General features: G+C 49.4%; 56 protein-coding genes, 1 tRNA gene and 1 pseudogene (2 of these 58 only partly in view). 16 read left to right on the forward strand and 42 right to left on the reverse strand.

All coding sequences use genetic code 11. From position 1 onward, the window contains the following. The 9 genes from MRJ96_05315 to MRJ96_05355 all read right to left on the reverse strand — a co-directional run. Positions 1–1,765: the 5' portion of a Gldg family protein gene (locus MRJ96_05315; GenBank protein MDR4500853.1), read on the reverse strand. It extends 158 nt beyond the left edge of the window; 1,765 of the gene's 1,923 nt are visible here — the first part of the coding sequence; the start codon lies at positions 1,763–1,765; the stop codon falls past the left edge of the window. 163 nt (positions 1,766–1,928) lie between these two features. Further along, positions 1,929–2,663, reverse strand: coding sequence for an ABC transporter permease subunit (locus MRJ96_05320; protein MDR4500854.1), 735 nt, complete (start codon positions 2,661–2,663; stop codon positions 1,929–1,931). A gap of 70 nt (positions 2,664–2,733) precedes the next feature. Next, a complete protein-coding gene (locus tag MRJ96_05325; protein MDR4500855.1) occupies positions 2,734–3,690 on the reverse strand; it encodes an ATP-binding cassette domain-containing protein in 957 nt (318 codons plus the stop codon). A gap of 130 nt (positions 3,691–3,820) precedes the next feature. After that, positions 3,821–5,641 carry a BatD family protein gene (locus tag MRJ96_05330; protein ID MDR4500856.1) on the reverse strand — a complete coding sequence of 607 codons (1,821 nt, stop codon included), beginning with the start codon at positions 5,639–5,641 and terminating at the stop codon, positions 3,821–3,823. Then, positions 5,635–7,590: a VWA domain-containing protein gene (locus tag MRJ96_05335; GenBank protein MDR4500857.1), complete on the reverse strand. Its 1,956-nt coding sequence runs from the start codon at positions 7,588–7,590 to the stop codon at positions 5,635–5,637. Before MRJ96_05335 ends, MRJ96_05330 begins: the two co-directional genes overlap by 7 nt. Before the next feature lie 33 nt (positions 7,591–7,623). Continuing rightward, a complete protein-coding gene (locus MRJ96_05340) occupies positions 7,624–8,679 on the reverse strand; it encodes a VWA domain-containing protein (protein ID MDR4500858.1) in 1,056 nt (351 codons plus the stop codon). After that, on the reverse strand, positions 8,676–9,167 hold the full coding sequence (locus tag MRJ96_05345) for a DUF4381 domain-containing protein (protein ID MDR4500859.1): 492 nt from the start codon (positions 9,165–9,167) through the stop codon (positions 8,676–8,678). The genes MRJ96_05340 and MRJ96_05345 overlap by 4 nt, the downstream gene beginning before the upstream one ends. Before the next feature lie 7 nt (positions 9,168–9,174). Beyond that, positions 9,175–10,200: a DUF58 domain-containing protein gene (locus MRJ96_05350; protein ID MDR4500860.1), complete on the reverse strand. Its 1,026-nt coding sequence runs from the start codon at positions 10,198–10,200 to the stop codon at positions 9,175–9,177. Next, the gene (locus MRJ96_05355; GenBank protein MDR4500861.1) at positions 10,184–11,158 is read right to left on the reverse strand and encodes an AAA family ATPase; all 975 of its coding nucleotides are present in this window, start codon (positions 11,156–11,158) and stop codon (positions 10,184–10,186) included. Before MRJ96_05355 ends, MRJ96_05350 begins: the two co-directional genes overlap by 17 nt. Before the next feature lie 419 nt (positions 11,159–11,577). On the opposite strand from MRJ96_05355, the gene MRJ96_05360 reads away from it, so the two are divergent. Further along, positions 11,578–11,997 carry an Hsp20/alpha crystallin family protein gene (locus MRJ96_05360; protein ID MDR4500862.1) on the forward strand — a complete coding sequence of 140 codons (420 nt, stop codon included), beginning with the start codon at positions 11,578–11,580 and terminating at the stop codon, positions 11,995–11,997. Positions 11,998–12,063: 66 nt separating this feature from the next. Here the strand turns inward: MRJ96_05360 and MRJ96_05365 are convergent, their stop codons facing one another. The 6 genes from MRJ96_05365 to MRJ96_05390 all read right to left on the reverse strand — a co-directional run bounded on the left by MRJ96_05365 (position 12,064) and on the right by MRJ96_05390 (position 17,152). Next, positions 12,064–12,864 (reverse strand): dienelactone hydrolase family protein, encoded by an 801-nt coding sequence (locus MRJ96_05365; protein ID MDR4500863.1) that lies wholly within the window; start codon positions 12,862–12,864, stop codon positions 12,064–12,066. A 188-nt stretch (positions 12,865–13,052) separates the two neighbouring features. After that, the gene (locus MRJ96_05370) at positions 13,053–14,732 is read right to left on the reverse strand and encodes a glycosyltransferase family 39 protein (GenBank protein ID MDR4500864.1); all 1,680 of its coding nucleotides are present in this window, start codon (positions 14,730–14,732) and stop codon (positions 13,053–13,055) included. A 208-nt stretch (positions 14,733–14,940) separates the two neighbouring features. After that, positions 14,941–15,936 (reverse strand): DUF2278 family protein, encoded by a 996-nt coding sequence (locus MRJ96_05375; protein MDR4500865.1) that lies wholly within the window; start codon positions 15,934–15,936, stop codon positions 14,941–14,943. Between the two features lie 118 nt (positions 15,937–16,054). Further along, positions 16,055–16,198 (reverse strand): hypothetical protein, encoded by a 144-nt coding sequence (locus tag MRJ96_05380; protein ID MDR4500866.1) that lies wholly within the window; start codon positions 16,196–16,198, stop codon positions 16,055–16,057. 280 nt (positions 16,199–16,478) lie between these two features. Beyond that, complete coding sequence (locus MRJ96_05385) at positions 16,479–16,931, reverse strand: type II toxin-antitoxin system VapC family toxin (protein ID MDR4500867.1); 453 nt, start codon at positions 16,929–16,931, stop codon at positions 16,479–16,481. Next, on the reverse strand, positions 16,913–17,152 hold the full coding sequence (locus MRJ96_05390) for an AbrB/MazE/SpoVT family DNA-binding domain-containing protein (protein ID MDR4500868.1): 240 nt from the start codon (positions 17,150–17,152) through the stop codon (positions 16,913–16,915). The genes MRJ96_05385 and MRJ96_05390 overlap by 19 nt, the downstream gene beginning before the upstream one ends. A 516-nt stretch (positions 17,153–17,668) precedes the next feature. Here MRJ96_05390 and MRJ96_05395 point away from each other — a divergent pair. Continuing rightward, a complete protein-coding gene (locus MRJ96_05395) occupies positions 17,669–18,667 on the forward strand; it encodes a hypothetical protein (protein MDR4500869.1) in 999 nt (332 codons plus the stop codon). 66 nt (positions 18,668–18,733) lie between these two features. Here MRJ96_05395 and MRJ96_05400 read toward each other — a convergent pair whose 3' ends face one another. Next, complete coding sequence (locus tag MRJ96_05400) at positions 18,734–19,249, reverse strand: porin family protein (GenBank protein ID MDR4500870.1); 516 nt, start codon at positions 19,247–19,249, stop codon at positions 18,734–18,736. A 220-nt stretch (positions 19,250–19,469) separates the two neighbouring features. On the opposite strand from MRJ96_05400, the gene MRJ96_05405 reads away from it, so the two are divergent. The 4 genes from MRJ96_05405 (at position 19,470) to MRJ96_05420 (ending at position 22,609) form a co-directional block, all read left to right on the forward strand. Next, positions 19,470–20,225: a class I SAM-dependent methyltransferase gene (locus MRJ96_05405; protein MDR4500871.1), complete on the forward strand. Its 756-nt coding sequence runs from the start codon at positions 19,470–19,472 to the stop codon at positions 20,223–20,225. Positions 20,226–20,346: 121 nt separating this feature from the next. Continuing rightward, on the forward strand, positions 20,347–21,705 hold the full coding sequence (locus tag MRJ96_05410) for a hypothetical protein (GenBank protein MDR4500872.1): 1,359 nt from the start codon (positions 20,347–20,349) through the stop codon (positions 21,703–21,705). Positions 21,706–22,013: 308 nt separating this feature from the next. After that, positions 22,014–22,304 (forward strand): type II toxin-antitoxin system RelE/ParE family toxin, encoded by a 291-nt coding sequence (locus MRJ96_05415; protein MDR4500873.1) that lies wholly within the window; start codon positions 22,014–22,016, stop codon positions 22,302–22,304. Then, positions 22,304–22,609: a HigA family addiction module antitoxin gene (locus MRJ96_05420; GenBank protein ID MDR4500874.1), complete on the forward strand. Its 306-nt coding sequence runs from the start codon at positions 22,304–22,306 to the stop codon at positions 22,607–22,609. Before MRJ96_05415 ends, MRJ96_05420 begins: the two co-directional genes overlap by 1 nt. 104 nt (positions 22,610–22,713) lie before the next feature. On the opposite strand, the gene MRJ96_05425 is transcribed toward MRJ96_05420, so the two are convergent. The 6 genes from MRJ96_05425 to MRJ96_05450 all read right to left on the reverse strand — a co-directional run bounded on the left by MRJ96_05425 (position 22,714) and on the right by MRJ96_05450 (position 31,514). After that, entirely contained in the window at positions 22,714–23,904 is a 1,191-nt protein-coding gene (locus MRJ96_05425) for a GIY-YIG nuclease family protein (GenBank protein MDR4500875.1), read from the reverse strand. Next, on the reverse strand, positions 23,897–25,960 hold the full coding sequence (locus MRJ96_05430; protein ID MDR4500876.1) for a hypothetical protein: 2,064 nt from the start codon (positions 25,958–25,960) through the stop codon (positions 23,897–23,899). The genes MRJ96_05425 and MRJ96_05430 overlap by 8 nt, the downstream gene beginning before the upstream one ends. Beyond that, on the reverse strand, positions 25,957–28,734 hold the full coding sequence (locus MRJ96_05435; protein ID MDR4500877.1) for a hypothetical protein: 2,778 nt from the start codon (positions 28,732–28,734) through the stop codon (positions 25,957–25,959). Before MRJ96_05435 ends, MRJ96_05430 begins: the two co-directional genes overlap by 4 nt. Before the next feature lie 140 nt (positions 28,735–28,874). Next, positions 28,875–30,968: a DUF262 domain-containing protein gene (locus tag MRJ96_05440; protein ID MDR4500878.1), complete on the reverse strand. Its 2,094-nt coding sequence runs from the start codon at positions 30,966–30,968 to the stop codon at positions 28,875–28,877. A gap of 64 nt (positions 30,969–31,032) precedes the next feature. Beyond that, complete coding sequence (locus tag MRJ96_05445) at positions 31,033–31,338, reverse strand: hypothetical protein (protein ID MDR4500879.1); 306 nt, start codon at positions 31,336–31,338, stop codon at positions 31,033–31,035. A gap of 8 nt (positions 31,339–31,346) precedes the next feature. Continuing rightward, a complete protein-coding gene (locus MRJ96_05450) occupies positions 31,347–31,514 on the reverse strand; it encodes a hypothetical protein (GenBank protein ID MDR4500880.1) in 168 nt (55 codons plus the stop codon). Between the two features lie 94 nt (positions 31,515–31,608). On the opposite strand from MRJ96_05450, the pseudogene MRJ96_05455 reads away from it, so the two are divergent. The 6 genes and pseudogenes from MRJ96_05455 to MRJ96_05480 all read left to right on the forward strand — a co-directional run bounded on the left by MRJ96_05455 (position 31,609) and on the right by MRJ96_05480 (position 34,792). Then, a pseudogene (locus tag MRJ96_05455) lies at positions 31,609–32,723 on the forward strand (IS3 family transposase). 118 nt (positions 32,724–32,841) lie between these two features. Next, positions 32,842–33,126: a hypothetical protein gene (locus MRJ96_05460; GenBank protein MDR4500881.1), complete on the forward strand. Its 285-nt coding sequence runs from the start codon at positions 32,842–32,844 to the stop codon at positions 33,124–33,126. Then, on the forward strand, positions 33,110–33,415 hold the full coding sequence (locus tag MRJ96_05465; protein MDR4500882.1) for a type II toxin-antitoxin system RelE/ParE family toxin: 306 nt from the start codon (positions 33,110–33,112) through the stop codon (positions 33,413–33,415). The genes MRJ96_05460 and MRJ96_05465 overlap by 17 nt, the downstream gene beginning before the upstream one ends. 86 nt (positions 33,416–33,501) lie before the next feature. Continuing rightward, a complete protein-coding gene (locus tag MRJ96_05470; protein MDR4500883.1) occupies positions 33,502–33,717 on the forward strand; it encodes a recombinase family protein in 216 nt (71 codons plus the stop codon). A 380-nt stretch (positions 33,718–34,097) separates the two neighbouring features. After that, positions 34,098–34,463: a type II toxin-antitoxin system RelE/ParE family toxin gene (locus MRJ96_05475; GenBank protein MDR4500884.1), complete on the forward strand. Its 366-nt coding sequence runs from the start codon at positions 34,098–34,100 to the stop codon at positions 34,461–34,463. Continuing rightward, positions 34,460–34,792, forward strand: coding sequence for a helix-turn-helix domain-containing protein (locus tag MRJ96_05480; GenBank protein ID MDR4500885.1), 333 nt, complete (start codon positions 34,460–34,462; stop codon positions 34,790–34,792). The genes MRJ96_05475 and MRJ96_05480 overlap by 4 nt, the downstream gene beginning before the upstream one ends. 118 nt (positions 34,793–34,910) lie before the next feature. Here MRJ96_05480 and MRJ96_05485 read toward each other — a convergent pair. The 3 genes from MRJ96_05485 to MRJ96_05495 form a co-directional block, all read right to left on the reverse strand. Then, positions 34,911–34,986: transfer RNA gene (locus MRJ96_05485), tRNA-Arg, on the reverse strand. A gap of 127 nt (positions 34,987–35,113) precedes the next feature. Beyond that, positions 35,114–35,752: a DUF1353 domain-containing protein gene (locus MRJ96_05490; protein ID MDR4500886.1), complete on the reverse strand. Its 639-nt coding sequence runs from the start codon at positions 35,750–35,752 to the stop codon at positions 35,114–35,116. 144 nt (positions 35,753–35,896) lie between these two features. Next, positions 35,897–36,208: a hypothetical protein gene (locus MRJ96_05495; GenBank protein MDR4500887.1), complete on the reverse strand. Its 312-nt coding sequence runs from the start codon at positions 36,206–36,208 to the stop codon at positions 35,897–35,899. 38 nt (positions 36,209–36,246) lie between these two features. Here MRJ96_05495 and MRJ96_05500 point away from each other — a divergent pair, with 38 nt between their 5' ends. From MRJ96_05500 to MRJ96_05510, 3 genes are all read left to right on the forward strand, one after another. Further along, on the forward strand, positions 36,247–36,990 hold the full coding sequence (locus tag MRJ96_05500) for a PEP-CTERM sorting domain-containing protein (GenBank protein ID MDR4500888.1): 744 nt from the start codon (positions 36,247–36,249) through the stop codon (positions 36,988–36,990). 65 nt (positions 36,991–37,055) lie between these two features. Next, on the forward strand, positions 37,056–37,748 hold the full coding sequence (locus tag MRJ96_05505) for a YIP1 family protein (protein MDR4500889.1): 693 nt from the start codon (positions 37,056–37,058) through the stop codon (positions 37,746–37,748). A gap of 130 nt (positions 37,749–37,878) precedes the next feature. Beyond that, complete coding sequence (locus MRJ96_05510; GenBank protein ID MDR4500890.1) at positions 37,879–38,709, forward strand: hypothetical protein; 831 nt, start codon at positions 37,879–37,881, stop codon at positions 38,707–38,709. Between the two features lie 52 nt (positions 38,710–38,761). Here MRJ96_05510 and MRJ96_05515 read toward each other — a convergent pair whose 3' ends face one another. From MRJ96_05515 to rpmH, 17 genes are all read right to left on the reverse strand, one after another. Next, on the reverse strand, positions 38,762–39,202 hold the full coding sequence (locus tag MRJ96_05515; GenBank protein ID MDR4500891.1) for a hypothetical protein: 441 nt from the start codon (positions 39,200–39,202) through the stop codon (positions 38,762–38,764). Between the two features lie 45 nt (positions 39,203–39,247). After that, positions 39,248–40,213, reverse strand: coding sequence for an RluA family pseudouridine synthase (locus tag MRJ96_05520; GenBank protein ID MDR4500892.1), 966 nt, complete (start codon positions 40,211–40,213; stop codon positions 39,248–39,250). 25 nt (positions 40,214–40,238) lie between these two features. Next, the gene (locus MRJ96_05525) at positions 40,239–40,694 is read right to left on the reverse strand and encodes a F0F1 ATP synthase subunit epsilon (protein MDR4500893.1); all 456 of its coding nucleotides are present in this window, start codon (positions 40,692–40,694) and stop codon (positions 40,239–40,241) included. Beyond that, entirely contained in the window at positions 40,694–42,151 is a 1,458-nt protein-coding gene (gene atpD / locus MRJ96_05530; GenBank protein ID MDR4500894.1) for a F0F1 ATP synthase subunit beta, read from the reverse strand. Before atpD ends, MRJ96_05525 begins: the two co-directional genes overlap by 1 nt. 65 nt (positions 42,152–42,216) lie before the next feature. Further along, entirely contained in the window at positions 42,217–43,089 is an 873-nt protein-coding gene (gene atpG / locus MRJ96_05535) for an ATP synthase F1 subunit gamma (GenBank protein MDR4500895.1), read from the reverse strand. 78 nt (positions 43,090–43,167) lie between these two features. Further along, positions 43,168–44,685 (reverse strand): F0F1 ATP synthase subunit alpha, encoded by a 1,518-nt coding sequence (atpA, locus tag MRJ96_05540; GenBank protein MDR4500896.1) that lies wholly within the window; start codon positions 44,683–44,685, stop codon positions 43,168–43,170. Positions 44,686–44,688: 3 nt separating this feature from the next. Further along, the gene (gene atpH, locus MRJ96_05545) at positions 44,689–45,228 is read right to left on the reverse strand and encodes an ATP synthase F1 subunit delta (GenBank protein ID MDR4500897.1); all 540 of its coding nucleotides are present in this window, start codon (positions 45,226–45,228) and stop codon (positions 44,689–44,691) included. Between the two features lie 321 nt (positions 45,229–45,549). Further along, entirely contained in the window at positions 45,550–46,695 is a 1,146-nt protein-coding gene (mnmA, locus tag MRJ96_05550; GenBank protein MDR4500898.1) for a tRNA 2-thiouridine(34) synthase MnmA, read from the reverse strand. A 33-nt stretch (positions 46,696–46,728) separates the two neighbouring features. After that, positions 46,729–47,178 carry a polymer-forming cytoskeletal protein gene (locus MRJ96_05555; protein MDR4500899.1) on the reverse strand — a complete coding sequence of 150 codons (450 nt, stop codon included), beginning with the start codon at positions 47,176–47,178 and terminating at the stop codon, positions 46,729–46,731. Between the two features lie 84 nt (positions 47,179–47,262). Beyond that, the gene (locus tag MRJ96_05560; protein MDR4500900.1) at positions 47,263–47,751 is read right to left on the reverse strand and encodes a polymer-forming cytoskeletal protein; all 489 of its coding nucleotides are present in this window, start codon (positions 47,749–47,751) and stop codon (positions 47,263–47,265) included. Between the two features lie 152 nt (positions 47,752–47,903). Beyond that, positions 47,904–48,752, reverse strand: coding sequence for a ParB/RepB/Spo0J family partition protein (locus MRJ96_05565; GenBank protein ID MDR4500901.1), 849 nt, complete (start codon positions 48,750–48,752; stop codon positions 47,904–47,906). Continuing rightward, positions 48,752–49,501 carry an AAA family ATPase gene (locus MRJ96_05570; protein ID MDR4500902.1) on the reverse strand — a complete coding sequence of 250 codons (750 nt, stop codon included), beginning with the start codon at positions 49,499–49,501 and terminating at the stop codon, positions 48,752–48,754. Before MRJ96_05570 ends, MRJ96_05565 begins: the two co-directional genes overlap by 1 nt. Before the next feature lie 1,058 nt (positions 49,502–50,559). Further along, positions 50,560–52,440 (reverse strand): tRNA uridine-5-carboxymethylaminomethyl(34) synthesis enzyme MnmG, encoded by a 1,881-nt coding sequence (mnmG, locus tag MRJ96_05575; protein MDR4500903.1) that lies wholly within the window; start codon positions 52,438–52,440, stop codon positions 50,560–50,562. A gap of 126 nt (positions 52,441–52,566) precedes the next feature. Then, on the reverse strand, positions 52,567–54,012 hold the full coding sequence (mnmE, locus tag MRJ96_05580) for a tRNA uridine-5-carboxymethylaminomethyl(34) synthesis GTPase MnmE (GenBank protein ID MDR4500904.1): 1,446 nt from the start codon (positions 54,010–54,012) through the stop codon (positions 52,567–52,569). 2 nt (positions 54,013–54,014) lie between these two features. Next, positions 54,015–55,844 carry a membrane protein insertase YidC gene (gene yidC, locus MRJ96_05585; protein MDR4500905.1) on the reverse strand — a complete coding sequence of 610 codons (1,830 nt, stop codon included), beginning with the start codon at positions 55,842–55,844 and terminating at the stop codon, positions 54,015–54,017. Positions 55,845–55,949: 105 nt separating this feature from the next. After that, entirely contained in the window at positions 55,950–56,159 is a 210-nt protein-coding gene (yidD, locus tag MRJ96_05590; GenBank protein ID MDR4500906.1) for a membrane protein insertion efficiency factor YidD, read from the reverse strand. Between the two features lie 357 nt (positions 56,160–56,516). After that, a complete protein-coding gene (gene rpmH / locus MRJ96_05595; protein MDR4500907.1) occupies positions 56,517–56,663 on the reverse strand; it encodes a 50S ribosomal protein L34 in 147 nt (48 codons plus the stop codon). A 230-nt stretch (positions 56,664–56,893) separates the two neighbouring features. On the opposite strand from rpmH, the gene hisS reads away from it, so the two are divergent. Further along, a protein-coding gene (gene hisS / locus MRJ96_05600; protein MDR4500908.1) for a histidine--tRNA ligase crosses the window boundary here: on the forward strand, positions 56,894–57,671 show its 5' portion. The gene runs 503 nt beyond the window's last position; only the first 778 of its 1,281 coding nucleotides appear in the window; its start codon is at positions 56,894–56,896; its stop codon lies off the right edge, out of view.

The following is a 57,671-nucleotide window of genomic DNA, read 5'->3' on the forward strand; positions in this document are numbered from 1 at the left end:
GAACCTCCACCAATTCCTGTCGAAATTTGGCAATTTCTTCCTGTTGCTCAGGGCTCAGGATTAACGCATTGCCTTCCTGCTTCTGACTCTGCATGTTTTGAATTTTTTGTTCCGTGGCTTTCAGACGGTTTTGCAGGGCCTGCTCCTTCTGCCGGAACTGTTGTTCAGCATCCTGTTGAATGGACCTGACCAGCGTAAAGGGACGAGAAAACCCTGACCGGCTCCTCACGCTGATTAAATCATTACTCCCACCCAGATTGTCGATGGCATTCGTGACGAAATTACCGTTACCGGCGTTGGGAATCCCAATCCGTTGTCCGAAAAAGTTTTGAACTTGCACCCAAAACCGGTCTTGCAAAAGATCGGTATCGGCGACCACGATCACATTGATGGGCTCTTGGGAAGTTGCCAGATGTTTCTGTGGCGGCCCCTCGGATTCGTCTTCCTTCTTTTCTTTGTCGGACTCCTCGGACTTGGATTTCGGTTTCCCGTCGGGGAACGCGCTCTTGGCCGTTCCGCGAATACGAGCGGCAAGGATCAGTTCTTCTCCACCCGGTTTATAACTGTTCAACATGGCAGCCACATCGGGCATGAAAGCCAAGCTCGACGCGGGAATCTGCATCGCCGCGTCATCGGAATGCAGCAGCGGTATGAGTTCTGTTTCACTCCCTTCTTTCTTTTTCAAGATTCCCGCCGAGGCCAGATTGAGATTAGGAATCTGAGCGGTCACGATATCATCAGCACTCATGTACGCTTTCTCCAGACCAATCCACACAGGATAGTCTAAGACACGGGGACGACCCTGCTGTTGAATCTGGACTTTCTTCGCGAGGGGAAGGTCACCCACAACTTTACCCTTGACTAATTCCACCCCCCAGGCCTCGGACAGCTTTCCCAGGTCAGAGTTTTTCGGGCCTGTCCCTCCGAATGGATTATTCGGGGTCGCCATCCCCCGGTCCGCTTCGGAATGGGGATCGATAAAGACTAGAGCCCGTCCGCCGCGAAGCACGAATTGATCGATCGCGTACAGCGTCTCATCACTCAGGTGTTTGGGATGTACAAGCATCAGCACACTGACATCCTCGGGGATTTCGGTGGCATTCTTCTCGATGGTTTTGACCTCGACAAGTTGACGGATGTGGTCCATGATCAACCAGGGCTCGCCGCCACCGGATTGTGGCATCATGGGCATGGGAGGTCCCCCCTCTATCGGAAGGCTGCTTATTACGCCAAGGACTTGTTTTTTAGGATGCGCCAGCGTGTAGACAAGCTTGGCAAGGTCATACTCAAGGAATTCCTCCCGCTCAGGTTGAAAAAATGGGATAACTTCCTGCTCATCCGTGGAACTCGTCCCGACCATGCCAAAGTAGAACTGTTTGGTTCCCCCTTCCAGCGGCACGCCCTGAAGCCCATAGGCCACGGCCCGATCTTCTTCCTCTGAAAACGGTTCGGGGTCGATGACCTGCAAAGTGATGTCTCCCCCGGAGACCTGTTCAAATTCCTCCAGCATTTCTTCAACTCGATTGGCGTAGCTCTTAATGCCGGGGAGTCCCGTCGCGAGCTTTTTAGAGAGGTACAACTTTAGCGTGATGGGCTCATCCAAGTTTTGCATGATATTCTTGGTCCCTTCAGAAAGGGTATAGAGCCGGTGCTCGGTTAAATCGAAACGCGCTGTGCTCAACGCCGCGTTGCTCAGCATATTGGCCGCGCCAAACAATACGACGGCGAGAATGAGGCCCGTTCCCGTCAGAAATTTCTTATTCATAACGCTTCACCTTCACCTTTTATTAAGACTCGTACAGAACAATCTTTGATGTTGGCGGTTCATCATTCTCCAACTCTCAGCATGTTTACTGAAACAAAGAAAATGTTCAAAAACACTACTCGCCTGTGCGACAAGACCGCTGACGAAGTTTTTGGACATTTTCTTATTCGGCTTTTTTCATATCGATAATCGCCGCCGTCGCAAACAACCAGAACGCGATCAGCGTCAGAAAAAAGAAGATATCCCGGAGATCCAGCACGCCTTTGCTGATGGCATGAAAATGCGTCAGAAAGCTGAATGAACTGACCGTCTCCAGGATAAAATGCGGTGTCCACGCGCTCAGAGGTCCAAGAATCATCTGAAAACCACTCAAGATGAACATCAGCCCCACCACCACACTCAGGATAAACGCGATGACCTGGTTTTTGGTCACAGCCGACATACAAGATCCGATGGCCAGGAACCCGCCGGCCATGAGCAGACTCCCCAAATAACTAGCTGCAATCACTCCGTTATCAGGCTCGCCCAGGATATTCACCGTGATCCACATCGGAAAAGTCAGGGCCAAGGCGATACTGGTAAAGGCCCAGGCCGCGAGAAACTTCCCGACGACCGCTTCCCATATGGTCACAGGCAACGTCAGCAGCATTTCAATCGTGCCCTCCTTGCGCTCCTCGGCCCATAGCCTCATGGAAATAGCGGGAATCAACACCAGGTAGAGCCAGGGATGAAAATCAAAAAACGGGATCAAATCGGCTTGTCCGCGAATAAAAAAATTTCCCAAATAGAAGGTGAAGGCGCCACTCAACAAGAGAAAGATCACGATGAACACCGCGGCAATCGGTGTCGAAAAGTACCCGGCCAATTCCCGTTTGAAGATGACGTTTATCCTTCCCACTATTGCATCCTTTCTAGATCATGAGTCGTATGCATTCTGCCGTCAGTACTTTTTCCTCGAACGACTAATACTAGGTGAGTGCCTGCTTCGGAGCCGTTAAGGCTCGAAACACTTCATCCAAATGTCCACGATCGACATGCAGCTCCACGACATCCCATTGCTGTTCGCGCGCACATTGTCCCACATCGGCGATTATCCATCGGCCGTGATCCGGGAATATGCGAAGGCGCACACAACCATCCTGTTGGCCGAGTTCTTCGACGTTATTCACACCCTCAATCTTTGACAGCTCAGCCTGCATGGCATACACCTCCCCATGACGGACGGAAAGGACCACCGTATTGTGCATCGGAGATTGTCCCTCCAGGTCGGCCGGCGTGCCGTCGGTGACAACTTTTCCCTTGGCGATAATCATCGCTCGCGTGCAGACCGCTTGAACTTCCTCAAGAATATGCGTCGAGAGAATGATGGCCTTGTGAGGGGCCATGGTCCTGATCAATGTGCGAACTTCATGTTTTTGATTGGGATCCAACCCATCGGTCGGTTCATCGAGTATTAAGACTTCAGGGTCGTGCAGTATGGCCTGCGCAAGCCCAAGTCGCCGTTTAAACCCTTTTGACAAGGTCTCTATGGGTTGCTCCAGCACACTTTGAAGATTGACTTTTTCCACGGTTTCGGCGATGCGCGTTCGAAGATCTTCGCCGTAAAGCCCGCGCATTTCTCCGATGAATGTCAAATAGCCGATCGGTGTCATATCCTGATAAGCCGGAGCGCCTTCCGGCAGGTAGCCGATGCGCTTCTTGGCTTCCAACGGGCTGTCCAGAATGTCGTATCCACAAATCTTGGCCGTTCCTCCGGATGGCGTCAGGAACCCCGTGATCATCTTCATCGTCGTAGACTTGCCGGCTCCGTTTGGCCCAAGAAAGCCCAGGACTTCTCCTTGGCCTACCGTAAATGAGACGCCGTCGACGGCGACAATTGACCCGAATTCTTTGCGGAGACCGGTAATATCAACCATTGTGCCCATAGCGTACCCTCTTGGATAGATAGTGTGACCTGCGCTGGCGATTCATCGCTTCATCGGACAGATTGAACTTTTTGCACCATTCCTTCATATCTTATACCGCCGATTCCAGGAATTGTCATGTCTACACCGCTCATGACGATGCATGCAAATACAACGGAGCGACATCATCCTCTTTTGCCGCCCATGTTCCCTTAGTTTTCTCTAATGCTTGCATTTCCGGGGCGATGGTCTCCCAAAACCTCGTTCCATTCCATTCACCAGCCTTAGCTGAGTACAGGGTTCGATCCAGATCCTGGATGGCCTGTTGGGCGGCGCTAGCTCCCTGGGTCGTCTGCCCGAATTTCCTGGCGACACTACCCAGATTGCGATGACCGCTGCCTTCCCAGGTCACCGAGGCCCACCTCAATAACGCTTCGCGTGCTTGCTGCGGCTTGTTCTGTAAACAAGCCTGTTTGACTAATGACCGTATCATTCGAATCGACTCGTGGGACTTTTGTTTGTCTTCCTGAATACGGTTCTGCTGCATCATGAGTTTTCTCCGGTCACCCCACCAACCCGCAGCGGTCAACAACCACAGCGCCAACAGGAGCCCCATCATGACAGGCCATGACATCCCTAGTGAGCCGGAGGAAGCGGCATTTCCCGACTGAGGCAAGCCCTGTCCTTCTGAAAGAAACGAAGAAGACTGCGCATCATTCACAATACTCGTCGTTCCGTTCCCGGGCTGAGCAGAGGGTTCGGAAGCATTCGCCCCATGGATAGTCAGCGTTTGAGCGGGGAGCACGGCCTCTTCAGGCTTTTTTGTCTCCAGATTCCACCAACGTATTCGAATTTCCGGTAGGAGGACATCGCCTGGTCGTGTCGGAACGAAGGCCAGTTTTTGCTCGCGTTTTCCAACGGCCCACGACCCGTCAAATGCCGTCGTGATAGACGGTTGATCAGGGTACACCTTAACGCTTGAATGCTCAGTGACGGGCACTTCCGGTAACTGTTCGCCGGTTAACCCCCGGGCTTGAATCGTAATCGTCCGGGTCACGGGCTCGCCCACTTGAAGTTTGGTAAGATCGGAAGACCATGTCTCGTTCACGGAGAGCTCACGAGCGGGTAGCCATGAGCCTTGTTGCATCGTGGGAGGAATTTCCTCTACGTTCAAAGTCATCTCCTGGCTTCTGGCCCGAATCAATCGTGTTGACTGAAACCCGCTCCCAAACACACCGGGACGATTCCCGAACATCTCCTCAAACATCGATCGCGGCCTCCGGCCATCCGGCACCTTTCCGGTAAACAACACCGAGGGAATGGTTAAGGGACCGCTGGCTTGGGGAATCACGAGATAACGGCGTTCAATCACCTGATATCGGCGCCCATTTTGAATCGTCTCAAACGAGTGATCTTCACCGATACGTTCAACGATAGCTTGGCTGATTTTGGGATCTTCTAATTGCCCCTCGCGAAGCAAAACGGCATGATACAAACGCAAGGTGAAGACCATTTGGCTTTGCACATATGGTTCACGGGGTTCGATCGACGCCTCTAAGTACACATCCTTTCCTGCGGGGTCTCCTGTATTTTGCGCATGTTCCTGAACCCGTAACGTCAGGGGCGCACTAGACTGCGTACCCACCCGGATCGCGGGAATCGTGACATCGCCGACTTGCTTAGGCGAAAGAGTTATCGCCCATTGCGTTGAAGTCGAAGTTCGGCCGTTGATGATGCTGGTTTGACTGCTTTGTGAATTCTCCAGCACATCAAAATTCTTCTTCAACCCGGAGAGATCGGGGGTCTCGCCCGTCGATGGCCCTTTCAGCTCCACGACCAAACGAACCGTTTCGTCCATGGAGATGGGATTCCGGTCGACATAAGCTCGAACCGTTTGCCCCAATGCGCTGTTGATACTGAATTCCAGCAGCAGCAACGTCACAAGCCAGATACAAGAACGAGGACTCACCATGCCTGCCCTCCTGAATATGGAAGCTGACCAGCCTCTTGCCGGCGGCGATGTTCTAATAAAAACTTTCGGCGCAGAAGCCCTCCCGGATCATCAGGAATACGCCGAAGCCATTGCTCCATGGCCTGCTGTGACTCCATGTCACGTTTTTCTTCTCTCGATAAACCCGCAGTCATTCTGGAACCCTGATCCTCGCTCTCTACGTCTTGTTCGGATGGATCGCCAACGTCTTCCGCCTGCTGCATTTCTTCGCCACTCTTGTCTGTTTCGCTCTCACCAAGTTGTTCAGCGTGCTCCCGCTCAGATTGAGTTTCCGAACCGAACGGTTCCGATGATTGCTGAGAAGCCTGTCGCTCCGTGTCTTGAGAAGAGCGTTCTTGAGGCTGATCTGACTGACCGTTTGACTGTTCGCCTGCTTGCGAAGCGTCGGCCTGTTGTTGATCGGCCTGTTGCTGATCCGTTTGTCGCTGATCAGGCTGTTGCGATTGCTCTCCCTGCGATTCGCTCTGGGATTGACCGTTTTCAGAAGACTGTTGATCTTGAGAAGGCTCATTCTGTGAGCCGGGACTCTTATTTTGTTGGTCATGTTGTTGAATTAACTTGCTGATGAGTTCATGGTTAAACTGCGCATCTTCATGATGTGGGTCACGCTTCAGGACCGTCTGATACGCCTGCAGGGCTTCCTGTAGCTGTCCCGCACGAGCCAAGGCATTCCCGCGGTTGTATTGACCATCTATCGAATCATCCTGAGTGAAGTCTTCGATGGCCTGCTCAAAATTTCCCGCTCGATAATGCGCGACGCCCTTCCACGCTGAATCTTCAAAGAGGGTTGCGGCTGTCTGCGGATTATCCTGCTCAAGCGCTTGAGAGCCCTGCTGATCGGGTCGAAACCACCAGTCGCCTTCAAAAAAAGCCATGCCTGGAGATGGCGACAGCAAGACCATGAGCGCCACCACCCCAAGCCATCCTTGCCGAAACGCAGGTAGCGTCAGCGCCAAAATCGCGAAAAGAAGCCAGGGCCCTTCTTCTCGCCACCGGTCGGTCGTCCTTTGATTATCCTCGTCCTGCTGATGATCGGTCACCTTCCAGTCTGATGGCAACACCGTTTCAAGGTCTTGATCGTCAACGGTCAAGGTCGCGTATCTCCCCTGAGCGCTTCGCGCCAAATGAGCCAGCGACGTGACATCAAGTTTGGGAATGACAATCTCCCCATCACGGTCCTTGAGAAAACCTCCAGACTGGGGAATCGGCGCTCCATCTTTGCTTCCAACACCAAGGACAGAAATCCGGTGATGACCGTGTATTGCCTCGATGACAGACTGCAACTCACTTTCATCGGCACCATCTGTGATGAGAAGAATATCTCCCTTTGGCACATGACTTTGCCCGAGCAACTCCAGAGCTTTGCGCAACGCTAAATCCGAACGGCTGCCTTGCAAGGGCATTAAATCCGTGTCGAGTGAAGAAACCATCGAGGAAATCGTATTGGCATCATCCGTCAACGGTGAAACCACATGAGGCTCTCCAGCGTAGACGACTAATGCCGTCTGTCCTTCTTGTCGACGTTTCAGGATATCCAATAACTTATGCTTGGCCCGCGTGAGCCGTGACGGTTTGACATCTTCGGCATCCATCGATCGAGACAGATCCAGGACGACCACCAGTGCCGACTGAGCGCGGAAAACCGGTTGAGGCAACTTGGACCAGACCGGTCCTGCCAGAGCTAAGAGGGCGAGTATCCACGCCAACGCCACTAGGATGAACGGACCTCGAGTCTGCACCCGATGGCTTCCTACGAGTAAATGCGGAAGCAAATGCGCATCACACGCGGCTTCCCATCCTGTGGATTTCGCCCGCTGACGAATGAGCAGCCATATGACGGCGCCCAATGGCAGAAAGCCCGCTAACCACCAGGGTCGTAGAAAGTGAAAATCCAGGACATCCGTAATCATGGTTTCCAAGCATTCATCATATGATGAAAATCTTCACCCCACCTCTGTTGACGAAAGCGTTCGAGCCACTGGGTCATAGGATTTTCTCGTCAGTAAAGAAGGCATTCGCAGAAAGGTCAGCGCGAAAAGAACGGAGAGGACCAACGCTGCCCCCAAAGGCCAGGGGTACAATTCGTCCGTGGGACGAAAAAACTCTGTCTCCTCTGCTGCAGGCTCCAGTTCGTCGAGTTGCCGGTAGACTTGCTCAAGTTGTTGCTTATCTTTTGCGCGTAAATATGTTCCTCCGGTAAGCTGAGCGATTTCCTTCAACGTGCCTTCATCCAGGTCTTGTGACGGATTGACCGTTCGACTGCCGAACAATGAAGACACTTGCATCTGATCCGCCCCGACCCCGATCGTGTAAATACGGATGCCCTCTTTGGCCGCAAGCTTTGTCGCTTGAAGCGGACTGATATCTCCAGCCGTGTTGGCTCCATCCGTAAGCAAAATCAGCACGCGATTCTCCTGCGCTTGGTTTTTCAGACGCTTGGTCACTAACCCAATGGCATCGCCGATGGCCGTTTCTTTTCCTGCCAGACCAATTTCCGCTTCGTTCAACATCGTCTGTGCAGTAGTCCGGTCAAATGTGAGTGGGGTTTGGACATAGGCTTGAGAGCCGAATAAGATCAATCCTACGCGATCGCCCTTTCTCCGTTTGATAAACTCACCAGCCACTGCTTTCACCACCATCAAGCGATTGGCCTGCTCTCCTTGGAGCGTAAAGTCCGGGATTTCCATGCTTCCAGAGACATCAACCGCCATCATGACGTCACGTCCGCTTACCGGCAACGAGACAGGATCTCCGATCCATTGCGGACGAGCCGCGGCGGTTAGCAAAAGAAGCCAAACCAACATTCCGAGCCAAAAGTTGCGGAAGGATCGGGAACCCTGTTTCACCGCAGTCTGACCACAATCAATCGACATCACATCTTGATAAAATGGAATGCGTAATGAACTTTCCGCGTTCCGTTCTACGGGCTTGACGAGTCGTTGAACCACCCAGGGGAGGGGCAACAACAGAAATACCCACAGCCATACCCACGTGATCATGCCGTCATCCTTTTCGAAGGCAAAGGAACTTGCTTAATCCATCGCTCGGCTAGATCGATCATTTCGTAGCCGTTCACCTTATCGTGGTCGAGACCATACGGGACTTCTAACCATGCGTGACGGCTTCCCGCATCGGAAAATAGATGCGTTTTTGCGTGTTCATCCAAAAATCGCAACCAGGGCAAGCCTGTGAGACCTGCCACTGCCTGACGTCCGAAACAGGAGAGTGCATATCGACGAAGGAGTTGCGAGAGACCAGACATTAGCTCTTGGCAATTCTGTGTCTGCGTGAATTGCGTCTTGAGCGCGAGGAGTTTCTGTAAGGCGTCGCGACGCAACGCTGTTTTTTTGCGGTACCACATAAACCAGAGACCAAGAGCCAAGAGCGCAAGAAGGCTCCCGGCAACGATCCACCAACCGATCGCTGGAGGCCAGAATGAAACCGGAGGCGGTAAGTGGAGGCCGCGCAATTGGTCAAGCGAGTCCATAGGCCATTCATGAATCTCCGTTTAGGCGTCTCGCACGAATGTGTTTGTGACGATCCCCGATTAGCCTGAGCCCCCGACGCACAGCTTCTTCCACCGGCACATGCGTGCTGATTTGAAAAAATCCCATGCCCCGTTGCACACACAGATTTTCTACCAACTGATATCGTTCTTTAAATCGACGACGATAGGTTTCCACGAACGGCGCATCCCACGTGTTCACTACCCCAAAGTCGGTACCATTCGTTACCCCATACATGCCTGGACTTGGCGGTTCCTGTTCGAGCGGATCAGAAACCATCACTCCGACAACATCATGATGCCCGCTTAATTGAGTGACGTAGGGGATGGCTTGATCATCTAACGCCCGAAAGTCGCTGAGGATAAAGATTAGACTCCCGGGGCGGGCCGTTCGCTTTACTCTCTCGAGTGCCGTGGAGAACGCCGACCTCCCTGTACCATCGTTCATCGGTGTGTGCATGTCGATCTGTTGATGATGCCTGGATAGGGCGTGTAACACCTGGAGAACTCCCGATTGTCCACCTCGGGGCCGGACAATGGCATGACCGTGATCTGAAAAGACGACAGCGCCGACCCGATCACCGCGATGTTGCGAAGCCCAAGCCAGCAGGCTGGCTGTACGCGCGGCGATGACGGACTTAAACGCCACTCTCGTTCCGAACAACATCGAGCTCGTATAATCGACGACGACAAACACCGGCCGCTCGCGCTCTTCACGAAATATCTTGAGATGCGGCATTCCAGACCGCGCCGTCACCCGCCAATCCATGTGCCTGACATCATCACCGGCCTGATATCTGCGTACTTCTTCGAAGTCGACGCCTCGTCCCTTGAACGGCGATCGCTCGCCTCCCGCCAACAACGAATGCACACCTTTTTGCGCGCCAACTCCCAGGGCATAAATGCCATGACGAGCCTCGATCAACTCATCCAGTACGACACAGGTCCCGGAGTCGACGGTAACGTTGGATGGAAATGTTTCTGATTTGATCGCACGATCAGGGAACGGCCACACGAGAGAGGATCTCCGTTATCACATGGTCCGATGTGATGTTTTCTGCCTCGGCCTCAAACGAGAGGAGTATTCGATGTCGCAAGACATCAGCGGCGATGGCTTGGATATCTTCCGGGGATACATACTCACGCCCTGCAAGCCAAGCATGAGCCCGCGCACAGCGTTCGATACCGATGGTGGCCCGGGGACTGGCTCCATAACGCACCCAGCGCGCCAATTCCCGGCTATAAGGACTTGGGTCACGCGTCGCGACCACCAATTGGACGATATATTCTTCAAGACTGGGGGCAAGATGAAGGTGCAATATCTCCTGTCGTGCCGAAAAAATGATTTTTTGTGGAATAGGCGCCTGAGCTTCCCCCCTCGTCATCAGTGACATCTGGGCCTGCCGGCGGACAAGTTGAGCAATCTTTCTTTCCGATTCCAGATCCGGGTAGCCCACCTGGACGTACAATAAAAATCGATCGAGTTGAGCCTCGGGAAGAGGATAGGTTCCTTCCTGTTCGATCGGATTCTGGGTCGCCATGACCAAGAACAATTCTGGCAGGGGATAACTTTTCCGCCCTATCGTCACCTGACGCTCTGCCATCGCCTCAAGCAAGGCTGCCTGCACCTTGGCCGGCGCACGATTAATCTCATCCGCTAAGAGCAGGTTGTGGAAGATGGGACCCTGTTGAAACGCGAATGATCCATCCTGGGGACGATAAATATCTGTTCCCGTGATATCGGCCGGCAGCAGATCCGGAGTGAATTGAACGCGGTGGAAATCAGCTTCGATCCCGGAAGCCAGGGACTTAATCGCGGTCGTCTTGGCCAGCCCGGGAGCCCCTTCAACCAGCAAGTGCCCATCGGCCAGCAGCGCAATCAGCAGACGAAGGATAAGTCCTTCCTGTCCGATGACCTGTTGGTTGAGGTAGACCTGAAGCTGCAGCAGGCTTTCGTGTTCAAATCTAGACATTGGTCTTGACGTGAACCTCGAAGAATTCGCGTTGGATTGATAATGAGTTACAACCCAAGATGTCTCCGCCCGTACGGAGACCATGGAGCAGTCATTCCTCTTTGTGTCATTCTCTATTCTACCAGATAACGCTGCTGTTTCGAGAGTCAAGGGTTCCTCAACATTCCGTCGCAGGTTTCTAATAGCGTGAGTAAGGATCATCGTCATGATTTTCCTACGCAAACGACTTCCATAAACAATGTCACTAAACCGTGTGCTTCACCGGCATTCAATGCGCAACACCCCACGCATTCATCGAACAAATGGAAGCTTCCTCTTGACTTTTTCCCAAATCGATTTATCTCTTGAACAAGCCGGCAAGAGAACACAAAACACATGACTCACACAAACAACACATATACTTCAAAAAGGAGGGTGCTATGACACTCACAACGTATGCTCCATTCGATACCCAGATTGACCGCTTGTTTAACGATGCCGTTCGCGCCTTTGGCCGGGATGTTCACAGTTGGGCTCCGGCGAGCAATGCCTGGGAGGATGACGAGACATTCGGCATTGAGCTTGCGCTACCAGCGTGGAAGTCTGATCAAGTGAATGTTCAGGTGGATAAGGGCGTCTTAACGGTGGAAGGAAAACGGGAAGAGAGCGGCGAGAAGACCGAAAAGAGCAGCAGAAAATATCATGTCCGTGAAGTTGAAACTGCCTCGTTTAAACGGTCGTTCCGTCTTCCCACAAATCTGCAGTGGGACAAAGCCGATGCATCGTTTACCGACGGTGTTCTCACGATCGCGTTCCCCAAACGGGAAGATGCGAAACCCAGACAGATTACCGTCCGCTAAATTTCACAAGATCCAGGAGCCGCATATGCGGCTCCTGGACTTACCTGCCACAAGCCTTCTTCGACCTCAAAACACTTCGTCGAAAAAGATCTGCATCTGCTTCCATGAGCGTTCGTCTGCCTTCTTATCATACTTGAGAGCATCTATTCCGACTTTATCGGCCGCTGGATTGGTAAAACTGTGACGCGCGCCCGCGTAGATGACCATCTGCCAATCCACTCCGGCTTTGTCTAACGCATTGCGAAATCGTTGAATGTGCTCTTCCTTGAGAAAGGGATCTTCGTTTCCATGCGCGATAAGCATTTTCACGTTTGTGGCAATCTCCTGATCAGCGCTTGGTAATGGCAAGGCTCCATGAAAACTCACGACGCCCTTTACGGGAGCACCTCGATAGGCCAGTTGCGTCACTGTCGCTCCGCCGAAACAATACCCGATGGCCGCCAGTCGCGTCGTATCGACGGCTTCTTGCGTTTGCAATACTGTAAGCCCTGCCATGGCACGATCCTGCCATTCATTCACATTCGCGGTCATTTCATTCATCCAGGCTCCTGCTTGCTTGGGATGATCCGTTACTTTCCCTTTTCCATACATGTCTACCGCAAACGCGACATAGCCCAGCGCGGCCAATTGCTCGGCCCTTGTTCTGGCATATTCATTTAAGCCCCACCACTCGTGTACGACGAGTACGCCAGGGCGTTTGCCCTTCACGGCATCATCCCATGCAAGGTAACCCTCCAACTGAACGTCACCATGACGATAAGGGATCTGTTTCGTGATAACTTTTGCAAAACCCTGTTCCAGTGGAAACAACAGACCGACGATTCCTATCATGAATGAAACGATGATGAGTTCTCGATAAACTTTCATATCGACCTCCTTACGACGCATTAAACTTGGTGACAATGGCTTTCCTTTTTGATCGTTATCAGAGCTTATACCGTAACCCGAATGACAAGACAATGAATCGGTAGAAGGGATATCACGATGATTGGATTCGCTATATTTCTGCAAAGGATAAGATAAGAAAACAAAACGGCTGGCGTGAGAAAACGGGCTTAAGACACGGTCTGAATCGAAACCAATAGAATTTTCCGTTTCGGTCTTGGAAATTCCCTCAAAATCGTTGAGGTCAGACCTGCGGCTGGTTGAATGATTTGCCGAAACTGGTGTTCAGTCATGAGGATTACCAATGATCCTGTTTGACGCACCTCCTTTTGCAGTGATTCCAATGCTTTTTCATCAGTCTGATTCTCGCCGATGATACGTTGATTCTTGTGCACGTGGAGCCAGTAATATAAATCCTCATCGCTTCTCCAATTCCAGTGTTGAAAGGTTTGAATCGGATCGTTCGGAGTTTTCAGATAAGACTGCACTTCCGACATAAGCAGTTTAGGAGAAGCGACAGCGTTAATCCCTGGCACGATGATCAGGACAAGACTCATCATCAAACCCACAGCTAAGACCCCTACCATATTGAGTGCCGCACGCGCGTGGGCTGTAGAGACGGCATACATCAAAACTCCAGCGCCGAATAGAAAGCCCACTTGATACATGAATGGAAATATGTCGGAAGGCAGATTCCATTTTTTTTCTAACAGATAGGGGGCCAGGAAAATGACGACCATAAGCAGAAGGCTCAACAGTACAAGCATGCGCTTGCTCGATGGAAACGTCCATAGATCGAAGTCTTGCGCGTCGAACACGCGATGATACACATACCCGATCATGAGCGCGATTCCCGGAATCATCGGCATGAGATAACGCTCATGTTTCTCAGGAAACAACGAAAAGGCCAGGATGTATCCCAACACCCACAGTAAAATGAACGTTTCTCTTGGATAGTGGCGTCGAGGTTTTTGTCGCCAGAGAAGGAGCAACCCGGCGGGAAGTAATGCAGACCATGGGAAACAGTCAAACCAGATCACGAAAAGATACCAGACAATCGGGCGTTTCCCAAAATAGGCATCCAGTGCGCTGCCTTGCGTGTCTCCCGCTAATTTCGTCATGCGCTGCAGATTTTCTTTCAAGACATAATGCTGAATAAACTCTTGCCCCAAGTAGACATAGTACCCTCCGACGAGTAGGACAAACGTGGCGATTCCCAGCCAAAAGTAACGGGTTTTGAAGGGTGTTCCATCACGACGAATGATCAGAAGCGCGACAAAGAGGGCCACAGGCAGCGCAAACGCGTGAAGGTTTTTCACCATGGCGCCGAATGCCAAGGCGATAAACCCGATGACGTACCACCATGACTGTTCTTCCATGAAATAGGCTCGCACGAATCCCAGCGTGCCCAAGGTCATCGAAAAGGTAAGGACGGGGTCAATGATTGCCATTTGCCCGAACCATACGGATGCGTAGCACGTCAGCATCACCAGGGCCGCCCAAAAGCCAGCTGTCGATGAAAACAAGGTTCTCCCTATCCAATAGGTCGCCACGACAGTTCCGAAACTACAGAAGGCGCTCGGTAGCCGTAAGGCGGCTTCATTCATTCCCCAAGATTCTGTAGAGAATGCCTGGAGCCAGAAGAACATCGGAGGTTTATGGAGGTAGGGCTCACCATGCAGAGTCGGATGCACATAGGCACCCGTTCGGACCATCGTCTCGGTCACGGACGCATAGAGCCCTTCGGTCACGCCAAATAGGGAGACCGGAAGATTGTAAAAGAAGGCCAGCAGGCCCATTGTTCCGAGTACAAACCAATGTCCCCAACCGTTCCGACTGATTTGCTTCATAACTCTTGCTTGAACATCTCTAACCCTTGCTGCATTTCATGAAACACCGCAGGCCTCATTGCTTTTTGTTGGAGAACCATCAAGCCCCCCTATGGCCATACCATTCCGGTCCATAGTGAAGAGATATTGTATACGACTCGTGGCCGGGGTTGTACCGGAGGAAGGAATGTAGAGTGTTAGTTCGGTTCGACGTATCGTGGACAGGGTCTCAGAAAACCAACGTCCACCCCTGCCGCTCGGCATCGCGTATCGTATACGAAACGCCATCGATCTTCGTACCGTCTTGATCGACCAGCGTTATGATCCCGCCTTTGTTCGAAAGTTGTGCGCCGTTCCCCGTTAACGTCACTCGCACGGCTTCACCCGGTTCTATGCCGCCGGTCAGTGTTTCACGCCTCTTATTCTTATCCAAAATTCCCCAACCTGAAATATCCACTGGATGTGGCGTTGGATTCAAAAGCGTGACGGTTTCTTTTCCTACATCACCATCTAGCGGGTTGACTCGTGCGGCCACAATGTTGATCTGCCCTTGCGGATCCTCCCCAGGTTCCATCGCAATGGCGTGCCCGGTCTGATCGTCGGTGTGCCACGACTGCGACTGAAACGCCAGAAATATCGCTACCCACCGATCCTCACTGGGAAAGTGCATGAACAGCGCCCCATCTTGCCAGACGCCGTCATCGCTCACAAACCGTCCAACATTCCCCTGATTCATGTGGATATCATGAATACCATTCCCCGGTCGAAAACCGAAATACTTGTCCCGACTGTCGGCCTCTGGCCCCCACCGCTCACCAAATGCATACACGACGGCGTCTTCTTCCGCGAGCGCTCGTGTTACATGGGCGTCAATTTTTTCATTCAAATCATTATCCGGCCCGGGTACGTCATGGGGAAGGGGAATCAGGGAATCTCGATCAAACAGATTTCCTCGAATAAAATCCAACGCCAAACCATTGGGTTGACTCGGAAGAGCCGTAAAACCCGGAGGCTGTGTTTCCAATTCTGCCAGCAGTGGATGTTGAAACCGGTCATTGACGACGTACAACAATTCCGACGGACTCAGTTTTGATTTCACGTTGATGGCAATACGATAGTCCGTCTCGTCATCGACGAGATGAATTTGATAGTGGGGGCTTTGTCCCATACCCAAACGCGATTGAATTGGCCGTCCTTTTAGCAGACCGTATCGATGTAGCGGCATGTTTTATTCTCCTTTGTCATTGCTATACAAGCCCAGTAAACCTGAGGACATTTCTCACGGTTCTATATTCGTAAGGGCAATTGCCATACCGAATGAATTCTTCGCTCTGACAAGAAATTTATTCAACCGTCACGCAGACTCGATATCTCTTCAGATACACCGGCGTCTCTGAAGAGATACGCTGCCGTATGGCATGTTTGAGATCGTGGTGATGATGACGCGCCGTTACGGCCTGAAAATACACTGCCGTTCGTACCTTCATCGACTCTTTCACTCAATCTGGCTCTTCTTTTGCTTTATCCAACATTCACGATGCTGTCACCATGACAACGCCGTAACAACAGACAGCCCAAAAAACCCCTTTGTCAGTATGGATGTCAGGTAGGCAGGAGGAACACGGTGTTGCAAGCCGTCGAAACCGCCATCAATTCAGGCCGCTATCAAAACACCGGGGTTTGCACGGCATTTCTATTCGATCAACAAAATCCCGGAGGATGTGTGAAAGAGATAGGGTAGAGAAATTGCAAAAATATTTTTGTCTATCAAGCGTGAGAGAACAACCCGATGTTCAGTGGAAGGTTACGGAGCTTGGTTAATGCCCTGTCATTCGTCACAAACCAGTCAGCGTGTTGAGCGAGCGCCGTGGCCAGATGCAAGGCATCAGGGGTTCGAAGTGAGGACTCGGCTCGAAGCCGTGATGCATCATAGGCAATCCGGGCGTTCACGTCGATGAGCTCGAGATGAGGAAAATGCGTCAGCAAACCAAACACATTCTGTGCACTCGACGATAGGTGATCGCGAAATGCCGGCACCAGCAGTTCTGTCAAAACCAACGTTGAGGCTACGGCCTCGATCATCCCCTTTTCAATACGTTCAAACAGATTTTTAGCAGAATCGTAAAAAACAGGGTGTCGTTCAAGGAAGTAGATAAACGTGACCGTATCGAGCGCAACTCGACTGCCAGAGGGAATTCGGGTTAGCGTTCCCGGTCCCATTGTCCCCGATCATCCTTCAACTTACGAGCATATCCCTTCCACGAAGATGCAGTGGTAATTGTTTCAAGCGCTTGTACGTAGGATTTGGGAACTTTTCGAAGGATGGCATGATCGCCTTCTACTTGAACATCGATTTGATCACCGGGGTTGATTCCCAATTGCTTTCGGACGGCGGCTGGCAAAACCAGTTGATGCTTGGAACTTAAGGTGGCATCGGGCATCGTTTTTCTCCACATCCCTATTTAAAATGATCGAAAGCAACTTCAAGATACTTTACTTCATGGTAAAGCGATACGGAAATTCTGTCAAGTGATGAATCCACGAAATGCCATCAATCCGGAGTTGTCGAGGAAGGATTGGTTTGGCGGGGAGGAAGCGTATACTTTATGAATCTTCTTCTCGTTATCCGTTTCGATACATCTTTGTATCTAAAGCAATACAGGCGCTAGCTGGTAGGGCCATTGATCGCAACCAACTGTTCCACAAGATATGAAGTCATCTTTCTATACACTTATCGTGCATTGAAAAATTATTAGCGGTGAGGCCAAATCTGGCTCATGACTTGCTTCATGTTGAAATAAAGACAGGATTGTACCAATATCGCATCAATAGACTACGCTCATTCAGAGCGATTTAAAGTCATGAGATTCCATCAGTAATAGACTGCCAAAAGATAGGACGTAATAAGCACAGCAATAATACAACAATAGATCCGGCCCTAATAGGAAGGAGTACAGATGGGAAAAGCCATATTTTCGAACGGCAACTTCATCTTTGGTGAAAGCGGACTTGGCCGGTATGGGCAAGGCATAGGATCGGTCAAACAAGTCACCCATGATGGCGACACCGTCAACGTACGCCTCCTGGACAATTTGGCGATTCGGTTTTTGGGTATAGACACGCCGGAAACGAGTTTCGATTTACCCGAGCCGGCAGGTGAGGCCAATACACTAAATTTCGTCTCACTTGGTGACGATCGATGGGAAAATTTTCTCAGCAATCCATTCAGTTCAACATGGAAGACATTCTCCCCACCTCTTCACCATGACTTACACACACACTTATCGACGGCCACCGGAGTGGGGGTCGCCAAAAATCATCACACACATGCCAAAGCCGCAGAAGATGAATTGGAAAGGTTGATTCAGGAAGATTTTGACAGCAGGGGACTCAGCGATGAGAACGGCCGGTTTTTTATGGCTTTTGCCAACGACGTGATGGATGGATATGGTCGTCTGTTGTGTTACCTGAATATCCAAGAACCAAATGCGGAACGGCGGCCTGTAACTTACAATGAGCGTTTACTCGCGTCGGGAATGGCCGTGCCGTATTTTATCTGGCCGAATATTGACCCATTTCGACGAGAACCTTCTCTCGCCAACGCGGCCTTATCACCCACAGCCTTTCGTCAGCGAATTGCAGAATCACCCACACTATCCGTCTCCAGAGCGGCCGTCAAACAAGCCCGCCATGATCGCAAGGGTATTTTTTCCCCAACCGACCCGCTCATGCTCCTTCCGTTTGAGCTTCGTTTTCTGGCACGTCGCCAGCCGCCATCACGTTGGGTGATTGACCTCGCGGCAGAAGACAATCGGATCTATGTCCCTCAACGATACATCAACATTCCGAACGTCGAAGACCGGTTGTTTCTCCCGGAAGAATTCGTACCGCTCTTTACTTCGAAAGGGTGGCAAGCCAGTACTTTAGAAGCCCCTTGCCAAGTCGCAATCGCCTGAAGCCGTGTTGATCATCTCCAGAGATGCTTTCCCTCCGCACGAAGCTCGTGCCCTTGAGGCACCGGTTTAAAACCGCACGCCAAAAGTGAGACTTGGCATGACATTCGTGTCATTATAACTACCGCGATGATCCAAGTCGGTGAAGTTCAACAAAAAATCACTTTTAAACGCCAGCTGCGGGTTAATTTGATAATCGAGCCCCACCCCCAAGGGAATAAGAAATGAAGTATCCGACGGCCCTGCGTCGGCGTGGACAAATCCGATACCGCCCTGCAGCAGAACCTTGAATTTGTCGCTTCCTTCGATGGGAAAAGCATATTTGCCTTGCCCGGAAAACCCAACGAGTGTGAGATCACCCGTAAAACCCAATTGAAGAAGGGGTCCAAAGGATGCGCGTTCGTTGAGACGGACATCTCCAGTAAAATTGAGAGCAAACGCGGCACCATCAGGGGTATTCGCCAAATACCCCAAGGCCCCGCCAACACTCCACGGTTTCTGGGACGATGGCTCTGCAGCTTGTACGTCGTTCGTGCCGAACAACCCAACACTCAACCACATGATGGCACCTATCCATACACTCATTGTTTTTTTACTGCTTCTAAGGTCACATAGCATATTACGAATCCTCCTTTACCTGTAAATCGTTCAGTGATAACCCTTGCCGTACACAGTTACGATTGTCAATGCAATAGGACAAGCCTGTCAAAAAGTCAAGAAGGGATTGTGTATCATAAGATCCTGATTGAAAAGATAGAACGATCAGGACGCGCAACAAGGTTTACGAGACAATTTGGAGGAATGCATGATGGATGACCATAGGCTCGACGTTTTCTTCGACGTCCACTGCGGTCTTCCCCGTCAGGGACCGGGAGACGCCAAGAGTACGCGCAAAGCGCTCAGGCTTTGTCGTGACCTGCCGTCAGACGCCAACATCCTCGATATCGGATGCGGGCCAGGCGCTCAAACCGTCGTAATCGCAGAGGCCCTGCCTGAAGCTCGTATCACAGCTATCGATGCGCATGAGCCGTACTTGAAGCAATTGCAAGACCGGGCAAAATCGGTGGCATGCGACACACGAATATCGGCCCAACGGCATGATATGAGCCAACTACCGTTCACGCCTGGTAGCTTTGACCTCGTCTGGGCGGAAGGCTCAGCCTACATCATGGGGGTTTCCCACGCATTGAGAACATGGAGGCCCTTGCTGCAAAACGGAGGTTATATTGCTCTAACAGAGCTCGTGTGGTTGACCAAGAATCCCCCGGCGAAAGCCTCTGAATTTTTCACGATGGAATATCCCGACATGACCACGCCTGACAAAATCGTCTCAATAATCGCCGAAGCCGGTTATCAGACGCTCGATCACTTCACGCTCCCGGATCATGCCTGGTGGGATGACTACTACACACCACTTTCAACTCGACTCCAGTCATTGGAGAAAAAATACGCTGGCGACGAGGCCGCGATGGCGGTCATTGAATTGACGAAAAAAGAACTGGCTATTCGTGAGCAGTTCAGCGCCAGTTATGGGTATGAGTTTTTTGTGGCGAGGAAATAAAGCACGTCAAAGAGACCATACTTTCGGGAGCTTTAGATAGATGTTAGGGACATGCGGGTCTACAAGAAGATTGGAAAACACTCCATTTCCACTCAATTCCTGAAAGGGGAGGAGAATCACAATGCTGAATCGCCGTAACATATACGCCATCCTTCTGAGCCTTTCGACTTCCTATCTTATAGCGACCAGTGTCTACGCCGATGCTTCCGACCCCATCCGTCGTTGCAGCTATGAACAAAAAATCCACTCCCTGTCGAAGACATTGAAAAATTCAGAAGGGTCGCAGGATCGAGCGGAAACTATCACCAAACGCATACAATATATCGAAGAAATGAATCGCTTAGATGCGAATACTCAGTTCAAATTTTGCTCTGATGAAAGCGGGAAAGCCTCTCTCAAATTTAATACGCCGGAGGAAAAATGGCGCGATAGGATCGAAACCCTTTTCAGCCTGCTCAAGGTGTTAGATCGGAAGGCTGTCGCTCATGGGAGTCTTCAGGGAGTAGGGGATTCCATAAAAGAACAAATTAAGAAAGCAAAGGAAAAGCTTGCAGACCTTCGGGAATTCAAAAAGCGGGCAATTGATAAGTATGAAACCGCCACGCATAGCAAAACAGGAAATCTTGATGAATTGTTTCAAGAATACCAACAACTGCGCAAAGAGCGACAGGATGCGATGAACAACCTGTCCCACCTGGCCGACCGGTGGCTCTGCCTAGGCGCGACAGCCGAAGATATGGAATTGGCACGTCTATTTCATGAAACTATCCCACAAGATTCAAGCTGTAATCCGTTATTACGGGTAAATTTACTAGACCGCATCCGCACGAGCGGAGGAAGCCTGATCAATAGGGCTTTGCTGGAAAAAGAGACCTATGAACGAGTAAAAATGGCCTGCCCGAACCTAGGCCCGTTGGGAGCAACCGGCAGTTGGCACACCAAACACGTGCAAACCCAATCGACGAAATACCCGCAAGGGCATGTCTGGTACGTGGCAGTTTCACCCACAAGCCTGGAGAAGACCATCGAAAAGAATTTTCGCGACGGTTCAAAAGAGAAAGTACATGCCAAAGTCACAGCGACCCAAGGCCCGCCCTCGAAATTGAATATTGGACGGCCTGCGACCGGAGAAGTCAATTTTGTCGTGGAAGGGGAAATTTCGGGGTTTATCAAAAAGATGTCAGCCGAAGGGATGAGCAATGATCTCCGTTGTATCAATTGCGAGTTTAAGTTGTTGGGGGGGTATCAACAGGTCCATCCCCGTACTGGTCGCTATTGCAACCCCACAGGAAAGAAAGAGCGGTGGAACCCGAGTCAATCGTTCTCTTCAAGAATTGCTATCGGATCCTTAAATTTTTGTCGAAGAAAATTTAGATATGAAATTCAAGTCGTCGCGACCTCTAAAATGAAGTCGCCAGAAATTCATTTGAAAGGGCCTTCTCTGTCAGAAATCATGTGGACCTATGATCAGCGAGATTAAAATGCTTCGATGAAAACTGTACATGAACCAATTTGGATTCCGCCCCAATATCGTCTCATTTAATATTTCATATTAAATGGGATGATCGTGTGCTCGCGCAAGTTTCTCCATATCGAGGACAGATTAATCGTAGAGCTTTCTGGGCCAGAACTTCTTCTATCTCCATAGACAACTTAGCAAACCTCATCAGTGAGAGGAAATGCCGAGTTTTAGGGCAATGGGCGGAAAGGTGCATTCCGTTGACCTTGTGCCGAGCAAGGACAAAAAATCCTTGCAAAACGTACGCCTTTACCGTACACTAAAAGGAGATGATTATTCGCTCTGTGCGCCACCGGGGTTTAAAGCGCCTCATAGAAAACAATCAAACCAAAGGCCTGCGGCCCGACCTGGTGAACAGGGTACGGAATATCATCACCGCGCTGATTGTGGCGGAAGATATGCAAATGTTTCGGGGCGGGGCCCCACCGGGATGGCGGGTGCATCAACTCGCAGGCGACCGAAAGGGCACCTGGAGCGTGTCTACCTCAGGCAACTGGCGGATCACGTTTGAAGAAGAGAGCGGGTATTTGGACTTGTTAGATTTGGAGGACTATCACTAATGGCAAAGAAAGGGATTAAAATCGGCATGAAGCCGTCTCATCCGGGAGCGTTTATCAAAACAGAAATCCTGGATGAATTGGACTTGAGTGTGACCAAGGCCGCTGAAGTGCTAGGAGTTCGCCGGGCAACCCTGTCCGATCTGGTGAATGAAAAAGCAGCGCTTTCCCCAGAAATGGCGTTACGGCTGGAAAAAGCCTTTCACCTCAACATGGACATGTTGCTACAAATGCAAGCCTGGTTTGATAGCACCGAGATGCGCAAACAGGCGGGGAAAATCAAGATCGTCCCTTATGTATCAGCATGACCATAGTAATAATTAGTCGAAATCTATACTATCGCACAAAGGATTTTATAATTGGGGACTGTGTTTTCTTTCACGATATTTGGCCCATTTTTCCAGCAAGTTTTTTATTTAACTGCCTGCGTTAACGATGCAGTCACTGGATCATACTGAAATCCTGTAATCGTGCCATCCTTAATGCGCTCAACAACCTCGTCGATCACAAAGATCGGCACGAGAAACCATTCGCGCGGCACAACGGGATTTCCAAAGCGATCCTTGATTTCAATATCAAGCCTTGCCGGATCAAAAATCCGATGAATGAGATGTTCGAGCTTACTACGATTGATGTTAGAAAGCTTGTACGTGGCAACAACCTCCACATCCGCCATCAGGAATGTGGGATCAAGTTTGGCATTGCCGATTCGACGTTCAATATTGCCGCCGGTCACACCGATCTTGTGCAGAATATCCCGATTGGCTTCGACCACCGGATGGTCTGACTTACTCTGTAGAACATAGATGGTGCCACTTTCTTCGTCGCCCTCTTCGATTTCGGCGGAAAATAGCGGCCCATAACCTACCTCTGTAATGCGTCGTCCAGCGTTATCCCGATGAAGGGCACGTTGGAGTGAACGCAAAAGAACGTCGCTTTCCGTCCCATTGTCATAGATAACGCGAAGCCTGCTGTCCCGCCGGTCATATTCTGTAACAAATTCTTTGCCAACTTCTGCCACGTAGGCAATCTGGCCACCAACAACAAACCATTGACCTTTCTGAATTTCAGCCATTTTTTGAAAGGGGCTAGTTTGCCTCATACCGGTTTCGAGGTCTTTCTTGACTTGAAGAAACATCGATTTGAATTCTTCAAAATTCTCACACTTCTTGCGGTTGGCAATTTCTTCCGCTGCTCTCTTCTCGGCGGTGGAGCGGACATGTCGAAGCTCTGTAACGCTCTCCGAAGAACCATCAACGCCAAGTGCTTCCAGAAGCTCGTGGTCATCTAGGTCGTCAACCTCCGGAATGGATGACGCTTTCCCACCTTCCAGCAAACCTTGCCGATCTAAAGTCCTAAGGAGATCCCGGCATTCTGTCAGGGCGCGCAGGCGATCCAAGCGCACGGCGTAGAGTCGCTCGAAAATATCACGATCTTCCCCGTGTTGCGGGGTGCTTCCGTGCTCGTCAACAAATCGCTGAATTTCCTCGAAGCCAGCGATGATCCGTTCCTCACGAGGCGTACGACCACCCGACGTCTTCGTCTCAATCCCGACACCAAGTTCCTCAAGCAGGGCGTCGTCTTCATCGGTGAATTTAGCCACGCTCTGCCTCCGCTTTCATCCGTGCAAGATACGCGACGCCTTCGGCCATGCGCTTTTCCCACGCATCGGGCGACGTGATGGAAGGCAAGCGCCCACGTTCATGCTTGAATCTCAAGGCGCGTTTCGCAAGTTCTCGCGCTTCCTCCAAGGACAAGCTGACGCGTTTGGCTGAAATGGCAGCCTGAACTTGTTTCAGGCTATCTTCGTTCATGGTTTTGGCGAGAATGGCATAAGCTTCCTGGAACGGATTAATCCGGTCGATCAGATCAATGTCCAACTCTCGCACATCCATGGCAAACTTACGAACGCCATCAATCAGGGCCGTATTACTGCTTTGTTGTTCTTGGTCACCTGTTTGCCCAAGAATAGCCTTTTTGGCCTGTTGCGTGAGATTCAAGGCCGCGATGGCGTGCTGGCGAACAGATTCCTGGTCTTGCTCATTTAATTCAGGATACTTGTCCTTGATGATCTTCCCCATGCGGACTTGGGTCAGTTCTTCCGGCACAAGCTCTTCGTCGAAAAGTCCGCGTTCAATTGCTGTCTTGTCCTGAACAAATTCTGCAATAACCTCATTCAAGTCCTCACGGCAGATGCGTGCCGCCTCTTGCGTCTTTGGTTCGGTCAGTCCCTTAATTTCGATCTGAAATTGTCCGGTCTCGCCATTGAAACCCACGTTGCATTTGTTTGGATCATACCCGCCTTCCCCGTAGTCAAAACCAGGGGTCGGCCCGCTATTCGGATTCTTTGGTTTGAACTCAAAGCGTGGGGCAAGGACTTGCTCCATGAGGAGGCTAGCCGCAATCGCCTTAAGGGTGTCGTTTACGGCCTCAGTGACAGCCTCCGTCGACGCATCAGGTTCGGCAATCAAATTCGTAAAACGCGCGCGCAGCTTTTCCGGTGCGTCGCGCGTGGCACGACCGATAATCTGCACAATCTCTGTCAGGCTCGACCGGTAGCCGATCGTCAACGCATGTTCACACCAAATCCAGTCGAATCCCTCTTTGGCCATGCCCAAAGCAATGATGATGTCCACATGGTCCCGGTTATTCTTCTGCGATGGGTCTTTCAACGAAGCTGAGACGCGATCACGTTTTACCGCATCGTCATCAACAAGATCGGCAACCTTGAGAACGCGACCTGTTGCAGTTTTCACAATTTGAAAGCCGGTTTCCGGGTCAGCACCCTGCCATTCGCCCAGTTCTTCGATGATATGCTCAACCTCTTTGATCTTATCCTTGGTACTCTCGCGCGAATTGACGCTCGGGATATGAATGATCGTCTTCTCTTCCTGATTTAGTACCTTCAAAATGTCGTCGGTATAGGATCCAGAATAGAAGAAATAACCAATATCGAGCTGCTTCAGATACTCATACCCGTTGAGTTGCTCATAATATGTATAAGTGACCGTATCGAACTTTGCTTCGTCATGCGGGGCCAGAACGGCCTCAGCATCGCCACGGAAATACGACCCCGTCATCGCAAGAATATGTGTTTTGTCGCGGGCAATGAGCTGGCTAAGATGGCGGCCAAGTTTATTATCGTCATCTGCCGAAACATGGTGAAACTCATCCACGGCAATAAGACGGTTATCGAATTTCTCAATCCCGAACTTGTCAACGGCAAACCGAAATGTCGCATGCGTGCAAACCAGCACCCTGTCATCGCATGCCAGGAACGTACCGACTGAATTCACTTTCCCACTATTGTCCCCGCCGGGCGCGTCACAAAGATTCCATTTCGGCTCAACATGCCAATCAGCCCAAAATCCATACTGCATCAAAGGTTCATCGTGAAAACTCGCACCGATTGACCGTTCCGGCACGACGATAATGGCCTGCTTGATACCTTGATTTTGGAGCTTGTCGAGGGCAACAAACATGAGCGCCCGGCTTTTACCTGAAGCCGGCGGCGACTTGATGAGAAGATATTGCTCTCCGCGCCGTTCATAAGCACGCTCCTGCATCGGACGCATCCCAAGGGTATTGGCTTTGGTCGCCTTGCCGTTCCTCGCATATGAAACGGAAATCGATGGAAACGATTTTATTTCATCTGTCATGCGCTCGCCCCCTCTTTCTTCCTCTTCCCTGTTTCCTTACCCGCCTTCATCTTTGTATAGAGTTTAAACAGCTTTTCAAGCCGCTCGGTGTCGTTGCGGAAGCGCCGCCCAATATAGATCCGCTCCAGCACTTCATCGTTGTGCTCATGCGCCTCCCGGAGATTGGCGGGCATGTTGTCAGGATCGTAGAGATCGGCGATTGTCGCCGGGAAATGGGCTTCACGAGCCAGGAGGATGTCTTCAGCGCAGCGCGTGAGGTCGGCTTTGTTCTTTTCGGTGAGTGTCGGGACGGGGAATGTGTTCCACGCAAGGGTGTTTGTAAACCTATAATCTGTCCTCATTCTTGAGCATACAGTTGCTACCCAAATTAAATTTGTTCGTGATGCTACAAGAGCCAGAACCCACAAATCTTTACTAGGCATTCCAAACGATAAATTGGAAATAACAGTTTCCGGCTTTAGCAAGCCGACAGGCAGATATTCCCTATTTTCAGAACTTGTAACAGGAACGCAAATTATCGGTTCTTTTGGTAGTGGCTTTCGCTCATCAAATCTGTAAGCCCATTTTGCTGCGGCCACTGTAGCTTGTTTTTTGCTTCGTAGACGGAAGTTCCTTACCTGTTCAACTCTACTGGCTATGCTCGGAATAGCCATGGCCTCTTTTACTGAGTTGTCATCAATCCATATGCAATACCTTTGTTCACCTCTTATAAGCTCCATAGAGCCAACGAAAGAACGTATAAATTGTCTTGACTGCTCTAGTGTGAGATTCAAATTGTCAACATCGTTTCTATTTAGAAGAAGGTGCCCACCATCCGTAGGTGAATTACCACGATCAAATTCAGGTAGTTTGGAAAGGTGCAATCTACTAGATTCTACTATTATATTTTCTCCGGAAACTAAATATGGGTTAATGTTCTCAACTTGTTTCACCGTAGTATTTTGGTTTGCATCCAAAGAATAAAGAGATTTAGTTTTTGATCGCTTTGAAATTCCAATAATAACTACAGTTACTCCCGCGTTATGGCTTGCCAAATTCGACCATGTGAATGAAGTATGAGCAAAGCTAATGCGATGTCCGGAAGCGAATATTAGAGGCCAAAGGGCAGCGACCTGCTGTCCTTGGCATACGGAATTTGTTGCAACAAATGCAGATGTCGTTTCTGTAGAATTCCCATATTCAGCAGCTCTCATAAGCCATCCAGCTACATAGTCTAAAACCTTCCAATCCTTCGTTATGTTTTTGAAAACTGATTCTAAGTCAGATTTTTGAATGGATTCTTGCCTCTTGCTGCCAAGATACGGCGGATTCCCGCAGATGTATGTCTCTCCCCCTTCGTTTTCGAAGTCAATTTGTGTCTGATCCAGGGGTGTGCTAAATAAGTCGTCACTGACTAGCTTCACACCCGTTCCAGTCGGGGGACAGATACTCAGCCAATCCAACTGCAAAGCGTTCCCGCGCGTGATCCAATTCTCTTTTTCGAGAGGCAGAAACTCTGCGAGAGCGAGCTTTTGACCGCGGTAGTGTACGTCACATTGATACTCGGTGATAATCAGCGCAAGACGTGCGATTTCAGCTGGGAAGTCCCGCCTTTCGATTCCACGAAAATTGGTAAGAGGGATGCCAGAATGGCGGTTGGATTCACCCCGTCTCTTGTTGATCTCGGCTTCAATCTCCCGCATTTCTTTGTAGGCAATAACGAGGAAATTTCCGCTGCCACAGGCTGGGTCGAAGACTCTGATTCTTGAAATGCGACTACGCAAGTTGAGAAGTTTGCGCGAATTATCCCCCGCTTCTTCCAGCTTCGCCCGTAGATCATCAAGAAACAGCGGGTTGAGCACCTTCAGGATATTCGGGACGCTTGTGTAATGCATTCCGAGGGCACCCCGTTCTTCATCTTCGGCGACTGCCTGAATCATCGAGCCGAATATATCCGGGTTGATCCTGGTCCAATCGAGATTGCCAATGTGCAAAAGGTAGGAACGCGCGATCTTGCTGAAACGCGGAACGTCCATCCGGCCTGAAAAAAGGCCGCCATTGACAAAGGGGAAGCCCTTTGTCCAGCGCGGAAGACCACTGGATTCCCGATCCTCCTGTTTTGTGTTCATGGCTAGAAAGAGCGATTCGAGGACTGCATGCGTGTTGGATGAATCCCTCGCACTCATTGTTTCCACGGTTCTTGTGAATTGCGCGTCTTCACCAAAAATGTCGGTATCTTCCGCAAAAAAACAGAAAATCAGCCGTGCCATGAAATGATTCATATCCGGCCGGCGCTCTTCCGTACCCCATTCCGGATTGTCCTTCAACAGTTCCACATAGAGCCGGTTCAGTCGACTGGTCGCGCGGATGTCGAAGGAGCTTTCACGCACCTGCTGGACGGTTGTAATGCCCGCCAACGGGAGAAAAAACCCGAAGTGATCCGGGAAGTCACGATAGGCACAGGCAACGGTCTCACCGCTTGACAGATCTTCAGCTTCAAAAGTCTCCCCATCCGTTGCCAGGACGAACTTGGCTTTGGCACGCGTGGTTGCCGGACTCTCTTTCAAGGCTAATAGGGTCTTCGTGACCTCATTCGCCGCGGCGACGGCAATATGGATATTGTTGGATTGAAGGACTCCGGCTAGATCGGATTTATTGGACTCGCCCTTACGGAGCCGCTTGAGGGTCGTTTCCTTGTTACCGAAGGCTTGCAGGAAGGCGAACGGAAACTCCTGAGGATCGAATGTTTCCTCAGCCAGCGCGGAAATTGCTTCTTCAATTTCAACCGCGTTCATTCTTCCCGTTCCCGGTACGCTCTAATAATAATTCCATCCAAATCTTCATCCACTTTCTCGGTCTTAATTTGACTCTGTAGCCAGCCTTTCTTGGGTTCAGGAATAGAAACATTCATGGTCGCCTATGTTCCTTTGTTCGGTTAAACTTCATTACCCATTTGGCGCTCAAAGGATTGGCGAACTAAACCCATGACGTAAGGTAGGTCCTCCAGATTATCTAAAGTAACTTCAATATCTCCATTACCCCAACGGCCTAGGTTAGTAACATCCTTGCACAGACCTCTCGGATCACTAATTTCTGAGAACTCCATATTTAGGGATAATCTTAGACGTTTTGCTTGGGGAACAATATCAACGAAGTTTGTTTCCGCTTTATAAGCAACATATAGCTTCAAAAACTCCTCCGTCACACAAGGGTCGAGAGCCAAAACCTCCTTTCGGAACGCTTCATATAATGGCCTCATGTTTGTTGATAACAAATGAGGATGGTCCTCAATTGAATAAGTTGTCGTTTCTACTTTTTTAGGTTGATATTCTGCCAATATTTCTGGAGGTAATTTTGGAATGTTCCATACATCTAAAGCTAAATGAGACAACCTTTCTGCCCGTTCCTTAATCGATTCTTCATTCCAGTGGTCAAGTTGTCCTAGTCCTGTATTAAGTTTTAATGGGCTTTCTTTAAAACCGCCTTCCATATCCCGTTTTTCATTAAATGGCCGATCCCCGTATTCGGAGTTATAACCTGTTAGAGTCAGATTTCCTAAAGTATGAAGCAAGGTTTCTTGTACACGCTTCCAATCTGGCCCCAACTGGGTCTGCCATTGCTCTGAAAGGTTTTCGTTTTGCGGCAAAATGTGTTCAATCGTGTATTGATCAACTGACACGCGTTCCTTCCGCCCAAAGTTTTCTAAGCGCCGCAACCAATAACTTCGACTTCTAAAATTGTATAAATCCCGTCTTTGGAGTTCCCGACCAAACTCTTCATTGACGGGAAACCGACGGTATGAAGGTAATTTCAAAAAATGGGCTTGAATACTTTCCAAATAACGGTCTTTCTTCAAAGCTTTTCCAAAAGTAGCAAAGGTTTTGTTCAAGGAATTGGTGGGTATTGCACAAATTGCTCTTCGAAAAACATATGCCTCAATAAGCCTGACCGCTTTTAACAATTCTTCCTTTTGCAAAATTGTTTTTTCATAATCGTGGTACAGCTCAAGCAAAAATGGAAAGGCGACATCCACTTTCAATTCACGAAGATCATGAAAGGCTTCCTTTAATTTTGGGTCGTCCTCGGCACCAAGAGCCATCGCACAGAAATACCGGGCAAATCGACGAATGTCTTTTACAAGATTATCGATTCCAGCTTCTGCTATTTCCGGTGTTCTAGCATGGGTTTTAAACCCTTCGTAAACTTCATTTAACTTGGGTATTTCACCTGTTTTAACCGTCAGATAATGGCGCATAAAAGCGTCGAAATGGGCTCCATAAGCTTCTTGCCCAAATTCCATTTCCATCGGTCTCCAATATTGCTTATAGAGTTGTGTTTGGAGTTCCGGTTCCAGACCCATTAGGATGAAATTGCGAATTAAATCTGCCTGACTTAATTCCTTTCCGGTGGAATTCATACTCTCAAAAATGAGCTGTGGATTGTCTTGATCCCTTGTAAGGGCAACATCAACAATGACCAGTTTTAATAATCCCGTGCATATATCCTTATAATCACCTTGGCAACTAGCGATGAGCTTCTCAAATAACTGGAAATTCTGAACAACCCTTAAAGAATGCTGTTTGGGTAAATCACCACCGTCAACTATGGCCGTGAGGGATTCTTTGTCAGTTTGAGATAAAATGAGCTTATGGTGGCGTTCTCCGGTTTCCTCTGGATTTAAGAGATAATAATTTTTTAACTTCCTTTGCGAAAATCCCTCGACTGGTTCAGTATCCCCAATAGCCTTTAACAAAGCTGAAATTAAAAGCGATACGGTTGTTAGGCGTTGTTGCCCATCAATGACCAGTAAAGGGGATTGATCTGTTACTTGCGATAAGCCTGATTCGATATAAACAATAGACCCGACAAAATGAACAGAGACTTTTTCATTCCGACCAGCCCGAATAATATCATCCCACAGTTGCAAACACTCTTTTTCGTTCCACGAGTACGTTCTTTGGTAAATAGGAATAACAAACTGTGGGGATTTTTTTATAAAAGTGAGTAACTTTGCTTCAGTAGCTTTCATAATTTTATAGCCTCATTAATGAATTTATTTCCCTATTTACGGTTATCGATAGGGTTTTCACAAGTTAAGATTTTCCCCCAATAAAAGCAAACAACGGGCAATCCGGACCCAGGACTTCGGTGAAGCCCTGAATTCCCAGATAATTGCACTCCCGGTAAATGGGATGCTCGTAAGAACCGGTATAAGAATAAGAAATCCGCAGATGCGGCGTTTGCGGCAGAAGAAAGATCATCACAATGGCCAGAACAGGCAACAGCGGCAAGAGTGCAATCAGCCAGCGTAACCCCACCCGAAACCGGGCCCTGTATCCCCACCCCAAGCCTGACGGCTTATGAACGGCTTTAAAGCGTTTCACTTTGGCGCGCTTCATCGCTTTCCTCATTTATATTTCAGCCACACGCGGGTTTTGCCTTTGAGTTTTTTCCCAAAAAGCGGATTGGCCTGCACCCAATCCGACCAGGGTTTTACCTCATGGTAGCCGGTCTTGATCGCATGAATGGGCAACAAGTTACGAATAAAAAGAATCGTATCGGGGAAACGGCGCACCTCATCAGGCGTGAGTAATCGTCTTGTAAGCTTCCCCCCAAAGTAGACAGATTAAACGTAGAGCTTTCTGGCAGAATGCCCCCAGGAGGTTCTCATGAAAACGAGTCGATTCAGTGAAACGCAAATTGTGGCGATCTTGAAACAGGGAGATGCCGGGCTCAAGGTCAAAGACCTGTGTCGGGAGTATGGCATCAGTGATGCCACCTATTACAACTGGAAAGCGAAGTCCGGTGGACTGGAGGCGTCAGACCTCAAGCGCCTGCAGGAGACCGAGAGCGAGCTGTCAAAGCTCAAACGGATGTATGCCGACCTGGCCTTAGAGAATCGGGCGCTCAAGGATCTGATTGAAAAAAAGCTTTAGCGCTGGCCGAGAAACGGGAAGCAGTGCACACCATGCAACCAAGGCATGGACTCTCGATCGCTCGAGGGGGGGGTGGCGCTCAAATTGACTCGGTCGGCGTATTATCAGGCGCCCCATGATTGGGCAAGCCACGATCAAGCCGTCCTTGCGGCTCTGAAGCAGTTGGGCGAAACGCATCCCCGGTGGGGCGTGTGGAAATATATCGCTCGCTTACGCCCGTTGGGCCATCCCTGGAATCACAAACGGATTTATCGGGGGTGTATCGACAGTTGGGGCTTAATCAGCCCCGACGAACCAAACGCCGGCTGCCGAAGCGACCTTCCATGCCGGTGTTTGTGCCAGAGGGGGCGAACGAAGTCTGGTCGGCGGATTTCATGAGTGCTGCCGTATACCATGGCTCCCGCTTTCGGACCTTCAATCTCATGGATGCCTTCAATCGAGAAGCCCTCGCCCTTGAGATTGCTACCTCGCTGCGGGCTGAAAGGATTATTCGTGTGCTGGAACGCTTGAAGACCGAGCGTGCATTACCGCATATGGTTCGGGCGGATAACGGGCCAGAGTTTCTCGCTCAAGCCCGGCAAGACTGGGGCAAGACCAATCGCGTGCTCATTGATCACATTCAGCTCGGTCGCCCCACACAGAATGCGTTTCTTGAACGGTTGAATCGCACCTATCGGAACGAAGTACTCAATCTCTACCTCTTTCGAAGCTTGGAGGAAGTGCGGGAGCTGACCGCAAAGTGGATAACAATCTATAACGAGCAACGGCCTCACGCGGCGTTACTGGACGTCGCCCCTTGCTCCGATCACCAACCAACAGAAAACTCTATTTATGAATTGTCCGCTTGACGGGGAAGCTTACAATGGGCTTAACCAGCAGGAAACACCATTTTTCCATATATGCCCTAATCATGCTATGATTAGGTATGTATTATGATTATAATCGTATCCTATGGAAGGTGTTGCTATGAATATCAGATTTCCTGACGTAGATGAACACTACATCAAAGCCAAGGTCGAGGCTGGTTTTTACATGAACGAAACCGAGTTGGTTCGCGATGCCGTCCGGCACATGCGCGAGGAAGACGAACGCAAAAACCAGTTTCTCTCTGCAATTAAGGTTGGGCAAGACCAAGTAGCTAGCGGACAGCACCGGGAACTCACACCTGACGTGTTAAACGAACTTCGGCAAACTGCCATACGAAAAATTCAGGAAGGACACAAGCCGAAGTCTGATGTCCTCCCCGAATAAATACACGCTATCCCTCACTCAAGAAGCAGAAAGCGATTTTGTCGATATTTTGGTTTACACCGCCCAGGAATGGGGCGAAGAAAAACTGCATGAATACGAAACCTCCCTCTCCCATGCCTTGGATGTAGTCAAAGACAATCCCTTCCTTGGGTATCGCCATACCCTGCTATCTGAAGACCATCGCTGCTTTAACGTCAGAAAACATGTCCTGGTCTATCAAATCATGAATTCCCATATTTATGTGCTGAGGATACTGCATCAACGGATGAATCTCCCCGATCATCTGTAAAACGTATTACGGATTATATTCCTATTTTTACGTTTGTATGTTTCCCAGTTTCCTTGTAGGGTAGCGCTATGATGGAACAGACGAACATGAAAACACGAAACCCAAAAGCTGTCATTGACCGCCATGTGTCAGGCTCCGCTCAAGTCAAGAGGGGTGACGGACTCGGATCGCAAGAAACCCGCTGCCGGGAGTATGCCCAACACAAAGGCTATAACGTGCTTGAAGTCTTTAACGATGAGGGCACGTCCGGTGGCATGATTGACCGACAAGCTGAGAAATACTCCACCGCCTCACGGACATAGACAATCCGATTGTCGTGAAAAAAGACGCACAGGAAATTACGTGGCTGGAAAAACAAAAATTTCTGCTGCGCGAAAAAATCGAAAAGTGCGGGCGTCCATTGCAGCCCTTCGAGGATTGTTTTCGAACCGCTAGAAATGAAGAATTATCGTTTCCGTTCCGATGCTTACAAGATTTTACGAGTGGGAAGCATGAAGTGGCGCGCCCAGAAGGAGTAAGTTCGAACTTGTTATTCCAAACTCTTGAAGAATGGAATCGGATTCTTCAGGGCACTTCACTCCTATCTTGCCTAACTCCTGGTCAATAATTCCAGCATATTGAGTGTTTTTTCCTTGCGCATATTACAATATTGTAATATCCTGTACAGAGAAGGAGATTCTGCTTGGCCCAGCATGACACGATCCGGCCTGTTGTTTGGGTGGGAGATAGCAAAAAGCAACTCAAGAAAATGCCGGAAGACGTGCAAAGACAAATGGGCGGTGAATTATATTTTGCCCAGAAGGGAGATATGCCGCCACACGGCAAACACTTTAAAGGCGTTGCTAGTGGAGTCTTTGAAATTAAAGATGACTTTGAGACGAACACGTACCGGTTGGTCTATGCCGTCCAAATCGGAAAGCGACTCTATGTTCTGCATGCGTTTCAGAAAAAGAGTACCAAAGGTATTGCGACCTCCAAGAAAGACCTGGATTTGATCGCACGTCGGTATAAGGAAGCAGTCGCAATGGAAAAGGAGCACCAGCCATGAAGAAAAAAAGCAAAATTAAATTTGAAGAAAGCTCCGGCAATGTCTTCGCTGATTTAGGATTAAAAGATGCTGATAGTCTGCTGATGCGAGCAGAACTGGGATACCAAATCCTCAAAATCCTAAAAGGCCGGAACCTGAAAAAACAAAAAGACGTGCAAGAGGCCTTGGAAATTGGACAAGCCGAAGTTTCACTCCTGATGAATGCGCGGTTTCATCGGTTTTCTGAAGCGCGGCTCATGAGTTTTTTGAATAAACTTGATCAGAAAGTCACGGTCAAGGTGAGTCCTCGGCGCAGAGGTGAAAAACCACAAGAGGTAGTCTTTGCTTAACAGAAATGATTACGTCTATTCAAAAGTTTTTGAGATGTTTTCTTGGAAGAAAAGTATGATTGGAAACCTTGCCCGCAAATGGAAATTTTCTCTTTTAATTTCATATAGTTAAATGGCTTGGCGCGCCCGGAGGGAGTCGAACCCCCAACCCCTGGATCCGAAGTCCAGTGCTCTATCCATTGAGCTACGGGCGCAGTGGGGCTTCTTTATACATTCCCCAAGCGGACCCGTCAACTAAGGCGATTCGAACGTGGTATCTTCATCTCACCTCTTGGAAGAGTAAGCAATCTCTCGAAAAACGAATCATCGCCTTTTGACGCACTAGAGCATATTGAATTTTTCCAGAGCGGAGGCGCACGCGGCTTTCACCTTTGAATTCGGGAGTCGGGGAGTAGACAGCCCTCCATGTTCGGCTGCTCGTGATTGTAACGAGACTAAAGATACGGTCGGCTCGATTTGGCTATCAAGAAGACTTCGTGCGTATGATTCGGTGAAAAAGCGCGTCTCTCCTCGTGTACGGGCTTTCCTATTGTTCTCCCATGCCCCCTGCGCAAAGGGTGTTCGTATCCCGTCATAGATTCGATTCGCCGTGAACTCTCCTAGACCAATTTCGAGCATGGCCAGGTACATCACGGCATCGGCTTCGTCTTTCGTACATGACTGTTCCCAGTAGAGGTAGTCATGAACGATCGCGGGGGCCATCGTCCCTTCGTGTGGAGCCTCCCACCACCAGAGGAGGCTCGGAATACTGGCTAAATCCGTGACAAACCCGACTGGAATGACGATTTCGTGTTGTCCATCATCCGGTGTGTAGCGTAAGGGGTGCGCCACCATGAACACGGGAGGATCGGGCACGAGTTGAGTGATCGTTGGCCGGCTTATGAGATAATTCGGGATGAATAATGCCGCAGCCAGTCCGATTATGATACACACCAATACCGTTAGGAATAGCGTTCGCATTGAGGTGCCGACGTAACAGCTCTGTTTCGTGAAGATGATCCGAAGTTTCGCAAAAGAGAATATCTCATTTTATATAGCAATCAAGGAAGTTGCTTGTCTTCTAAATGCGCTTGCTATAACCGTCCTAGCAAGCTCAGGGATCACCTACCCGAGAAAGACCAGATACAGAATTGTTGACGATTCCATTTGCTCCGGACTGCCATTCAACCTCGCACCCTTTCGGATGCAGCAGTGTTGAAGATTGCATACAATGTCTTCTTTGTCTTCTTTGTCTTCTTTGTCTTCTTTGTCTTCTTTGTCTTCTTTGTCTTCTTTGTCTTCTTTGTCTTCTTTGTCTTCTTTGTCTTCTTTGTCTTCTTTGTCTTCTTTGTCTTCTTTCTCAAATTTGACAAATAACCAAAAATCAATACCATTCCTCTCAAGAATTCCAATAAGATTGGAATAGATTTCGTACACCCCTCGTTGTTTTGCTTAATTATGGAGGATGAGCTCTAATGTTACGTTCATCTAATCGTCTTAATTTTCTTTTCTTTTTACTGATGACTCCCGTTTACTGCCTCCCATCTCTCGTATGGGCTATTCCGATCGACCAAAAAGTGACCATTCAGCCTATCCAGGTGTGTGATAATTATTTTATCTCATGTGCTCCGGTTGGGCTTTTGGAGGCAGAGACAGATAAAATCTGGTCACAGGCCGGTATTGACGTAGACTTTCTAAGTCCTACGCAATTTAATCGCGCGGACTTCTTGGTTCTCAACAATATCGATGAGGTCATTGATCTCTTTAGGAGTCCTGGACACGGAAACCATCCCGATAATCAAGTTCTTAATATGTGGTTTGTCAATGATATTCTGGGGGCTTACGGGTTCGGAGAACTGGGTGGGAACGGCATGGCCATCAGGAGTGACGTATTCACATTAAATATGGGTGCTGGTGGAAGTTTTGGGACTATTGCACATGAAATCGGACATAATCTTGGACTGACTCATGCATCAGGATTAGACGATTCATTGAATTTGATGACGTCCTATGTGCGACCTACGAACATTAATGACATCTTTCCGGATGGCATTATGGCCGCACAATTAAATCTCGATCAAATCAACACCGCCAGACATAGCAGATTCTCTGTTGATATCATGCCCCAGCCCATCCCTGAACCCTCGACCATACTATTGTTCGGAACAGCATTAACGGGACTCGGATTCTGGAGATGGAACAAGGGAAGACCTCATTAACCCAGCCATTTGCTTGATACAAAGGTGCGTCATCTTTTTTCGAGAACGGAGGTCAAGCAGCTCCTATGTCCGAAGCCAGCCCAAAAGACAATCAACCACTCGCGACGGCCATCCTTGAAGATGTCGTCACGCTCCTCACGAATCCGGTGTCATTCTATCGTCGCATGCCCAAGACCGGCGGCTATGGCGACCCGATCCTTTTTCTTATGGTCATTGCCGTCATTACGGCAGTGATGATGGCAATCTTTTCGCTGTTTGGATTGGGGACGGTGGGCGAGGCGATGGCCGTCGGATTTGGCGGCATCATATTCCTACCCATGATGACCTTGGTCTTGAGCTTTATCGGGGCCGGTCTTTTGTTCATCGTCTGGAAATTCATCGGATCGAAAGAATCCTTTGAAGTGGCCTATCGCTGCGTCGCGTATGCGTCCGCGCTTTTTCCCATTTCGGCCATCGCCGGCATGATTCCGTATCTTGGCTCGATTGTCGGGATTGTCTGGTGGACGTATCTCATGATTGTGGCCAGCATTGAAGTCCACCATCTTCCGCCCCAAACGGCCTATGTCGTGCTGGGCATCATTGGGTTCTTTTTTGTCGTGACGAATCTCAGCAGCGAGATTGCGGCAAGACGATTGGCTACTGAATTCGAACAGTATGGGGGAAGTGTCAAGCAGCTCGAAGAGCTGTCTCCCGAGGAAGCCGGTGAAGCCGTCGGAAAATTTTTAAAGGGCCTTGAAAAATCCAGACAGGAACCATAGCAAGGGCTCTTGGCTTCGTATTCTGGCCGAGGTCCGACCCCTCATCGAGGTAAAGACAAGGCATTGATTTTTCAACACCCCTACAGAATTTCTAATGGACCGTGGTTTTTTCAATCCTTACTGAGGTGACATGATGATCGGACGAATTGAAAGCTTCGACCAATTGCTGGCTGAAGGGTTTACTGAACTCCGGCTCCGGTTAAAAGAGAAGGTGAGGAGCGGCAAGCTCTCACGCGAACAGTCGACAGATGTTTTGGCCCTGGTGCAGGACCTGAATTTTCCAGCGCTGATCATGTTTTTAGCAAAAGGAAGCGATTCGCGAGCGAGCGGCAAGGCGATGAAATCCTCCACATTCGACATCCATGACTCGAAAGCGATTCGCGCAGCGTTAAAAAGAATTCCCCTACCGAAAGGCCTAACACCCTCCGACGTCCAACAGGCTATCGACCTGTTGCAGACAGGACAGTTTCGAGGCGATGTGGCGGATGCCACCGCTGCCGTCCTTCATCTGATCCCTGATCTACCCGTTTCAGTCATTCAGGACATTCGGTCTCTTCCCCGGCTGCCGATACGACTGGTCATTGCCCTTAAACGGGACTTCGTCACCGTCCCAAGCCGCATTCGCCTAGTCTCGAAAGATCTTCTGGATAACGGCAAGCTCGATCGCCAACCGGTCATCTTGCACAACACGATCAAAGCGATTTTTCAACAAGCCGTGCCCTTTCAGGTCGCCCAAACCGTCCACACTCTCCTGGGGAATCAAACGGTACGCTTAGCGATTATTCTCTACGCCAGATCAGAAGGTATTGAAATCAGTCAAAAAGAACTCGACGCCGTCCAGGCAGCCCTTGACCCCAACGATCCCGACTTGGGAGCTCTCGTCGTTCCAGCCTATGAACGATTCAGTAAAGAGATTGGCGCCGACAAAGCGATGGCGTTCCTGGAACGTTTGGTGGCGTAAAAGACGACACGTCGATGAGCCATGGTATCCGTGAGTTCATGCCTGAATCAGGTCAGTAGGTCGTTGGGGGAGGGAGATCGACTTCGGGCTTGTTGGCTTCAGGGAACAGCTTGTGAAGCCGATGGTACAGATCTCGAATACGGTCTTGTTCAGCCTTGTTGAATTGAACCTTCTCGTCCTTGTGGAGTTGGACAAGCTGTTCGACGGCCTGCTGTAACGGAGGGACGGCATCGAACACCTTTCCAGCTTCAAAGGCTTCCAGGGAATTCAGAAAGAGCGGACTCAGAGCCTTGTACGTGATGCCGGCTCGGTCACGAAACCGATACACCGTCTCTTCATACGATTCCACGTCTTCTTCTTGTGGTCGAATCCCCCCCGGAATTGACATGAATGACTGCGCGGGAACTTTCGCCGAAAACGTGGTTAATGCGGCAATCAGTTCGCCTAACGTCTCAATCACCTGCGAGGGTTCTATTTCGCTGGGTCTAGCCATACGTGTCAACACCTTAGCCCTAAGCCTATCATGAGGAATGGCAGCTCAAACGGAAGCCGTCACTTGCTGCAACGCTGTGGTCACCCCAACTATATCCTCGGGTAAGGGGGCTTTCAAGAGGACTTCTTGTTCGGTAACCGGGTGAATAAAGCCCAAAACTTTCGCATGCAGCATCACACGGGGAACGATGACACCGCCAACCTCCATCACTTTTTTCCCACCATACGTGATATCGCCCAAAATCGGGCAGTGCAGCGCGCTGAGATGAACCCGCAATTGATGCGTACGACCAGTGCCTGGGATCAATTCCAGATGACTCGCAAGTTTCCCGAAACGTTCGAGGACTCTGTACTGTGTGAGCGATTCTTTGGGACGCGTGGTCCTCGCTGAAAATTTTTTCCGGTCTTTCGTATCGCGACCGATCGCTAATTCGATCCGGCCTTCCGTCGTTTTTGGTTTTCCCCAGACCACGGCTTCATACACCCGTGTAATGCTGTGTCGTTTGAATTGAGCAGAAAGTACTCGATGTGCATGATCATCCTTTGCCACAACCAGCACCCCTGTCGTGTCCTTATCCAATCGATGGACCAGACCTGGCCGTTCTCTTCCTCCAATCGTCGATAGACCGGCTTCACTCGTTTTCAAATGATATAACAGCGCATTGACGAGCGTGCCACTCCAATGGCCAGGTGCAGGATGAACGACGAGTCCAGCTTGTTTATTGACCGCCAATAATGATTCATCCTCATACAGCACCTGGATAGGGATGGCCTCCGGCTCAATCTCCAGAGGCTCGGGACGAGGAACAATTAGAAGGATTCGATCACCGGGCTTGATCTTATGGCTGGGTTTCACGGGTTGACCCTCAACCGTGATGTGACCACCAAGGATCAAACGTTGGAGAGCCGTCCTGGAAAAATTGGGATCCCGGTTCGCGAGGAAATGATCAAGCCGTTTTGTTGATTCACCAGGCGTGACGAGAATTTCGGTCCGCGTTTCAACGAACGCCATGGCAAGCGCCACGCATGCGAGAGGATTAGTGAGAGGAAAAAGAGCTGCGCTGTTTCAGACGGCCAGCGATTTTTTGACGGAGCCGAGCTTTTTCGAGACTGATCTGCGCTTCTTTGACTTCCGAGGGCAGTCCACCGCGTTCAAGACGTTCTTCCGCTTTCTTTACGGCTTCTTCAGCCCGCTCCACATCGATATCTTCGGCCTTTTCAGCAACTTCGGCCAGGATCGTGACTTTCTTAGGGGTGACTTCAGCAAAACCCCATAAGACAGACATGAATTCCGTCTTCTCACCGGTACGATAGTGTAATTCACCAACCCGCAGCGTCGTCAAAAAATGACAATGACCTGGAAGGACACCAAAATCACCCTCACTCCCCGGGGCCGAAACATAATCGACTTCCTGGCTGAGCAGACGATGATCGGGAGTGACGACTTCAAGAAGAATCTTGCCCGGTGTCACAGCGTGAGCAGACGTAGTCATTACACTTTATATCCCAATTTTTCCGCCTTCTCGATGGCTTCTTCAATCGGGCCGACCATATAAAAGGCTTGTTCCGGCAGGTGGTCGTATTTTCCATCGACGATTTCTTTAAAGCTGCGAACGGTATCGGCTAATTTCACGTATTTTCCAGGAGAGCCCGTAAAGGCTTCGGCGACATGGAATGGTTGCGATAAAAATCGTTGTAACTTACGAGCACGGGCCACCGTTTGTTTGTCATCTTCGGATAATTCGTCCATCCCCAGGATGGCAATGATGTCCTGCAAATCTTTGTATTTCTGCAAGGTCCCTTGAACGCGCTGCACGACCCCGTAATGTTCCTCGCCTAAAATCATGGGATCCAAAATCCGGGACGTGGAATCCAAAGGATCCACGGCGGGATAAATGCCCAGCTCCGCCAAGCTACGCGAAAGCACGGTTGTCGCATCTAAGTGAGCGAAGGCCGTGGCTGGCGCGGGATCGGTCAAGTCGTCGGCAGGCACGTACACAGCTTGAACAGAAGTGATGGACCCACTTTTCGTCGACGTAATACGTTCTTGCAAGGTTCCCATTTCGGTTCCCAGCGTCGGCTGATAGCCCACCGCTGAAGGCATGCGTCCGAGCAGAGCCGAAACTTCTGATCCTGCCTGAGTGAACCGGAAAATATTGTCGACGAACAACAACACGTCTTGGTTTTCTTCATCACGGAAATATTCGGCAATCGTCAGACCGGTCAATCCTACACGAAGTCGCGCACCGGGTGGCTCATTCATCTGTCCGTACACGAGCGCTGCTTTGGACTTCGAAAAGTCCTTGGGATCGATAACTTTCGAGTCTTGCATTTCATGCCAGAGGTCGTTGCCTTCACGGGTTCGTTCACCTACACCGGCAAAGACTGAAAAACCACCATGGTGGAGTGCGATATTGTTGATCAGCTCCATGATGATGACGGTTTTTCCGACGCCTGCACCACCAAAGAGTCCAACTTTTCCACCTTTGGCATAGGGTTCCAACAAGTCAACGACTTTAATGCCGGTTTCCAAGACTTCCGTTTTGGTTTCCTGGTCTTCTAAGGCTGGAGCTGAACGATGGATCGACCAATGTTTCTTCGCTGAAACCGGTCCAAACCCATCGACGGGATCACCCAATACATTCATGATCCGGCCTAATGTTTCCTTACCCACAGGGACGGAAATCGGTGCACCGGTATCCACGACATCAAGCCCTCTCACCAACCCGTCAGTTGAAGACATGGAAATCGCGCGAACCCGATTCTCTCCAAGATGCTGGGCTACTTCCAGAGTCAGCTTGCCGCCAGATTCACCTGCCTGTTCCCCCGCTACTTGAGCAATCGTCAAGGCATTAAAAATATTCGGGAGCTTCCCCGGGGGAAACTCAATGTCAACCACTGGCCCGATGACTTGCACGATTTTTCCGTTTTCCGTAGCGGTACCCACCATAGACTCCTTGGTTTGGAAGAGATTGAGGAACGGTGGCAATGCACGGTTCCTGAATAACCCTTAATTTATTTAATAGCCTCAGCGCCTCCGACGATATCCATCAGTTCTTTGGTAATGGCTGCCTGACGAGTCTTGTTATAAAACAAGGTGACTTTCTTAATCAGTTCGCCAGCATTGCGCGTGGCACCATCCATCGCCGTCATCCGTGCAGCCTGTTCGGCAGCGGCTGACTCGAGCAATGCCCGGTACGTCTGAACCTCAAAATGTTTCGGCAACAAGGTCTCCAGCAACTCTCCCTCATCGGGCTCATAGAGATAACCGCCGATGGTTTGTGTATCATCTCCCCGTGCGTCATCAAGGGATTCGATGGGCAAGAATTTTTCGACAATCACTTCTTGCTGCATTGCGGATTTAAACTCATTGTAGACGACATAGAGTTGATCAAATGTGCCGGCATAGTATTGAGAGACGACGTTTTGACCGATGTCCAAGGCATGTTCAAAGCTCAGGCGGTCAAACACGCCGCCCCATTCTTGCCGAATAGGCCAGTCACGTCGTTTAAAAAATTCGATGGACTTCCTGCCAATGAGGCTCACCGACACTTGCATGCCCTGCCGGCGTTGCTCTTCTAAAAAATCAACCGCCCGGCGAAGAATGTTCGTATTAAAGGCTCCGCACAAACCACGGTCGCTGGTCACGACCAATAGCTCAACCGTACGGCCATCACGCCGGCTTAAGAGGGGATGAGAGGCCCGGTTTACGCGTTGGCTTAAATTACCCATCACCTCACGTAATTGATGGGCATAGGGCCGAGACGTCAGAATGCGCTCTTGCGCACGCTTCAATTTCGCGGCCGCCACCATTTTCATGGCTTTGGTGATTTTTTGAGTGTTTTTGACGGAAGTAATCTTCCGACGCAGGCTTTGTAAACTAGGCATCGCTCGTTAAAAATGGCTTTCAGCGTCGTTGTCGTCGCTGACCTTTTTCATTCCATATGAGGTACGGTTTTTCTTTTCCTATGCCTTGCCGAACCCTTTGGCTTTTTTAAATTCTCCGATAATCTGTTTCAACTGCCCGCCAAATTCATCATCGATTTTCTTCTTGGACGTGATTTCATCTCGGACTTGCGAATGTTTTTCTTTCACATACTCCAAGAGGCCTTTTTCAAATTCTTTAATTTTATTGACCGGCACATCGTCAAGGAATCCGCTGACCCCGGCATAAATCGACAACACTTGATCAGCCACGGGCAATGGTTTGTATTGATCTTGCTTGAGCAATTCCACCATCCGCTCTCCTCGAGCCAACTGAGCCTGCGTCGCTTTATCTAAATCGCTTCCAAACTGGGCAAACGCGGCCATCTCCCGGTATTGGGCCAAATCAAGCCTCAACGTTCCAGCAACTTGTTTCATCGTTTTAATCTGCGCGGATCCTCCCACACGTGAGACCGAAAGCCCGACGTTAATCGCCGGTCGTATACCGGAATAAAACAGGTCGGCCGCTAGGAATATTTGCCCATCCGTGATGGAAATCACATTGGTGGGTATGTAAGCCGAAACGTCACCGGCCTGCGTTTCAATGATAGGCAGGGCCGTCAAACTACCCGAACCTTTTGCCTCGCTCATCTTTGCTGCACGTTCCAGGAGCCGAGAATGCAAGAAAAACACATCACCGGGGTAGGCTTCACGGCCTGGAGGCCGTCGAAGCAGGAGGGAAAGCTGACGATACGCCGTGGCATGTTTGGACAAATCATCATAGACAATGAGTGCATGTTTCCCATTGTCACGGAAATACTCCGCCATGGTCACGCCGGCATACGGCGCAAAAAATTGTAATGATGCCGAGTCACTGGCGGTCGCTGAAATGACCGTGGTGTACTCCATCGCGCCGTAATCTTCAAGAGTTTTCACCACTCGGGCAACCGTCGAACGTTTCTGACCAATGGCAACATAGAAACAATAAACGTCCAATCCCTTCTGGTTAATAATCGTATCGACCGCGATGGCGGTTTTCCCGGTCTGGCGGTCTCCGATAATCAGCTCTCGCTGGCCACGACCAACTGGAATCATGGCATCAATAGCCTTTAACCCAGTCTGCAATGGTTCGCTGACCGATTGCCGATCTACGACCCCAGGGGCTTTAATTTCAATGAGCCGAGACTCTGTGGAATTGATAGATCCTTTTCCATCGATGGGCATCCCAATCGCGTCAACAACACGACCTACCAGGGCTTCACCCACGGGAACTTCAGCAATTCGACCGGTGCGTTTGACCGGATCTCCTTCACGAATGCCTACATCTTCTCCAAGCAACACCGCGCCAACGCTATCTTCTTCTAGATTAAGGGCAACTCCATAGAGACCGCCGGGAAATTCTAACAACTCTCCCGACATGGCCCCTTCGAGTCCATACACCCTGGCGATGTTGTCACCTACTTGGATGACATACCCCATTTCTTGAACGTCGACCCGCTGATCGAAGCCTTTAATTTTTTCTTGAATGATCGAACTAATCTCTTCTGCCTTAATCTGCATAATTTACCCCTTTGCCAGGCGGGTCCTCATATTGTCTAATTTACCTCGTATTGTATTGTCAAAGACGAGACTCCCAATCCGAATTTGGAGACCTGCGATCAACGTTGGCACGGTCTCAACTTCGAGTTTCACGGCTCTGTTGAGTTTTTGACTCAATTCGGTCTCGAGTTGTTGTTGCTCGGCATGCGTCAGGTCTTTGGCCGAAGCCACCCAGATATGCTGCACCCCTTTCTTTTCATCAGCTAAGTTGCTAAAGGCTTCGGCAATCTCAGGAAGGATAACTCCTCGGTTCTTCTTCAAAAGTTGCGTGAAAAACTGTTTCATGACCGGTGGAGCACCGGTTCGGTCACACAACTCTTTAAGAATCGCGTTTTTTTCTTCAAAGGTAAACACAGGAGATGCGATGGCATGCTTGAAGGACTGCGAGGACTCCAGCGCGCGCGCGATGGCATTCAAACTGTCACGCACGACCGGGACATGTTGCTCTTCCAGCAAGTTGAAGAGGGCACTGGCATACCGACGCGCAACGGAACTCTTGTTCACAACTTAACTTAACACTCCTAACTAGATGCTCAGTGGATTACTGCGAAATTAATGTTGATCGTGAAAGTGTCTATGACATCAGCTCGTTCATTTTAGCCAAGCACAGGCGCTCCCAGTTGGCGTCTCTCACCCCTTCCGAACATGTCAATCACCGACATTTCACGCTGATACAGCGCGTATCATGCACGACACGTATCAGAAGTGTATGGGAGCGGCTATTTTTGAGGAGAGCTCAAACGGGGAAAATTAGCATGGAGGGATGAGGGTGTCAACTCAAATGTAGAGTTTGACCATTGTTTCTCTGAAGAAACAGGAGTTCTATTATGAAGTAGTAAGCAGCGGGGAGGAGTGGTCAGTTGGAACCGCAGACAACTCTTTCTCACGCTGAATAATTCCTCCACCCAGAACCAACCCGTTGGCATCATATAACACGACCGATTGCCCGGGACTCAAGGATCGTTGAGGATTCGAGAACGTAAGCTTGATCGTGTCTTCTTGCTCCCAAGCGACAGTTGCCTGAACGGCAGGGGATGCGTAGCGACATTTTGCGAGAACAGGCGCTCCCTCTATAATTTCTTGCTTCCTAAAGATATTCAACTCCGCAATACGACAGGTCCACGTGTTCAAATCCTCAGCCGATCCCAATACGACCGTATTGTGTTCAGGGATGACATGGTGGACGTACAAACGCTCGCCAGTCGCCAGGCCCAAGCCTTTTCGTTGGCCAGACGTATAGAACGCGATCCCTTCGTGCTCGCCAAGGGGACTGCCTTGCATATCGACAAACGTCCCTGGCTTCATCGATTCCGGAACGCGTTGTTTCAGGAAATCTTTATAATTTCCTTGCGTCACAAAGCAAATTTCCTGACTTTCCTTCAATTCCTCCGTGGGAAGCCCCATCTGCTCTGCACGGGCCCAGACTTCAGATTTTTCTAAGTCGCCAAGAGGAAACAGTATTTGAGGAAGCCAAGCAGAGGACACGCGATACAAAAAGTATGACTGGTCCTTCTTTCGATCCTCAGCCATCCCCAGCTGAAACTCGCCGTCTGGGCTTTGTACAATCTTGGCGTAATGCCCAGTCGCGACGAAATCCGCCCCCATGCTCTTGGCATGTGCATACAAAGAACCAAATTTGACCCGTTCATTGCATCGAATACATGGGTTCGGAGTATTACCACTTAGGTATGATTGCGTAAAATCGTGAATGACGCCTTGTTGAAAAATTTCCCTTGTGTCTATTAATTCATGTGAAATATCAAGCAGTTGAGCCACATGTTTCGCGATGCCTACCTTACAGCAACCTCGCTCCTCCCATCGCTTCGTTTTTCTGGTTTCTTCATCCTCTTCTTCCCAAACCTGTAACGTGACACCCCTCACATCGTATCCTTGCTCCACGAGCAAGGAGGCGGCGACCGAACTATCGACGCCACCACTCATTCCAAGTACAACAATTGGACGATTAGTCACGGAGTTTAACGAGGTTGGAAAAACAAATGAGGATTATGAATCGTGGGCAACTTGAAGGCTTTTGGAACCATGGTTTCCGTTTTCTTGATGATCAGCCTCAACATCGAAGACCTGGGCCGGCGCCGCGCCCATATCGCACATGCCATGAAAGTATACACCATCCTCCATGGAAAATCCCGGACTATGAACATCTCCGATGAGCACGGCGGGTTTGAGGAGTTGAACCTTGTTCGTTGCCGTGATGTTCCCTTCCACTCGGCCACCACTCACGATGGTTCCTCCGATGATCGTCCCCTTAATCACCGCATGCTCCCCGATGATTAACGTGTCATCGGTCGTAATTTCACCCTCAAAATGGCCGTCAACGCGAACTGTGCCCTCGAATTGCGCTTTGCCTTTGAAGTCCACCCCTTTCCCAAGAAAAGTATAATGGTCGTCCTCAAAGATGGTCTCTTTTTTCGGTTTTCCTTTCTCGCCCCACATTGCTATGCCTCCTCTAAACGCCGACTCAAAGGGCCATAACTCCCTCGGAACAATGAACGCTCATATAGTATCATCGGCAAAGCATTAGGATACTTTGAGGGTCTCTTCCGATTTTCCGACGAAAGAGGAATCTTTGGTCTTACTCTCTCCTGGTTTGGGCATGACACATGTCCCATTAAAAAGGACGCCTTCATCCATTGAAATCGAGGGTGTTTTAACTGATCCCTCAAATACCGCAGGAGACATGAGCTTCACTCGCTCCTTAGCCACGATGTCACCGGTAATCCGCCCCTGGCAGGCAATCGTCCCGGCTTCGATTTTCGCTGAAATGATGGCCTTTTCACCGACGATAAGGATCCCATCCGTAAATATTTCACCCTCAAGACGGCCGTCAACTCGTACGGACCCCTTGTAACGAATAGTTCCCTTAAATGTGACGCCCTCTCCTACAAAGGCAATGACATCACCGGCAGCTTTGTCGAGATCGAATGGTTTGGCATTTCCCATTGGCGTGGCCCCCTCCGTAAAGCCTGAAGATTGATCATTTTCAGCGTTGTTATTTCTTCCAAACATAAAACCCCCTTACTGTTTTGGACATCGGTCAGGATGACCAATGATCCAGAGTTCCCATGTGAGGGTCATCAGCATAATGTGTCGTCCTTGCACCTTACACCTGACAATCCGTGACTCAACGTGTTGGTGAAACTGGATTTATCCAGCAAATTTCATTCCAATATCGAACCAACGATTCTTTCAAGCTCCTCCTCTGAAAAGAAGTGAATAATAAGCTTTCCTCCCTTCCGGCTTTTGGCAATATGCACCTTGGAACCGAGTCGACGCCTGACCTGTTCTTCCACATGAAAAAACTCATTGGACTTTCTCATGACTGTACGAGGGATATTGTTGTTTTTCGCCTTGTTTACAATGATTTCTGCCGCGCGAACTGACAGGCTATCGCGAATAATTTGCCGAGCGATAGAAACCTGCTTTTCGGCCTGTTTGAGGCCTAATAACACCTTGGCGTGACCCAAAGAAATTTGACGATGTTCGATGAAATCTTGGATTTCCCTTGGGAGAGACAACAGGCGAATTAAATTCGCGACAGTCGATCGATCTTTCCCCACTGCCGTAGAGACCTGCTCCTGGATAAGACCAAAGTCATCGATGAGCTGCGTATAGGCACGAGCCTCTTCCATGGGGTTGAGGTTTTGCCGTTGCACATTCTCAACAAGCGCCAGAGCCAATGACTTTTCATCGTTCGAGAGACGAACCAATGCAGGGATCGCCGCAAGGCCAGCAATTTTTGCCGCCCTTAACCGCCTTTCACCGGCGATGAGTTCAAACGCACCATCACCGGTTCGCCTGACAATGACGGGTTGAAGAACCCCATGTTCTTTTACGGACGCGGCGAGGTCTGATATTTCAGACTCATCGAACGTTTTTCTCGGCTGGTATCTATTGGGAATGATTTGATCAACAGAAAGGTATTTGACCTCTTCTCCCACGCTCCAATTCACAGACTTTTTTTCCGGCAGGAGCGCCTGCAATCCCTTCCCAAGTGCTTTCTTTTCCATTAGGCAATGATCTCCTCGGCAAGATCTAGATATGCGCGTGAGCCAGAAGAAGCGGCATTGTACAGTAAGACCGGCTTTCCATAACTTGGGCATTCCGCCAGAGAAACATTCCTGGGTATGACGGTCTTGTACACTTTGCCTTCGAAGTATTCCCGAATTTCTTTTTCTACTTGACGGGATAGATTAATACGCGAGTCATGCATCGTCAATACTATTCCCTCGAGCTCCAATCGAGGATTGATAGACTCTTTTATTCGATCAACATTCCCGAGCAATCTCCCAAGACCCTCCATGGCATAATATTCACATTGAACAGGGATCAGCACTGATGATGCCGCGACCAAGGCATTGATGGTCAGGAGGCCAAGCGCAGGAGGGCAGTCAATGATGACCCATTCATAGTCCCTTCGAATTTTCCCTAAGATAGTCTTCAAGACTTCTTCTCTTCCGGGTACATGTGAGAGTTCCACCTCTGCCCCGACAAGATCAGAACTAGCCGGAATCATGTCCAATCCTGAGATCATCGTCTCTATAACCGCACCGTCGATGAAATCCCTTGCCATCAAACAATCATAAATCGTGCACTTTGGCGCCTGAATTCCCATTCCACTCGTTGCGTTGGCTTGGGGATCAAGGTCGATGAATAGGACCGACCGCCGTGTATGCGCGATAGAAGCACAGACATTAATGGCAGTGGTTGTTTTGCCTACACCACCCTTTTGATTCGCGACAGCGATAATTTTTTTCAAGTACAGACTCCCGTATTACCGCAAATGTTCCACGTGGAACTTGAACACGTGTAATGGAAATGTCAATTGCTAAGAAATTCTGAACAAAAAATCCCAGTACATTCGGTAGAAGCCTTCTCATCTACCGTGGTCAAGAACACTTGATGAATCCTGAATCATGGACATGGCTTACAATTTACATCTGTAGCCAGTGGCCGCAACACAGAGAGGACTCTTTCCCCGTAGCCTTTCGGCAACTGATAAACAATTTCCCGATCCAATAGCATATGAAAATGTGAGATCCCTGTTCCTATAGATCGGGACCTGTATATACACACACGACTTTCCGGATGCAAGAGAGAGAGTACCGTCGGGAAGAGGTTTTCCGGCTTTACAGCCTTGAATGTCACAACGTCATATGAAGTTGGCCGTGATGGCATACGTACGTAATCCTGAATCGTTTGTGGTTTAACACATACATCATCCAACGAAAGCGCTCCGATTATATGATGGAGAAATGCCACCTTTTTGAGCTTAGGTTCAACCAGAGTCAGGGAAATGTGGGGAAAGACAATCTTAAGTGGAAGACCAGGAAAACCTCCTCCACTTCCGATATCGATAAACGACTGGCCCATTCGATGATTTTGAGCCAGAGAGAACGCTAAAGAATCGACAAAAAGGTTGACGACAATATCAGACGTTGAACTGAGACCGGTGAGGTTAATTTTTTCATTCCATCGAGTAAGTTCTTCGAAATAGACAAGGAATTTTTTAATGGTCTCATCAGATAATGTGAGACCAAATTCCTCCGCGCCTGATATGAGTATGGATTCGATAGACCTCTTTTGTTCCACGTGGAACACTTGAACACCTGCAATGAAGTTTCCAGTTGCTAGACAAGTCTCATCTAAAAACAATTACCATAGGCTTGAGGCCTTTAAATCTACCGTGTCCAAGAACACCTCTAATTAAAATACCAATGGCTAATCATGGAAGAACAGAGAATGCTTGTGAAGCAAACCCTTGCACACCAGGGAACACAATAATGCTTTCTTTGACGCTAGAAAAATACTGTTGAGTTAGGACGTCGCATAATCACGCCGACGCCTATGACGATCAAGCGCGACAAGAAGAAGTGAAATCGCAGCCGGCGTGACTCCTGAGATTCGCGAGGCCTGTCCGATTGATGAAGGCTTTATAAGGGATAATTTCTCAATCACCTCGTTTGAAAATCCTGTGATCGATCGATAATCAAAGCCTACCGGGATACGGCGATCTTCTAATTTTCTAAATTTTTCGACCTGCTGCTCTTGCCGTTGTATGTATCCTTCATACTTGACGGCCACCTCCAGAGACTCCATAAAATCGTCATCGAATTCTTCGTGCTCGACGGAATCCGAGAGCAATTGCCTATACGTAATATTTGGTCTTTTGAGCAGTTGGGCCAAGGTGAGATTATTGGTGCTGAGATCAATACCCAACGATTGAATAAATTGAAATCCATTTGATTTAGATGGCGTCGTACCCTGCAATCGACTCATTTCCCGTTCAAAAAATTCACGCTTCTGTTCAAACTTCCCAAACATACGATCGTCGATCAACCCCAGACGATGACCGATATCCATCAATCGCATATCTGCATTATCCTGCCTCAGGAGCAGACGATGTTCTGCGCGCGACGTAAACATCCGGTAGGGTTCATGAGTATCCTTTGTGATCAAATCATCGATGAGTACGCCTATGTAGGCTTGAGAGCGGTCAAGAATGAGGGGAGGCTCACCCTTCACACGAAGCGCGGCATTTATTCCTGCGATAATACCCTGCGCCGCGGCTTCTTCATAGCCGGAAGTCCCGTTTATCTGACCGGCATGGTACAGACCTCTGACAATCTTCGTCTCTAAGGTCTCATGAAGCTGTCGCGGAGGAAAGTAGTCATATTCAATGGCATAGCCTGGTCGTAGAAACTTGGCATGTTCCAATCCTGGAATGGTTTTGACCATCGCCTGCTGAACATCGATGGGAAGACTCGTAGAGATACCATTGGGATAATAGGAGTTTGAATGTAATTCTTCTGGCTCCAAAAAAATCTGGTGCTGGGTTTTATCGGCGAACCTGACCACTTTATCCTCGATGGATGGACAATACCGAGGGCCAGTCGCGTCGATCACGCCGGAATACATAGGTGATCGATCAAGATTTTCTCGAATTATGCGATGAGTTTCCTGATTGGTATAGGTAATGTGACAGGATATCTGCGGATTGGTGATGGCAGAGGTTCGATACGAAAACGGTCGGGGTGGAGTATCACCTGGCTGCGCGACGGTTTTGTCAAAACAAATACTGTCTCGATCTAATCGCGGAGGCGTTCCTGTCTTCAATCTCCCAACCTGAAACCCTAAGTCTCGCATACAGTCGGAAAGATGTTCGGCGGAAAATTCTCCGGCTCTTCCACCGGGAAGATGATTCAACCCGACATGCATCAACCCCTTGAGAAAGGTCCCTGAAGTTAAAACCACTGCACGGGATAGCACTTTGATTCCGTCCTTAAGGATAACTCCTTCTACCTGACCGGCTCGTGTCATGATTCGATCCACCGTGCTCGAGATAATCTGCAATCTATCCTGCCGGCGCAATGTTTGTTGCATGGCCTGGCTATACATCCGCTTATCACACTGCACACGGAGCGCTCGCACGGCTGGCCCTTTTTTGGTGTTCAGCATGCGAAATTGTATGCCTGATAAATCAGTATTAATACCTATTTCTCCTCCCAATGCATCAATTTCCCTTACGAGATGTCCCTTAGCTATTCCACCCATTGCCGGATTACAGGGCATTTGGGCGATCTTTGACTCGTCGATGGTCACCAGGGCAACGTAACAGCCCATACGTGCCGCAGCCAGCGCAGCCTCGCATCCAGCATGCCCTCCTCCGACAACGACGATGTCAACATTGATCGACATACTGTTTTCCCTCACCAAGACCTTGATACAGAATAGCCGAACGTCTCACACTTGTCCCTGAACTCCGTTTGAACAATTCTATACTTTATTCTCTCAACTTACCTAAAATAGTTTACCTGCGAATCTTCACTTTCCTATACAAAACTCCGAGAACACACGGTCAAGAATATCATCGGTACTGGTCGAACCGGTAATTTCACCAAGATACTGTAGCGAAGCGCGCAAATCTACGGCAACACAATCGCACGAAAACTCCTGTTCAATCGCGAAAAGAGCATTGACGATGGCCTCCTGCGCCGAGAGCAGAGCTTGTTTATGACGAAGCCGTGTGATGAGCAAGGAATCTCTCGTTTCTCGTCTATCTCGAATCAAGACATCGGCTATTTTCTGGCGCAGCCGATCCATTCCATCATGAGTTTTTGCCGAAACAGGCACGAGTACGGTGTGATCAGGATTGACATCTTCTACTGATGCTTCGTTAAGGCAAGCTTCAACATCCCGTTCATGGACTTTGACTGGCAAATCGGTTTTGTTCAAGATCAGAACCCGCTTCTTTTTCGCACTGTCCTGAATTAGCTTGATATCTTCTGGCGCGAGGTCTTGCGAAGCATCAATCACGAGCAAAAGAAGTTCTGCCTGCTTAAGTGCTTCTTCGGAACGACGGATTCCCTCTTCTTCGATTTCGTCACTGGCCTCCCGGATGCCGGCAGTATCTCGTAACCGAAGCAAGATCCCGTTGACAGTGAGCGCTTCTTCCAAGACATCTCGCGTCGTGCCCGGAATAGATGAGACAATGGCGCGATTCGTTCGTAAAAGCGCGTTCAGCAAACTAGATTTCCCGGCATTCGGTCTTCCGATGATGGCCGTATTGACACCCTCACGAATGATTCGACCATGTTCTGCGGTCTTGAGTAATGTGGAGATATCACCTTGGATCAGCATCAACGTCTCCTTGAGCTCATCCTGTTCTAGAAAGGTGATGTCTTCTTCGACAAAATCCAATCCGGCTTCAAGATGGGCCAGCACGCGAATCAATCGTTCCCGGATGCGTTCGACCGTGTCGGCCAAGCCTCCGGCTAATTGTTCCTGCGCGAGCTGAAGGCTCATCGATGTCGTCGCTCGTATCGTATCCAGAACAGCCTCAGCCTGTGTCAGGTCCAGGCGACCACGAAGAAAAGCTCGCCGCGTAAATTCTCCTGGCTCTGCGAGCCGCGCTCCTTCCTGTATCAATGCTTCACACACCATTGTCAGGACGAGCGGCCCTCCGTGACAGTGAATCTCGAAGACATCCTCTCCCGTATACGATCGCGGGGCCCGCATATGCACAACCAAGGCTTCGTCGATTTTTTTCATCGCGGCATGAACTGACGACATCTCAGAGTCCAGGAGTGCGACTCGCACATCCGCCAAATAGAGCTGATGACTCTTCATAGTTTGCAAGGGTATCCCTCGCCGAAGAGTGATAATCTTCGAGGTCAAACGCTGTGAATCCGGACCACTGACGCGGACGATGCCGATGCCACCCTCGCCAACAGGTGTGGCAATGGCACAAATCGTATCATCCAGCTGCACGCTCACTTCCTGCCTTTACGCCTGTTCTTCCCCTTCTCAGGAGCCTTGGGTGGGTCTTGTGGATCCTTGGACTTCTTGTCTTTCTGGTCTTGGGAATCGTTGGGAGGGTCGCCATCAGATTGTGGCGATGAAAAAGTTGGTTTTTTAAAAATGTACCGGTCTGTGATGAATTGTTGCAGAATGGTGAGAACATTGTTGGTGACCCAATACAACACGAGCCCGGCGGGAAAGGTCAGGAATAAAAAGGTCAATCCGACCGGAAGGAACAACATCATTTTGGCCTGTGTCGGGTCCATCGTGGTGGGCATGATTTTTTGTTGCAGGACCATCGAGGCTCCCATCAGTATCGGCAACACGTAATAGGGGTCAGGGACCGATAAATCCGTAATCCATAACATAAACGGAGCTTGGCGAAGATCGACAGTCATGTACAGGATGTTAAACAGCGAGATAAACGCCGGCATTTGCAGGAACATCGGAAGGCATCCACCGACCGGGTTCACTTTGTGATCCTTGTAGAGTTTCATCAACTCTTTATTGAGCCGCTCGCGATCGTCCTTATATTTATTCTGGATCTCCAAGACCTTGGGTTGAATCTTCTGCATCCCTTGCATCGATTTGTAACTTTTATATTGCAAGGGAACGAACAACAACTTGATGCAGACGGTCAAGAGTATGATGGCGATACCGTAATTATGTGTGTACTCATAGAAATATCGCAGGACATAGAACAGAGGCTTGGCCACAGCCTTCACGACGCTCCAGTTGTCATAGATAAACCAGCCGAAGTCGATCGTATCTTCCAAACCGATGTGAAAGTCTTTGAGAATGTCGAATTGTTTCGGACCAGCATAAAGACGAAATGTGTAACTGTGCGGTCCCTGTGCCCCGTCGAATTTCACGCCGGCTGTGATGACATGCTCGAGTTCTTCTTGCGCGAAATATCCTTCCGCCTTTTCAGGGATGATCACACTCATGAAGTATTTGTCTTGCAATGCACCCCAACGGATATTCCCTGTCTGTTCGAGATATGCTTTGGTGCCCGGTTCGGCACCCTCATCGAATTCTGGTGATGCCTTTTCTAATTTATCTCCGATCATCCAGGCCGGCCCCAATGATCCGATGAAACCTTGCCCCCATTCGACAATGCCGAAATTCGTTCCCAGCAGTACATTAAGATCATGACTTACGCCTTCGACATTGACAGTCACATCGACAACATAGGAATTATGATGAAACGTAAAATTTTTCTGTATTCGCACACCATGTTCCGCGGACTGATAAGTCATGGACATGTGCCCGACGGGATGTGTCTCATCCAAGACCGAGAAGTCGCGTTCAACTTCATAAATAGCTTCCTGGGCCGCCTGAGTGACTTTGTCATCATCAGTCGAAAGGGATAAAGGACCGGCGAATTGTCCTTCGGAATAGACAAGTTCGATTGGAACCGGATCATCGGATTGCGTGAGGTAGCGGGTTAATTTCCAGCTCTTGATCTGCGCACCGCGGTTCGAAATTTCCGCTCGATAGAGTGGTGTGTCTATCGTCTCTATCTTGACTTCCGCGTTCGTCGTCTGGGACTGGGAGTCGTTGGCGGGTGCCTCGTTTGAGCTGACCGATGAGCGATCGGGACTGTTATCGGGAGTATTGGCTTCTGGCGTTCCTAGTTCGGGCTCTTCTCCTGTCTTTTTGTTGGTTGAAGGAGCTTCCTCCGTCTGATCGATGATTACTGAATCACTGACCGGAACGAACCCATATTGTTTCAAGACCAGATCCCAGCCAATGATGATTCCCAAACAGAGGATGATAAACAAGACGACGCGTTTTTCCATTGGCTTTAATATTTCCCTGACAGATTGAAGTCTCTATGGCGCATGAACGTACTCTATTCGACCCATCCCGACGACCGAGAAAAGCTCATACAACGGAGAATAGGGTTAGGGAACAAGATCCGTCCCACCAGAATGGAACGGTTGACACTTCAGAAGCCTAATCATCGTCAAACTCAACCCCTTAACGGCTCCATAGCGACGTATGGCTTCGTAAGCGTAATAAGAGCAAGTTGGATAAAATCGACAGTGTGGTCTAAAGAAGGGCGAAATCCATCGTTGATAAATTGAGATTAACCAGAGAATGATTCGGGACATGACGGATGAGGAGAGGGACGAAGAACCCCAATCTTGTGAAGGGCTATTTTCCAATTTTTTTGAACGATTTGAAACTGTTGATCCAAGACCGACGGCTTAGGAAATATGATGATGTCGTATCCTTTTACCAGTTCATCATGGATAGCCCGCACTAGCTCTCGAAAGATCCGCTTAGCTCGATTTCGAAGAACTGCCTTCCCAAAGCGCCGACCAACGACTATACCAACACGAGACGAAGAAATCTGATTTTCACAGAACATGACGTTAAACAGTGAATTCTGAAGACGCCTGCCTCGTAACTTGACTCGAGCATAGTCCCGCGATTTCTTCAAGAATAACTCGGCGTCAGATGCACGTCTATTCATCCGAAACAGTGAGACGATACCGTCCTTTCTTTCTTCTCCTTGCGAGTACTTTGCGTCCATTCTTCGTGCTCATTCGCTTGCGAAAACCGTGGTCCCGTTTTCTTTTTAAATTTGAGGGCTGTCGATAGGTCATTGACACGGCAAGATCTCCTTCATGGTTTTATTGATGCAAACCGCAAATTATCGTGATTCAGCTCGAGTAAGTCAATGAGGGCACTCTTTACACACAAAAAGATTGGAGAATCACTTCCCCACTCCCTTGGCTCCGCAGGACTCTAATTGACTGAACCACATACGAACGATATAGTCCATTTTGAAAAAAACACAAGTAAATATCATGAGTTATCGCATACTTCAGGAAGAAAAACTGTGAAAATTCGAGGCATTAAAGGTATCAAAGACATTCTTCCAGGCCAGATGAATAGTTGGGATGCCGTTGAATCCACTGCTCATAAACTGGCTCAATGCTATGGCTTTTCAGAAATTCGAATCCCAATTTTTGAACAGACGCAATTGTACTCGAGAAGTATTGGGGAATCTACCGATGTGGTGGAAAAGGAAATGTACACCTTCGCTGATCGTGATGGTACATCGTTGACCCTGCGCCCAGAGGGAACCGCTGGTGTCGTGAGATCCTACCTCGAACACAATTTACATACCCAGTTTGCAAACCGAAAACTCTACTACATCGGGCCAATGTTCCGTCATGAGCGTCCTCAGGCCGGTCGTTATCGACAGTTTCATCAATTTGGCGTGGAGGTCTTTGGAACGGATGATCCTTACATGGACGTCGAGGTCATTGCGTTACTATGGCAGTATTTTCACGAATTACAGCTTCCCGACCTTACGTTATACCTTAATTCGATAGGAACCCCAGAAGACCGACAGCGTTACACGAAAGAACTTCAAGATCATCTCACACCTCGTATCAAGGACTTCTGTGGGAACTGCCAGCGTCGACTATCAACCAATCCCCTACGAATCCTCGATTGCAAAGTCCCGTCATGTCAAACGCTCACTGATAAGGCGCCAAAGATCCTCGATCATCTCTCTCCATCTGCCTCAGCACACTTCCAGGCCGTGCTTGACGGCCTTGCTCTCCTGAACATCTCCTATACCATTGACCACAGACTCGTTCGAGGGCTGG

The sequence above is a fragment of the Nitrospirales bacterium genome (genome assembly GCA_031315865.1).
Classification (GTDB): Bacteria; Nitrospirota; Nitrospiria; order Nitrospirales; family UBA8639; genus JAGQKC01.

Excerpts from the sequence above, each read along its gene's own strand:
- MRJ96_05415 (MDR4500873.1), top strand. The coding sequence starts at position 22,014 with ATGATTATTCGCTCTGTGCGCCACCGGGGTTTAAAGCGCCTCATAGAA.
- MRJ96_05335 (MDR4500857.1), bottom strand. The coding sequence starts at position 7,590 with ATGATTACGGATGTCCTGGATTTTCACTTTCTACGACCCTGGTGGTTA.
- MRJ96_05405 (MDR4500871.1), top strand. The coding sequence starts at position 19,470 with ATGATGGATGACCATAGGCTCGACGTTTTCTTCGACGTCCACTGCGGT.
- MRJ96_05440 (MDR4500878.1), bottom strand. The coding sequence starts at position 30,968 with ATGAAAGCTACTGAAGCAAAGTTACTCACTTTTATAAAAAAATCCCCA.
- yidD (MDR4500906.1), bottom strand. The coding sequence starts at position 56,159 with ATGTCCCGAATCATTCTCTGGTTAATCTCAATTTATCAACGATGGATT.
- MRJ96_05480 (MDR4500885.1), top strand. The coding sequence starts at position 34,460 with ATGAAGAAAAAAAGCAAAATTAAATTTGAAGAAAGCTCCGGCAATGTC.
- MRJ96_05465 (MDR4500882.1), top strand. The coding sequence starts at position 33,110 with ATGTCCTCCCCGAATAAATACACGCTATCCCTCACTCAAGAAGCAGAA.
- MRJ96_05340 (MDR4500858.1), bottom strand. The coding sequence starts at position 8,679 with ATGATCACGTGGGTATGGCTGTGGGTATTTCTGTTGTTGCCCCTCCCC.
- MRJ96_05505 (MDR4500889.1), top strand. The coding sequence starts at position 37,056 with ATGTCCGAAGCCAGCCCAAAAGACAATCAACCACTCGCGACGGCCATC.
- MRJ96_05385 (MDR4500867.1), bottom strand. The coding sequence starts at position 16,931 with ATGGGACCGGGAACGCTAACCCGAATTCCCTCTGGCAGTCGAGTTGCG.
- MRJ96_05525 (MDR4500893.1), bottom strand. The coding sequence starts at position 40,694 with ATGACTACGTCTGCTCACGCTGTGACACCGGGCAAGATTCTTCTTGAA.
- MRJ96_05325 (MDR4500855.1), bottom strand. The coding sequence starts at position 3,690 with ATGGGCACAATGGTTGATATTACCGGTCTCCGCAAAGAATTCGGGTCA.
- MRJ96_05380 (MDR4500866.1), bottom strand. The coding sequence starts at position 16,198 with ATGAAGGTACGAACGGCAGTGTATTTTCAGGCCGTAACGGCGCGTCAT.
- MRJ96_05515 (MDR4500891.1), bottom strand. The coding sequence starts at position 39,202 with ATGGCTAGACCCAGCGAAATAGAACCCTCGCAGGTGATTGAGACGTTA.
- MRJ96_05365 (MDR4500863.1), bottom strand. The coding sequence starts at position 12,864 with ATGAAAGTTTATCGAGAACTCATCATCGTTTCATTCATGATAGGAATC.
- MRJ96_05395 (MDR4500869.1), top strand. The coding sequence starts at position 17,669 with ATGGGAAAAGCCATATTTTCGAACGGCAACTTCATCTTTGGTGAAAGC.
- MRJ96_05375 (MDR4500865.1), bottom strand. The coding sequence starts at position 15,936 with ATGCCGCTACATCGATACGGTCTGCTAAAAGGACGGCCAATTCAATCG.
- atpA (MDR4500896.1), bottom strand. The coding sequence starts at position 44,685 with ATGCAGATTAAGGCAGAAGAGATTAGTTCGATCATTCAAGAAAAAATT.
- atpG (MDR4500895.1), bottom strand. The coding sequence starts at position 43,089 with ATGCCTAGTTTACAAAGCCTGCGTCGGAAGATTACTTCCGTCAAAAAC.
- MRJ96_05510 (MDR4500890.1), top strand. The coding sequence starts at position 37,879 with ATGATGATCGGACGAATTGAAAGCTTCGACCAATTGCTGGCTGAAGGG.
- MRJ96_05555 (MDR4500899.1), bottom strand. The coding sequence starts at position 47,178 with ATGTGGGGCGAGAAAGGAAAACCGAAAAAAGAGACCATCTTTGAGGAC.
- MRJ96_05430 (MDR4500876.1), bottom strand. The coding sequence starts at position 25,960 with ATGACAGATGAAATAAAATCGTTTCCATCGATTTCCGTTTCATATGCG.
- MRJ96_05370 (MDR4500864.1), bottom strand. The coding sequence starts at position 14,732 with ATGAAGCAAATCAGTCGGAACGGTTGGGGACATTGGTTTGTACTCGGA.
- MRJ96_05560 (MDR4500900.1), bottom strand. The coding sequence starts at position 47,751 with ATGTTTGGAAGAAATAACAACGCTGAAAATGATCAATCTTCAGGCTTT.
- MRJ96_05410 (MDR4500872.1), top strand. The coding sequence starts at position 20,347 with ATGCTGAATCGCCGTAACATATACGCCATCCTTCTGAGCCTTTCGACT.
- MRJ96_05435 (MDR4500877.1), bottom strand. The coding sequence starts at position 28,734 with ATGAACGCGGTTGAAATTGAAGAAGCAATTTCCGCGCTGGCTGAGGAA.
- MRJ96_05355 (MDR4500861.1), bottom strand. The coding sequence starts at position 11,158 with ATGTCTAGATTTGAACACGAAAGCCTGCTGCAGCTTCAGGTCTACCTC.
- MRJ96_05460 (MDR4500881.1), top strand. The coding sequence starts at position 32,842 with ATGAATATCAGATTTCCTGACGTAGATGAACACTACATCAAAGCCAAG.
- MRJ96_05420 (MDR4500874.1), top strand. The coding sequence starts at position 22,304 with ATGGCAAAGAAAGGGATTAAAATCGGCATGAAGCCGTCTCATCCGGGA.
- MRJ96_05330 (MDR4500856.1), bottom strand. The coding sequence starts at position 5,641 with ATGGTGAGTCCTCGTTCTTGTATCTGGCTTGTGACGTTGCTGCTGCTG.
- MRJ96_05345 (MDR4500859.1), bottom strand. The coding sequence starts at position 9,167 with ATGGACTCGCTTGACCAATTGCGCGGCCTCCACTTACCGCCTCCGGTT.
- MRJ96_05470 (MDR4500883.1), top strand. The coding sequence starts at position 33,502 with ATGAAAACACGAAACCCAAAAGCTGTCATTGACCGCCATGTGTCAGGC.
- MRJ96_05500 (MDR4500888.1), top strand. The coding sequence starts at position 36,247 with ATGTTACGTTCATCTAATCGTCTTAATTTTCTTTTCTTTTTACTGATG.
- MRJ96_05445 (MDR4500879.1), bottom strand. The coding sequence starts at position 31,338 with ATGAAGCGCGCCAAAGTGAAACGCTTTAAAGCCGTTCATAAGCCGTCA.
- MRJ96_05520 (MDR4500892.1), bottom strand. The coding sequence starts at position 40,213 with ATGGCGTTCGTTGAAACGCGGACCGAAATTCTCGTCACGCCTGGTGAA.
- MRJ96_05360 (MDR4500862.1), top strand. The coding sequence starts at position 11,578 with ATGACACTCACAACGTATGCTCCATTCGATACCCAGATTGACCGCTTG.
- mnmG (MDR4500903.1), bottom strand. The coding sequence starts at position 52,440 with ATGTCGATCAATGTTGACATCGTCGTTGTCGGAGGAGGGCATGCTGGA.
- MRJ96_05390 (MDR4500868.1), bottom strand. The coding sequence starts at position 17,152 with ATGCCCGATGCCACCTTAAGTTCCAAGCATCAACTGGTTTTGCCAGCC.
- MRJ96_05400 (MDR4500870.1), bottom strand. The coding sequence starts at position 19,249 with ATGAGTGTATGGATAGGTGCCATCATGTGGTTGAGTGTTGGGTTGTTC.
- MRJ96_05490 (MDR4500886.1), bottom strand. The coding sequence starts at position 35,752 with ATGCGAACGCTATTCCTAACGGTATTGGTGTGTATCATAATCGGACTG.
- atpD (MDR4500894.1), bottom strand. The coding sequence starts at position 42,151 with ATGGTGGGTACCGCTACGGAAAACGGAAAAATCGTGCAAGTCATCGGG.
- yidC (MDR4500905.1), bottom strand. The coding sequence starts at position 55,844 with ATGGAAAAACGCGTCGTCTTGTTTATCATCCTCTGTTTGGGAATCATC.
- MRJ96_05565 (MDR4500901.1), bottom strand. The coding sequence starts at position 48,752 with ATGGAAAAGAAAGCACTTGGGAAGGGATTGCAGGCGCTCCTGCCGGAA.